Source organism: Acidobacteriota bacterium (assembly GCA_020349885.1).
GTDB lineage: Bacteria > Acidobacteriota.
This window is the reverse complement of record CP070701.1, coordinates 1,825,589-1,869,735: the sequence shown is the minus strand read 5'-3', so window position 1 is coordinate 1,869,735 and position 44,147 is coordinate 1,825,589. Positions and strand designations below refer to the sequence as shown.

Sequence of the window (44,147 nt, the reverse complement as noted above, 5' to 3'; positions counted from 1 at the left end):
GGTGGCCCTGGTGTGCCAACGTTATCTTCACTATGTTATGCATTGGCTGGATGTTTTGGTGCTATAAAGACAGCACTTCCAAAATATGAAGTCACCACCAGCCCCCTATAATATTCTTGATCTCTTGCTCTCCCTTTAGGTTTTCGCCGCTTTAGAATTTCGCGCGCCCCGGCCTTGTCTGTTGCATAAAGGCCACACTTTATCTCACCTTTTCGGGGTAGAATATCGCACCCCCCCACACAAGTCGGCCAAAATCCTTGACAAATCCCTCCGGCGGCATACATGGGGAAGTATGTTCAATGCAATATGTCAAATGCTGAATGCGCCGGAGCCCTCTGTAGGGCTGGGACTGTGTCCCCGCCTCTGCGTGGTCACAGACCGCGCCCTACAAGCACCGGAACCGTGGAGAGAAACCCCAGGGGGGACACCCCCCCCTTATCAATTTACAAAACGAACCCAAGCAAGTGCGCAAAAATAAAGGATTTCTTCAGGTTCGTTCTCCAAAACGAACCCGGGAACCCGGGAATTCATTAACCGCGCATGAACAAAGGATTTCTTCGAGTTCGTTTTCAAAAACGAACTCCCCACGCTCCGCCGGAAGACAAGATTTCAGACGGCGAAGGCTTCCCTCTTTCCCGCGCATCGGGTATACTGGGCGGCGGGTTTACGCACGATTAATCCAGTTGAATCGAAATTTCCAGTCCTAATGAGGCAAAGAACCGCTCCATGAAAATCTACGAAACGGAAAGTATTCGCAACGTGGCGGTCGTCGGTCACGGCGATTCGGGAAAAACGTCGCTCGTCTCGGCGCTCCTCTACCGCGCCGGCGCCGTGGCGCACCTTGGGAAAATCACCCAGAAGAACACCGTCACCGACTACGGCGAGGAAGAGAAGGAGCGCGGCATCACGCTCTCGTCCGCCGTCGCCTACGGGGAGTGGCAGGACACGAAAGTAAACATCCTCGACACGCCGGGCTATTCGAATTTCATCCCCGACGCCAGGGCCGCCATGCGCGTCGCCGACAGCTGCCTGATGGTAATCTCCGGCGTGGACGGCGTGCAAGTCCAGACCGAGTGCCTCTGGGACTGGGCCGTGCAGTTCGAGCTTCCGGTTCTTTTTGTCGTCAACCTCCTCGACCGCGACCGCGCCGGCTTCTCCATGACGATCGAGAGCCTTCAAAAGGCATTCGGTAAAAACGTCGTGCCGCTCGTGCAGCCCCTGGGAGAGGGCGAGGCCTTTCGCGGCTACATCGATCTGCTTGAGGGCAAGGCGTTGGAGTACCCCAAGGGCGAGACGGGCAAGGCCAAGGCCGGCGGCATCCCGGAGGACGGGAAGGCCGTGTTCGAGGAAAAGCGCAAGGAGCTCGTCGAGAAAATAGCCGAGCTCGACGACGCCCTGATGGAAAAATACCTCGACACGGGCGATCTGAGCAAGGAGGAAATTTTGACCGGGCTCAAGAAGGAGTTCGCCGCGCGGCAGATTTTCCCCGTCCTCTGCGCCTCCGCGGTGCGCAACATCGGCTCGGCCAAGATTCTGGACTGCCTCGTGCAACTCAGCCCCTCTCCGCTCGGAAGGGGAAAGGTCAGGGCCAAACGAGACGGGAAAGAAACCGAGGTTTCGCCCTCCGACCCCTTCTCGGCGTTCGTCTTCAAGACCATTGCCGACCCGTACGCGGGCAAGATCAACCTTTTCCGCGTCTATTCGGGCAAGGCCCAGGCCGACGCGCAGGCGCTCAATACCCTGAAGGAAGAACGGGAGAGGCTGGGGGCGCTCTTTTTGATGCAGGGCAAGGAGCATTTCGCCATTCCCGAGGTGCAGACGGGTGACATCGCGGCCGTCGCCAAGCTGAAGACGGTGGGCACGGGCGACACCTTGGCCGACCCGGCCTTTCCCGTCGCGTATGATTCCGTGGTTTTTCCCGAGCCCATCCTTGCGTTTGCCGTCGAGCCCAAAAGCCGCGCCGACGAAGGCAAGCTCTCCACGACGCTCAAGCGCCTCGCCGAGGCCGACCCGACCCTCCGCGTGCAGCGCGATCCCCAGACGAACGATCTCCTGCTCGCCGGCACGGGCCAGCAGCACATCGAGGTGGCCATCTCCATGATGAAGCGCCTCGCCAACCTCGAAATCATTCTCCACCCGCCGAAAGTGCCCTACCAGGAAACCATCAAGCGCAAGAGCGAGGCCAAGTACCGCCACAAGAAGCAGACCGGCGGGCGCGGCCAGTTCGCCCAGTGCGAGATTCGGCTCGAGCCCCTGCCGCGCGGCACGGGCTTCGAGTTCGAGGACAAGATTTTCGGGGGCTCCATCCCCCAGAATTTCCGCCCCGCCGTCCAGAAGGGCGTCGAGGAGGCCGCTCGGAAAGGCTTCCTCGCGGGCTATCCCGTGAAGGACTTCCGCGTGGTCCTGTTCGACGGGCAGTTCCACGAGGTCGATTCCTCGGAGATAGCCTTTAAAATCGCCGGTGCGAAGGCATGGAAAGCGGCGATGGAAAAGGCGAGCGCAGTGCTCCTTGAGCCCATCATGAACATCGAGATTACGGTGCCCGAGGAATCGGTGGGCGACGTCATGGGAGATTTGAACGGCCGCCGCGGGCGCGTGCAGGGGATGGACTCCCGCGGGACGAGTCAGAGCATCCGTGCTCAGGTGCCCATGAACGAGATACTCAACTACGCCGGGGCCCTGAAGAGTATCACGGGCGACCGCGGCCTTTTCAGCATGGAGTTCTCACACTACGAGGAAGTGCCGGGGAACGTCGCCGAGAAGATTATCGAGCAGGCGAAAAAGGGCGAGAAGAAGAAGGAGGAGGAAGAGTAGCAGGGTCCGGCGCGGCCGTCCGCTATTCCCAGTAGAGGGTGAGTTCGAATTTCAGGCGCGAGAGATACGCGCGAAGCGTTCGCGTCTCGTTCTTTCGAACCTCCGTTTCCATCGTGGTTTCGCTGTATCTTTTCCCGCCCTCGATGCGTACGCGGATGCTGTGTTTTCCGGGCTTGACTTTGAAATCTTCGGCCACCACGGAGCGCTGCGGAACGCCGAATTTCTTGGAGCCCTCGAAGGACTTGCGGAAGACGAGATCACCGTCGATATACAGCGCCAGCTCTCCATCGCTCAAGTAATGCACGAGCTCGAAGCGCACGGTCTCGCTTTTGCCCACGCCCAGGGAAAACCATCCGTCCGCCGCGGACTTCTTTTTCTCCGCGAGAGGCTTCTTCGCCGGCGGCGCTTCTTCGGCCCGGGACGCCATTCCTTCGTCGGTCGAGGAAACGGCTTGGACAACCTTCTGTGCTCCCTTCCACGTGAGGTAGCCGGCAGCGCCGAAAAGGGCAAGCCCCGCGAGCAAGGCGGCCCCCCATGGAAGCATGCGCAGGAGGCGGCGCTTCACGACACCTGCTTGGGCTTTACGCTTCGATGGTTTCCGGGAAGGTTTCTTGGAAGACGGGCTTGCCAGGAGGGCTTGGCGGGCCTTGGAAGCCTTTGCAAACCGCTTCTTGGGATTCTTTTCCAGAAGGCGCGTCACAGTGCTGGACAGCGCTTCCGGAACATCCGGTGCGGTCGCATGAAGCGGCGGGGGCTCGTCGTAGCAGATCGCGTGCGCGATGGAGGGAATGTTTTCTCCCTCGAAAGGCTTCCGGCCCGAAAGCATCTCGTACAGAATGACCCCCGCGGCAAACAGGTCGGCGCGGCCGTCCGTGGGCTTTCCGAGAATCTGCTCCGGCGCCATGTAGTAGGGCGTGCCGAGGATTTCTCCCGTCTGCGTAAGGTGCGACGCCTCGGGGCGCGCGATACCGAAGTCGGCAAGCTTGAGCGTCCCCTTCGAGGAAAAGAGCAGATTTTCGGGCTTCACGTCGCGGTGGACGATCCCATGCTCGTGGGCGTGCTCCAACGCCTCGAGAAGCGATGCGGCATAGGAGGCGGCCTCCTCGGCGGGCATGGGCTTTCCTTTCTTCATCCTGTCCCGCAGGCTCCCGCCGGGGAGGTGCTCCATCGAAAGGAAGTTCGCACCCGTTGCGGTGTCCTTTCCCATGTCGTAGAGGGTGACGATGTGCGGATGCGAAAGCTTACCAGCGGCTTGGGCCTCGCGGAAGAAACGAGCGCGGTGCTCCTCCGATGCAAGCAGCTCCGGCCGGATGACCTTAAGGGCCACGGTGCGCCCGATCACCGGGTCGCGTGCCTCGAAAACGCCGCCCATCGCGCCTTCACCAAGGAGACGCATCACCTTGTAACGCCCGAACTTCTTTCCCTCAAAGCCCATGGGAAAAGGATAGCAGAAAAAAAAGGTGGTTCAACGCGGCGCGGGGAACCGCTACGCGCTTGCCGCCGTTTCTTCGCCCGGTTCTTTCCCAGCCTTGGTGGACAAGCCAGCCAGCTGTCTTTCCAGGAAACACGTTGAGAGGTTGCCTTTCTGGAACTCCGCGTCGTCCACAATGCGCTGGTGGAGCGGGATGTTCGTCTCGATGCCCTCGATGACGAAGACCTCGAGCGAGCGGCGCATCCGCTGGACCGCCTCCTCGCGGTCGCGGCCGTGGGTGATGAGCTTGGCAATCATCGAATCGTAGTAGGACGAAACGACACACGAGGCGTAAGCGGCGGTGTCCACGCGCACGCCCGGGCCACCCGGCGGATGAAAGACGCTGATAGTACCGGGCGAGGGCGTGAAGGTTTCCGGGTGCTCGGCGTTGATGCGGCACTCGATCGCATGGCCGTACGGCGAGAACGGCTGGGGAAAAGGAGACATCGGCTCGCCCGCCGCGATGCGGATTTGCTCTTTGATAAGGTCCATGCCCGTAATGAACTCCGTCACGGGATGCTCCACCTGGATGCGCGTGTTCATCTCCATGAAGTAGAACGAGCCATCCTCATCGAGGAGGAACTCGACCGTGCCGGCGTTTTCGTAGCCCACTGCGCGCGCGATCGCAATGGCGCGCTCGCCGAGCTCCTCGCGAAGCCGGTCGTCCACCGCGGGCGAAGGCGCCTCCTCGACGAGCTTCTGGTGTTTTCTCTGAATCGAGCACTCGCGCTCACCGAGCTGAACCACAGTACCGTGGGAATCGGAAAGTATCTGCACCTCGATGTGGCGCGGCGCATCGAAATACTTTTCCAGGTAGATGCGCCCGTCGTCGAAGGCCGCCTTCGCCTCCGAAGCGGCCACGCTGAAGGCGTTTTCCATTTCCGCGGCCTCGCGCACGACGCGCATGCCCCGGCCGCCGCCTCCGGCTACGGCCTTCAAAATCACGGGGTAACCCAGGTTGCTCGCGAGGCTGCGCGCCTTCTTGTGGGTTTTAACGGGGCCGTCGCTTCCCGGAATGACGGGGATACCCAGCTTTTTAACCTGCTCACGCGCCGCGGCCTTGTCGCCCATCAGGCGTATGAGCTCGGGCGTCGGGCCGATGAATTTTACGCCGCAGTCGGAGCAAATTTCTGCGAAGCGGGCGTTCTCGGACAGGAAGCCGTAGCCGGGGTGTATCGCCTCGGCCCCCGAAACTTCGGCGGCCGACAGGATGGACGTGATGTTAAGATAGCTCGACGCGCTCGGGGCCGGCCCGATGCAGATGTTCTCGTCCGCGAAGCTCGAGTGCAGGGAGTCGCGGTCGGCCTCGGAGCGAACGGCGACCGTCCGGATGCCGAGCTCCTTGCAGGCCCAGAGGACTCGCAGCGCGATTTCGCCGCGATTGGCCACTAGGATTTTCTTGAACATGGAATCGGCTCGGGCTATGGGCTACGCCGTCTTGATGCTGAAGAGCACTTCTCCAAACTCGACTGGCTCGCCGTCCTTGACGTGGATGGCCGTCACCTCGCCGGCGTGGGACGCGGAGATTTCGTTCATCACCTTCATGGCCTCCACGACGCAAAGCGTCTGCCCTTTTTCGACGCGGCTTCCCACCTCGACGAAGGCCTCCGCCTTGGGATTGGGACGGCGGTAGAAGGTTCCCACGAGGGGGGAGGTCACTTTGGCGAGGTTTGCATCCTCGGCCCCCGCCGGCGGTTTGGGGGCGGACGTGGAAGGCGGCGCAGGGGCTTCTTCGCTCGGGCCGGAAATGACCTCGGGAGGCTCACCCGCGCCGCGCCGGCGCACCCTGAGGTGCATCCCGTTTTTGTTCATTTCGAAGTCGGAAATGTCACGCTCGATGAGCCACGAAACAAGCTCTTGGATTTCCTTGGCGTCCATCGGCTCTCTTGTCTGCGGTCAGGCGATTCCGACGCGTTCAAGATACTCGCCCGTCCGGGTGTCGATCTTGATAACGTCGCCTTGGTTGATGAAGAGGGGAATCTTTACGGTCGCGCCCGTCTCGAGCGTCGCGGCCTTCGTGACGTTTGTCGCGGTGTCGCCGCGTACCCCCGGCTCGGTGCGCGTCACCTCGAGCTCCATGAACAACGGAAGCGCCACGCTCACGGGACGCCCTTCGTAGTAGAGGGCGTCGACCTCCGTGTTTTCCTTGAGAAAGTCCACCGCGCTGCCCAACTGCTCGCCGTCAAACGAAGTCTGCTCATACGTCTGCGCGTCCATGAACACGAACTCGTCGCCCTTGCGGTAAAGAAACTGCATCTTGCGCGTCATGATGTCGGCCACCTCGAGCTTGTCGCCGGAATGAAAGGTCCTGTCGAGTACCCGCTGCGTAAGAAGGTTTCGGACCTTGGTCTGAATGACCGCCCGTCGGTTGGCGATCTTGACGTGCTGGGAGGAGAGCACCTCGAAAGGCGCCCCATCTAGCACGACCTTCACTCCGACGCGTATGTCGTTACCCGAGATTACGTCCATAGATGATTTTCCGCTCCCCCCCAACCCGCTATGATACCACGTTTTTTCGGGAAGGCCAAAAGCGCGCAGGGGAGCCGGGCAGCCGAAAGCCATCCCGGTTTCTATCAGGAGGGGCATAAAGATCAGATGTTGTGTCTTGACTCAAAAGAGTTTTTTCTGCTAAACTCCACCTCTACGCTTTTGCCAAGAAAAAACGACAAACGAATGGAGGCAGCTATGGAAGTAAGCCGCATCTTAATTAACGGCGAGTGGGTTTCTTCATCTTCGAAGAAAATTATTGACGTTCAGAATCCCGCCACCTTGGAGATTGTGGGACGCGTTCCCGCCTGTAACGAGGCCGATGTCAACGCTGCGGTCGCGGCGGCCAAGAAAGCTCAGATCGATTGGAACAAGACGCCCGGCCTGGAAAAGGCGCAACAACTGCATGAAGTAGCCAGCCGCATCCGGGACATGGAAGAGGAGCTTGCCACCTCGATTACCAAAGAGACGGGAAAGCCGCTCTGCGAATCGGTCGAGAGCATCGAAAATGTGGCTGGATGCTTCGACTACTACGCCGAAGTGGGCCGCTCCGAACGGGGCCATACCTTTCCTCCCGTGTCCCGGCACCAAGTCAACTTTACCATCAAAGAGCCTTACGGGGTGGTCGCCGCCATCGTGCCGTTTAATTTTCCTCTTCTTCTCATGGCATGGAAGGTGGCGCCGGCCCTCGCGGCGGGAAACACGGTTGTTTGCAAACCCTCGTACCTCAACCCTACGAGTAATCTTATAATGGCGCGAGCCTACGAGGACCTGCCTCCCGGTGTCATGAACGTCATCACGGGAACGGGGGGAACGGTCGGGGGACAGCTTATCCGGCACCCGGACGTGAATTTGATCGCCTTCACCGGTTCCACCGAGGCCGGACGGCGCATCGCTTCGGAGGCGGGCACTCAGTTGAAGGAGGTCAACCTGGAGCTGGGCGGCATTGACCCGCTGATCGTATTCGAGGACGCGGACATCGACATCGCCGTTCGCGGTGCTACCTATGCAAGGCTTTTGAACGCGGGTCAGGTCTGCACGTCCTCGAAACGCATCTATGTTGTCGAGAAGATTGCAAAGGAATTCACCGACCGTATGATCAAGCACGTGAAGAGCCTGCGGGTGGGTGACCCTATGAAGCCGGATACCGACATCGGCCCACTGGTCTCCGCGGAAGCGTTGGAAGATATAGAACAACAGGTCGCGCGGGCCGTCAAAGACGGAGCCAAGCTCGTGCATGGGGGCAAGCGCGTTCAACCCGACGGTCTCAAGGGCTTCTTTTATGAGCCGGCTATCCTTGTGGATGTTCCCCAGGGGAGCGCGGCCACCACGGAAGAAATCTTCGGCCCCGTGATTGCCGTGATCGTGGCGAAGGACGCCGACGACGCCATCCGCAAGGCGAATGATTCCGAGTACGGCCTCGGCGCGACCATCTTCACGAACAACCTCGAGTATATGATGAAGGCAATGGAAAACATCAAGGCCGGAAGTTTCTGGGTCAACGACCCGCTTACGGATAACGACGCCGGTGCCTTCGGCGGGATGCGCGCGAGCGGAATCGGCCGCGAGCTGGGCATCGAGGGTCTCGATGCCTTCCGCGAGCCCAAACACGTCCACATTGATTACGTGATGGAGAGCAAGCCATTCTGGTTTCCCTATAGGGAAAGGGAAGACGAGTAGGAAATCAACCAAACGTAAACGAATCGGAGGTAGCTTATGAAGTACGTCGTGCTCGGCGGCGCGGGAGCGATGGGAAGCATCGTCGTCAAAGACCTGGCCGAGACCTGCCCGCTCTCTGACGAAGTCATCATTGCAGACTACGATCGCGCCAAAGCGAAGGCGCTCGCGAATTCGTACCGGACCCGGCGCGTCAAGGCCGTGGGCGTTGACGTGACGAACAAGGCGTCAACCGTCAAGGCCCTGCGAGGCGCCGCTGTCGTCATCAACAGCGTCACTCACCACTACAACCTCGGCGTCATGGAGGCGGCGCTTGCGGCCCGCGTCCACTACGTCGACTTGGGAGGGCTCTTCCACTACACGCGCAAGCAGCTCAAGCTCAACAAGCGGTTCAAGGACAAAGGGCTCACGGCCGTCTTGTGCATGGGAGCCGCTCCCGGGATCACCAACATCCTTGCCCGCGACGCCGCGGACCGTCTCGACAGGGTGCGTGAAATCCACATTCGCTCAGGCTCTGAGGACCATACGCGCTACGACTTCGAACAGGTTCTGCCGATCTCCTACTCCTTCAGGACGATCATGGAAGAGTTCTCTTACAAGACGCCCATCTTTACCAAGGGCAAGTTCAAGTTTATTGAACCCATGTCCGGCCTGAAGCCCCACCGCTTCCCGAAACCCGTCGGCGTGCAAAGCCCCATGTTCACCATCCACTCGGAGACTGCAACGCTTCCTCTTTCCTTCAAACACAAGGGCGTGAAAGAGGTAAGCTTCAAGATCGCGTTCGACCAGGAGTTTCTCGACCGGGTGCGGTTTTTGCGCGACTTGGGCCTCGGCTCCGAAACTCCCATCCAGGCCGGCGGCGTTGCGGTTCCACCGATCGACGTGACGGACCGTGTGATCATGTCCCAGCCTTCGCCCAAGGCCATCAGCAAGCCCAAGGAGTATGACGTCGAGCGGGCCATCGTAAAAGGCACGGAGCGAGGGAAGAAAGTGACCTGGGTCATGGATTGCCACGCGACCGGCATGCCGTCCTGGGGTATCGGCGTGGATATTTCTACCGGCTCGCCTCCCGCCATCGCCGCACAGATGATTGCGAACGGAGAGATTACGGTGAAGGGCGTCTTTCCTCCGGAACGTGCCGTGCCCCCGAAGCCTTTTTACAAGCACCTCAAGAAGCGAAGGATGCGGGTCGTGGCGAGCAAGAAAAAAGGCTGGGATTTTTCGGTCTGAAGCATCTTTGAAGAAGCCGTTGTTTTTCCCCTCCCTTCGGCTTTGCTCAAGCAGGTGCTGGGCGGCCGGGGGAAGCGCTGGGAAAATGGCTGGAGTCTCTCGCGGCAGCGGTACGGTGCGTGTTTCAAGCGGCGAAGGATGCGTGTTTGTCTGTTTTGTCCGCGGCAAAATCATGCATAGGATGAACAACAGCCTATGAAGTACGTGGTGCTCGGCGGCGCAGGCGCCATCGGCAGCGTCATCGTCAAGGACATGGCGGAGACCTGCCCGCCCGCGGACAAAATCGTCATTGCGGATTACGATTACGCCAAGGCAAAAGCGCTGGCCGCTTCGCTCCGCTCGCCGCGCGTCAGGGCCGCCCCCGTCAATGTCCGGGACAAAGCATCAACCACCAGGGCCCTGCGGGGCGCCTTCGCCGTCATCAACAGCGTCCCTTACGAATTCAATCTTTCTGTCATGGACGCGGCGCTTGCGGCACGGGCGCACTACATTGACCTGGGCGGGTTGTTTCACGTGGCGCGCAAGCAGCTTAAGCTCAACCGCCGCTTCAAGGCCGCCGGGCGCACGGCGCTCCTATGCATGGGGAATGCTCCCGGGATCACCAATCTTCTTGCCCGCGACGCAGCGGACCGTCTCGATAAGGTGCGCGAAATCCACGTGCGCGTAGGCCTCGTCGACCAAACGCGCTATCGGTTTAAACCTCCCCTTAAGTCAGCCTACTCCATGAAAACCATCATGGAAGAATTCGCCTACGAGCCCGCTGTCTTTACCAGAGGCAAGTTCAAGTTCATAGAGCCCATGTCCGGCTATGAGCCGTATCGCTTCCCCGCTCCCGTCGGCCTGTGCCGTCCCATGTACACCATCCACTCGGAAGTCGCAACGCTCCCTCTTTCCTTTAAGCGAAAAGGCGTGAGAGAAGTGAGCTTCAAAATTGCGTTCAATCCCGAGTTCATCGACCGGGTGCGGTTCCTACGCGATGTGGGCATGGGCTCACACGTTCCCATCCAGGCGGGAGGCGTAAAGGTTCGACCGATTGACGTGCTGGACCACGTGGTCATGTCCCAGCCGGCTCCTCGGCCCATCGGCAAGCGCAAGCAACATAAAATCACGCGCGTCATCGTGAAAGGCACGGAAGACGGAAAAAGGGTAACGTGGCTCATGGACAGTCACACGTCCGGAAAGCCTGCCTGGGGAATCGGCCTGGAAATCAGCGTCGGCTCGCCCCTCTCCATTGCCGCGCAAATGCTCGCAAACGGCGAGATCTCGGCAAAAGGCGTGGTGGTTCCAGAGCTCGCGGTGCCTCCGGATATTTTCTTCAAGTATTTGAGGAAACGGGGGGTGCGGTTTACGGCAACGCGGAAGCGGGGCTGGGCTTTTCCTACGTAGTATAGGAGCGTTCTATTCTTGTAGTGCGGCTTCGCGCCGGCCGATCCTGACGCCTACTTTGCTTGGGCGGTGCTTGTGAGAGGACCCGAGAGAATCAGCGCCACGCTTACAAGCGCCAAGGCGATGCCGAGCCATTGCAGGGGCGTCGGCCGCTCTCCCAAAACCACATAACCAAGCACAAGAGACACGCCGCAATAGAGCGCCGTAAGCGGCACCACGACGACAGCTTGTCCTTTGTGAAGCGCTAGGGTAAAAAACAAAAGGCCCAGCATCATCGCCATTCCCGAAAACCAACCGTAAATGTTCCATGGGGAGCGCCACGGTGAGATGCTTTCGATGCGAGTCGAAAGAAGCACTAAAACAGAACCGGCAACCAGATACACAATCACTTGGGCCAGAAAAACGGAAAACGGAAGCATTTTCTTATGGAAGGCAAGCTTCCCAAAGATGCCCGCAACGCCCCATACGAGGATGGACAAGGTCGTAAAAAGGAGCATAAGATGCGCATTTTTCATACGCTAAGGCTTCCTATTCGATATGGGGTTACTGCCATGAAAACACTGAATGACCGCGTCATCGAGAAAGAGGATAGCATAGCCGCTACGGCGGCGTGCAAGTTGGGCTTATTTTCTTGGCCTGTCGGGGACGATGTGCGGCTTTCCCTTTCTCACGTCTTTTTCGCGAGGCCAATGACGCAACCAAGGACGGGATTGCCTCCGCGAAAATCGAGCTCAAGCGAGCGGAACTCGGGCATTGGGTTGTCGGCGACTATGTGAAAGCGCCCGTCCTGCTCGATAAGACGCTTGATGGTAACGTAGTCGTCGAGCCGCGCCGCCACAATTTTCCCCCGCAGCGCGTAAGGATTGCGCTGCGCGGTATCAACCACGACGACGGCCACAGCCACGGACCTCGCCGGCACGCAGTCGGAATGGAACTTCGTGACGGTGCATAACCACGGCTCCGTCCGGGTCCGGATCACTCCCATCTCGAACGACGACGACGGCTCGGCCATGACGAACTACACGACGGGCAAGATCGAGATTCCCGCCGGCGGCGCCGTCGAGATCGCGAACGAGCCCGTGCAGCAGATCAAGCACGCGACCGAGAGCGGCACGGCCGACCTGGTCATCGAGCGCGGCAAGCGCATCCTGTAGGAGGCCAACTATGGAAAGAGCAATCGCTTTTCTGAGGTTTAGCGTTGGGATGGTTGTCTTCGCTGGGGGCATCGTGATCGGCATCGCCGTATCCACTCTAGGCGAGACGCGCCTTATTCCGCCCATCGGCACGACTCAGCCCGTGGCCGATGCCCGCTACGTGAACGAGTCGGGCGACACCATGACCGGGGCGCTAACTATGCCCGCTGGCGCGGCGGGAACGCCGGCTCTCGTAGGCCCCGATGCCGATAGCGGCATGTTCTTTTTGTCGAACGGAAAGCATATCGTTTGGGGAGTGGACGGCGTGGAAGTCTGCAGGATTACGGCGAACGATGTTCGATTTCCTGCGGGCAGTTCTACCGAGCCGTCAATCGTGGTGTCCGATGCCGACACGGGCTTCGCTTACAGCTCGAAGGGGCAGGCGTTGATGGCCATCGTAGACGGCCAAATAAGAGCGCAGTTCGACTCTACCGGCATAGTTTGTGACACTGGCCTTGTGATGGGTTCGCCGATTACGCGCGATGTTGATGCGGGCCTCACGGCCTCCACTACGCAGACGCAGGGCCAGGGCACCTTGACGTCGGAGGTCAACGAGGTGGCAACGTGCGCGAACAACAACGACACGGTGACTTTGCCCACCGCCGCCGCAGGGCTGAAGATACTGGTCATCAACAACGGCGCGAAGACCCTCCAGATATTTCCCGCGTCCGGCGACAACCTCGGCGCCGGCGTGGACACGTCCACCACGCTATCTTCGGATAGCAACGTAACGTACCAGGCGTACGACGCGACGAATTGGGAGGTAATGTAATTTGAATCTTCTTGGCAAGCCCCGGTAGGGCCAGAGAAACCCCAAGGGCGCCAGACCAGAAAGGGTGGTGTTGACGAACCACAGCCGGAAACCTCAAGTGCTTCGCTTCAGATTCGCCCCGATTCGGTGGCCGCCGGCCAAATTCTACAGTAGATTATTTATTACAATTTTTCGGGGTCGAATATTGCGCGCGGCGACAGGCAATTACAAGAAGCTGTGGGTGGTTTGGCTCCCCGGCGTCCCGGCGTTTGAATTTTCGCTCTCAGACGATTTCTAAAATTCGACGCCAAGGCCAAACGTAGCTTCAACACCGGTGAGGTCGCGCCTGTGATCGTCGAATTCCATCGCACGAGAAAAATAGCGAAAACGTGCGTCGAAACGAAGATAAGCTGTTTCCCATGGAAGGGTGAACGTCTTGAGGGCGGCGCCGCCATGGAGAGCGGGATGGTCGTCTTTTTGCTGCGTGCCGGAAAGTTCTATCCTTGATTGTACCCAGCTTGGGCCGGCGAAAAGCACGACGATAAATCGAGAGTCGGGATTAAAATGGTGAAGGATACTCAAGTCAGCGATCAAAAAACGCGCATCGGTTTGTGTTGTCGTGAGCCCGACGGTAACCTCAAGCTGGGTTGTCGAAGCATACGCGAAGCCGAACTCCACGGCCCATCGATCGGTATAGCTCGAACCTGCCCGAAGGCCAAACCCGATGAAATTTTGCCCAGGAAAAGAGGTAATGCTTCCTCCCTGGGGGCCTTTCACCGAACTTGTACGAAGGTAGCCGCCGAAGAGTTCAAAGCGGTCAGTGTTCTGGCCTCCCATCTGAGCCTTGGTGGGAACAGCCAGAACGAGTGCCAAGAGCATCGTTGCGCCGAAAGAACCAGATCTTAGATTCATGGATGTGCATTATATCGCCGCAGGTGGAGATTGTGCAAACGGGGCATAGAAAAAAGGCGAACCGCTCGCTGGCCCCTGACCCATTTCTATAAAAGCGGCAAGAACGGCAGATTAGGCAAATCCGGCAAAGTGCGTGACAAATCGCCGGGGCGGCAATATATTTCGAGGGATGAATTCGAAAACGAGAAGAGACGTTTCTATGAGAAATAAAGTGCGCACCGGCGATTCCAAGGGCGATGAGAGAAAACCCGAGCCGCAGGTGCCGGTCCCAATGCCGGCCCCGCTCGTTCGCCGCGTTACCACAGAAGCCCAGCGGGAGGCGAGCCGCCGCAATGGAAAGAAATCTCGCGGTCCCCGCACAGCGGAAGGCAAGGCCGTTTCGTCGGCGAACGCCGTCAAGCACGGTGTCCTTTCCAAGCGCCCCGTCCTGCCCCGAAGAGTCGAGGGCATGCTCGCCCGCGAGGGGGTAATAGGCCATTTTCTTGCGCAGGAGACCTCGGACGAGTTTCAAGCGCTTCTGGAGCACCTCGCCGATTCCCTGCAGCCCCGCGATTCGTTCAACCGGCTCCTCGTGGAAAAAATGGCGCTTACGGTCTGGCGGCTCCGCCGCCTGCAGCGCTACGAGCGCGCCGAGGTCGAACGCGAACTCCGCTGCTACGAGGTCGGCCTCCGCGAGGCGCTTCCCTCGGAGGGCGCCGGGCGGGAAAGGAAGCCTCCGCCCATTGTCGAGTCGCGCGCCGCACTGCGGCTCATGCCCGACAAGGAAACGCTCGACAAGATCACGCGCTACGAGGCGATGCTCGAGCGGGAGTTCAACCGCTGCTACGGCCTTCTGGAGCGGCGACGGGAACTTCGGGAGCGCGACGACGTGCCGCCGGTGTTCCTGTCGCTCCGCCTGTAGAGAAGGAGAGGCGCCGGTGCGAAATTGCGAAACGAACCCGAAACCCGTCCCGACGAAACGGAATCTATCTGGGCGTGCCCGGAGGAAGGCGGCCTTCTACGCCGAGGCGCAGCGCCTCTTCGTCGAGGAAGGGCTCTCGACGAAGGAGATTGCGGAAAAAATTCCCGTCGGGCGCACCACGGCCGCACGCTGGTGCGCGGAAGGCGGATGGCTTCAATTGCGCAAGGAGTTCGTGCAAAGCACCGCCGGCGCCGCCGCAGAAGCGAAAATGGTCTTGCAGAACATCATCACAGAGCTTGGCGGCGGTCGGGCGAATGGCGAGACGGTCTCCCCAAAGGAATTGGATCAGATGGCAAAAGTGGCGGCGACGGTGCAAAAGCTTGAAGCAATTACCACACCACGCCGCGCCTTCGTCATGTTTGCATCGAAGTTCGCGCTTTGGTGCCAAGAGCACTATGCTCAAGACGAGGATTTCATCGCGCGGTTAATCGACGCCATTCAGGGCTACGGAAATGTGATCTTGGAAGCCGATGACCGTGCGTGATTTTGCTGTTGTTGAGTATAAACAGCATCTCGAAACTGTCCGGCGGACGCTTGAACATCTTAGCCCGCTTCCAAGAAAGGGTAGATCTGCATGCATCGCGCGCGCCCGGACCGACGCGCTCCATTTCAAACGCATATATCTGCCGCACTATTTCGACTGCGAGTTTGCACCGTTTCACCGGAAGCTCCAGGGCGAGATCGAGCGCGAGAGCCGCGCCCTGCTTTTGGTCGCGGGTTCGCGCGATCACGGCAAGAGCTCCTTCGTCACCATCGGCGACACGGTGCGGCGCGTCGTGCTCGGGAAAACGCGCTTAGCCGTCATCGGGTCCGGCACGCTCGACCGGGCGTTGCAGTTTTTGCGCGCCGTGCGGATGGAGCTCGAATCGAATCCGCGAATTCGGCAGGACTTTGGAGACCACGTTGGGAAAGCTAATTGGGGAGACAAGGAGTTCAACACATACCGCGGTGTGCGTGTTCTCGCGCTCGGCCGCAAGGGACAATGGCGCGGACTTCTCCACGTGCGCCGCCCCGATTGGGTCGTGATTGACGACCTCGAGCGCCGAGACAACGTCGGCAATAAGCGCATTGTGGATGAGCGCATCCGCTGGCTCCAGTCCGACGTCTACGGCGCCTATCGCGGCAAGTGCGTCGTCCTGGGGAATCTCTTTTCCAGGCGCTGCGCGTTGGCACGACTCTTCGATAACAGCGACGAGGAATACGTCTTTGATAAATTCCGCTTCGATGCGCTTGATGCGTGCGGAGCCCCCACGTGGCCCGAGCGCTTCACACGCGAGGAGCTTGACGAGAAGCGTCGCGTGATGGGGAGCGCGCTCTTCGAGGCGGAGTTCATGAATCGCCCCGCCGACGAGGATGCACTCGTGAAGGAGGAATGGATCAAATGGGTCGCGCCCGACGAGGTGCCTTCGCTTCAGGCGCTGCGCGTCTTCGGTTTCCTCGATCCTTCGGTGACGGCGCGCGAAGCCTCGGACTTCAAAGCGTTCGTGACGGTGGGGTTCGCGCCGGACGCAACGCGCTATGTGCTTGACAGCTGGATTCGGCGTGCTTCACCTGAAGCAGCGATGGATGCCGTGTATGAGGGTTTTAAAAAATTTCGTCACGAGCGGATTGGAATGGAGCAAAACATGCTTCACGATTTTCTGCGTGAGAGCGTCCGGGCTGCGGAGCTAAGATGGGGTTTTGCCGTACCGTGGCAGAGCGTCGTGCACCGTGAGGCGAAAGAGATTCGCGTCTCGCGCATTGTGCCGAGCCTGGAGCGCGGGGAATGGCGGTTCGTCAAGGAGGTCGGCAACAATGCGCTTTTGGCGGAGCAGCTTCTGTTTTACGGCGCGCCTGGAACACACGACGACGGTCCTGACGCGCTTGCCGGCTGCGAGGAGATGCGCGCCCGCGTCAACCGCTATCGGATTGAATGGACGAAGTGGTGAGGTGTCTGTCGTCTTATTGGCGCCTGCCGCCGAAAGGCTTCCGGTCCTTGCCGCCGCCTTCCTTTCGCGGCCGGGCTTCGTTCACGGTAAGATTGCGGCCCAAAACGGTCTTTCCGTTTAACCCGGCGATGGCGGCTTTCGCCTGTTCGTCACTGGGCATCTCGACGAAACCAAACCCACGTGAGCGACCCGAGAATTTATCCCGGATAATACTCACCGAAGCGACTTCGCCATGCGCTTCGAACTCTTGACGAAGCGCATCTTCCGTCAGGTCGAAGGACAGGTTTCCGACGTAAATGTTCATTCGTTCGTTCCTCTTTTTCTTTCGTTGTTAACAGCGAAGGGCTTTTGGGCCCTTCTTTTCACTCCCGGTCTCCCTGGATTTCCGGCGTTTCCGGAAAAACCGCGGTTAAACGACATCCACAGCCCCGCATCTTCCCCGACACATGCACCGGGGCCAATTTGGAGCCGTTACCGTTCCAACTCCGCGCTGTTCCAGTGGAAATCCGGGAAAGCGAACACTACGTCCTACCCGCGCCTCGTCGGAACATCCCGTCGGAGGGGTCGGTCCATCGCCTGCCTCGGGGCAGGAGACTTCACCATAGCACTTAAAATATGCGATTGTCAAGGATAGGTATGTGCACCATTTAAAATATGTAACCCCAAGAGATCTTCCACGAAAAGGATATCAAGCCATAAACCGACCAGAAGGTGTCATGGCGGAAAAAAGCAGTAATCCCTTACGCCTTCTGCCACACCTGCGGATATTCTCGCAAGCACGTCATCCGCCGTTGCTGTGAAAAAAGGCCCTGGGCCGTAACCCAAGACCTTTTGGGGATTTAGAGAATATCTGGAAAACAGCATGCTGACAAAGATTTATCAAGGTTTTTTTGAGTAAAAATCAGGACCGTAGGTGCCGCGCCTCTATAAGCCCCGTCATTTGGATAACGTTTTCAGGCTGTTTCGTGCTATGATTCTCCGCGGGAATACATTCTTACTTATGGTTTTAAGCGCACAAGCCGTTTCGCCACCGTAGGAATTTTTGGACGTACACTTTATGTTTCAAGAAGTCGTCATCGTCGAGGGAGCGCGAACCGCGATGGTGGACTACATGGGCGATTTTTCCGACGTGTCCGCTATCGAGCTGGGAGCCATAGCCGCAAAGGAAGCAGTTCGGCGTTCTGGATTCTCGCCCGAGGAGTTTGACCACGTCTTTATGGGAAACGCTCTTCAAACCTCGGCCGACGCCCTCTACTGCGCGCGGCACGTGGGCCTCAAAGCAGGGCTTCCCGTGGGGATGCCGGCGCTTACGGTGAACCGTCTTTGCGGCTCGGGCATCGAGAGCATTGCACAGGCGGCGAAGGCGATTCTTCTGGGTGAAGGCAAGGTCATCCTTGCAGGCGGAGCGGAAAACATGACCCAGGCACCACACGTCATCCGCGGGCTTCGCCGCGGGCTTTCGTTTGGTGAAGGGCACATGGAGGATTCGCTCTGGACCGCGCTGCGGGACACATACTGCGGCTGCATGATGGCCGAGACGGCCGAGAGCTTGGCGCGCGAGCAAAAGATTTCGCGCCGCGAGCAGGACGAGTTTGCCCTGCAAAGTCAGAAGCGCGCGAAGGCCGCTGAGGAGGCAGGAAAGTTCCGAGAGGAAATCGTTCCCGTTGAGGTTCAGGTGCGCAAGGAGAAAAAGCTTGTGAGCCATGACACGCATTTGCGCCCCGAGATGACGCTCGAGGCGCTTCAAGGCTTGCCTCCGTATTTTTCGGAAGACGGATTCGTCACGGTCGGGAACGCCTTTGGAATCGTGGACGGCGGAGCGGCCGTCGTCGCCACCACAGTGGACGAGATGAAGGCAAAGGGGGCAAAACCCCTGGGACGCATCGTCTCGTGGGCCTCGGCGGGTGTCGAGCCGCGCGTGATGGGCTTGGGGCCCATTCCCTCCGTGCGGAAGGCGCTTGAGCGCGCGAGCTTGAGACTCTCCGACATCAAGCTTTTTGAAATCAACGAAGCCTTTGCCGCGCAGTACATTGCCGTCGAGCGCGAGCTCGGCCTTGATCGCTCGCGAGTGAACGTAAACGGTGGCGCCATTGCGCTGGGGCATCCGCTCGGCATGACAGGGACGCGGCTCGTCTATACGCTTTTGAAAGAACTTCGTCGCCGCGGGGGAGGTTTCGGCGTTGCCGCGGCCTGCATCGGCGGCGGCCAAGGAATTGCAATGGTGGTGGAAACCTAAAGGACCGGTTCATAACGTAAATTGCGTCCCCTAGCCCGTAATCGATAGAATCTCGCCTATGCGAGATTCTTTCCAGGCGAAAAAAAGCGCAACTTCCCCTCTGACGCCGCTTACCGAGGGAAGCATTCCGCGGAGCGTTCTCACGCTTGCGATTCCCACGATGAGCGGCCTTTTGTGCAAAGCGGCCTTTAACATCGTGGACATATTCTGGGTGGGACGGCTCGGGGGCGAGGCCATCGCGGCGGTGAGCGTCGCGGGTTTCATCTTTTGGACGCTCCTTTCGCTTGGGGAGCTGGCCGACATGGGGGTCATGTCCCTTGTGGCGCGGCGCGTGGGAGAGCGCGACTGGCCGCGCGCTTCCTATCAGGCATGGCAGGGTGTCGGATTTTCGCTTGTCACATCGCTGATCGTCGCGGCGGCGTTCCTTTCCGCGCGAGGCGCAATTTTCCGATTCATGAAGACACCGCCTGAGGTCATGGCGCTCGGCCTTTCCTATCTGACAATCATTTTGTACGGGTTGCCGGCGCTGTTTTTGTTTTTCGTGCTCGGGGCCATCTTCAAGGGCTCGGGCGACGCGAAGACGCCCATGTGCATTCTTATTTTCTCGCTCGCTCTCAACGCGGCGCTCGACCCCGTGCTCATATTTGGCTGGCTTGGACTTCCGGCCCTGGGCGTTGGAGGAGCGGCGCTTGCATCCGTCCTCGCACACGGCATCGGGTGCCTCATCGCGTTCTCGCGTCTTCCCGTGTTCATGCGTGAACGCATGGCGCGCCGCATCCTTGCGGGGCTTGTTCCCGACTTGGGACTCTACAAGCGGATTATTCAAATCGGCGCTCCGCTTTCCGCGGCGGGCGTTTTCTTCTGCCTTGTCTACGTGTTCCTTACGCGCATCACGGCGCATTTCGGTGTCGCTCCCATGGCGGCGCTTGGGGTGGTGCACAAGCTCGAGTCGACCACCTACTTCACGCACGTGGCTTTCGCCGAGGCGTCCGCGGCGCTCGTGGGGCAGGGCCTTGGCGCCCGCAAGCCCGGACGCGCCGAGGCCTGCGCGTGGCAAAGCGTGCGCTATGCGGTCTATATATCCACCTTCGTTGGATCGATCTTCTTTGTGTTTCCCGAGTTCCTCATGCGCGTCTTCACTGACGATCCCGACATCATCCGGGCCGGTGTCACCTACCTGCGCATAGTGGCGTTCGCGCAGGTATTTGAGGGGGTCGACATCGTCCTCGAAGGGGCGTTCGTCGGGGCGGGCAACACGATCCCCCCCATGCTTATCAGCATTCCCATAAATTTTGCGAGATTCCCCATAGCCTACTTCCTGTCGTTTTATGTTTTCCACTCGGCGACCGGCGTCTGGTGCGCCGTCGCCTCGAGCATGGTCCTGGGCGGAATCCTGATGCCGTTCTGGTTCTGTCGCGGAAAGTGGAAGGAGCGCAAGGTCTAAAACGCTTGGTGTCTCGGCGGCCTCATTTTCGCTTTCAGCTTTAACCGCAGCCGGGCGCCGCGGCCGCCGGAAGGCATGCATCGCCTTCGCGGTTCTGCTACGATGCTCCATGAGCCTGCACACGCGAAACTTCTCGATCATCGCGCACATTGACCATGGGAAGAGCACGCTCGCGGACCGGATCCTCGAGCTCACGCAGGCGCTTCCCGCGCGCGAGATGAAGGCGCAGGTGCTCGACGCCATGGACCTCGAGCGCGAGCGCGGCATCACCATCAAGGCGCACGCCGTGACGGTCGGGCACCGCGCCCGCGACGGCGAGACGTACAAGCTGAACATCATCGACACGCCCGGCCATGTGGATTTCTCCTACGAGGTCTCGCGCGCCCTCAAGGCCTGCGAGGGGGTGCTTCTTCTGGTGGACGCCTCGCAGGGCGTCGAGGCGCAGACGCTCGCCAATTTCTATCTCGCCCGCGAGAACCGGCTTTCCATCATTCCCGTCATCAACAAGATTGACCTCTCGCTCGCGGACGTGGATCACACGAAGGAGCAAATCGAGCAGGTGCTCGGCGTGGACGCTTCGGAAGCCATCCTCGTGAGCGCCAAGGAAGGAACGAACGTCGGCGACGTTTTGGAAGCCATCGTGAGGCGGATTCCGGCGCCTCGCGGAAGACCGCAAGCGCCGCTTAAGGCGCTGGTTTTCGACTCGTGGTTCAACGCCTTTCGGGGCGTCGTGGCGCTCGTGCGCGTTGTGAACGGGGAACTGCGCGTGGGGAGCGAGATCGTTCTCATGTCGAACGGGCGGCGCTTCCGCGTGGAGGAATTGGGAATTTTCACGCCCAAGCCGCGCGTCGAGGAGCGTCTCGGCCCGGGCGACGTGGGCTACATGATGGCGGGCGTCAAGGACGTGGCCGACATGCGCGTGGGCGACACCATCACGGAGCTCCGGAATCAGAATGCGCGGCCTTTGCAGGGTTTCCGCGAGCCGAAGCCCATGGTTTTTGCGGGCTTCTATCCCATAAGGACGAAGGACCACGGGGCGCTCCACGACGCGCTCCACAAGCTGCGGCTGAACGACTCGGCCTTCACGTTCGCGCCCGACAAAAGCGACGCCCTCGGGCTCGGCTTCCGCTGCGGGTTCCTGGGCTTGCTTCACATGGAGATTGTTCAGGAGCGGCTCGAGCGGGAATTCGACCTCGACCTCATCACGACCGCGCCGAACGTCTCCTACCGCGTCACGCTGACCAATAAGGAGGTTGTCGAGGTGAACGTTCCGAGCCAGATGCCCGAGCGCGGGCGCATCGAACGCATCGAGGAGCCCATCCTGGAGGCCGCCGTCTTTACGCCTGCGGAGCACGTGGGGCCGATTCTCGACCTCTTGGAGAAACGCCGCGGCGTGCAGAAGCGCTTCGAGTACATTGCCTCCGACCGCGTCCACATCGTCTACGACATCCCCCTGAGCGAGGTCGTCATGGACTTTTACGACAAGCTGAAGTCCGCGTCGCGCGGCTACGCCTCGCTCGATTACCGCGTCGTGGACATGCGCGCGGCCAAGCTCGTGAAGCTCGACATCCTCGTGAACGACATCCCCGTGGACGCGCTCTCGATGGTCGTGCCGCGCGAGCGGGCCTACGAGAAGGGCAAGGCGCTCGTCAAGAAGCTCAAGTCCTATCTGCCCCGGCAATTGTTCGAGGTGCCCCTTCAGGCCGCGATCGGGCGCGACGTCATCGCGCGCGAGACCGTCAAGGCGATGCGCAAGAACGTCATAGCGAAGTGCTACGGCGGCGACGTGACGCGCAAGCGCAAGCTGCTCGAAAAACAGAGGGAGGGAAAGAAGCGAATGAAGACCGTCGGGAGCGTGCAGATTCCGCAGGAGGCGTTCCTGGCGATTCTGGAGGTGTAGTTTCTCCGGAAACACACGGCGGCCCTTCCGCGGGCCGTTCCACGGCGGAAATTTGCCCAAGCCTTCGGGTTCTCGGGTTGTCGAAAATTTTTTCCCTTTGTTCATACGCACTTCCCGGGTTCGTTTCGTAAAAGGGCGCCGCCGCGGCCCCTGCCTTCCCTCGTGTTTCTTCCTCGGTTTCGGCGGAAAATCCATAATTTTCGGTGGCACATGCCTTCAGCCCGTGCACCTCCACGGACTAAAACTTGCCTGGCGGCAGCCAAGGTCTGTGCCACCAATTTAATAAGGAGAAGGTGCTGTGCAAATTGCTTCATCCCCTGTAATGTGGTGCCGCCCCGGCGATTCGTCAACGATTTTGCCGGATTTGCCTGATTTGCCGTTTTTGCCGGATTTGCCGGACTTGCCGGTTTTTCCCCCTTTGCTAAAGGGGGAATAAGGGGGATTACTTTGATGCTTCTTCTTAATTCTTTGTAATCCCCCCAACCCCCTTTACAAAAGGGGGGGCCGACCATCGGATTTGCCGGATTTTACCCCGATGCGTGCGTCGGGGCGGCTGTGCCGCCCTTCAAACCACTACGAGAAAGATTGACCAGTCCCTAACAACTGGCCTTTGATCCCTGGCCCCCGACTACGCCCTACGTCACCGTGGCCGTGCCCGCGAACCAGCCCGTGGAGAGCTCCGTGCCGTCGGCGTCCTTGAGCTCCCGCGTGCCCGCCACAAAATCGAAAGCGGACGGCCCGCCCTCCGCCGTCGGCGTGAACGTAAGCGTCATAACCACGTTCGCTCCCGCACCCAGGGCGACGCCGACGCCCGGCTCCTTGCGCGTCAGGCCCACGACGAGCTTGTCCGACACCGTCGCGCTGTCCAGGGTAAACGTTGTGCAGTCCCCGCCGTTGCAGTTGTCGGCGTCGAAAACCGCGCCTTCGCTCGCCGACTGGTACTCCAGAATCGCCGGGTCGTACTGAAGGCGGAAGGCGATGTTGTAGACGTTCGCAAGCGGCCCGTAGACCACGACGTCGAGCACAAGCGTGCCGCCCTCGCTGTTGAGTTCGAGAACGACGTTTCCCGGAGCCGTGTTGCCGGGCCCGGTGTAGGTCGCGGTGTAACTCGGCCCCGAGCCGCCGCCTCCTCCCCCGCCGCCGCAGGCTACGGCCAAAAGGACGGCGCCCAAAACGACAAGGCGAAAGAATCTGTTCATGGCGCTTCTTTCCTAAGCCTCCCTCGTCACGTGCAGCCCGAGCCGAAGTCCGCGACCAGGGCGTCGAGGTCGGCGCCGTCCACGGCGCCGCTTGCGTCAAGGTCCGCGTCGGCGTTGTAGTACGGGTCGCCGCAGAACTCGCCGAACGCCCGGCCTATGAAGCCGAGGTCCATGCCGTCCACGCAGCCGTCGCAGTTGACGTCGGTCGGGTAGATGGAGCCGGCAGGGGTGCAGCCTGAGGGAGCGCTTGGAATCGCTGGGCAGGGGTCGCAGTCATCAGGAATGCCGTCGCCGTCCCCGTCCAGCGTGTCATCAAAACCGGGACACGCGTCGCAAGCGTCGGGCACGCCGTCGCCGTCCGTATCCTCATAGAAGAGGCGCGCCATGACGCGCTGGGATTGAAAGTTCGGGTCGTCGTAGAAACGGTAGTAGGCCACGAGATATTTTCCGCAGGCCGAATAGGCGACGGCGGGATGAACATCGCCATAGGTGGTTTGCTGGATGAGGATGCCCGCTGCATCGAGCACCGTCCCATCTAAGGAAGCCACGCGCGCCCCGTATAAATCGTAGCCCGCGCCGCCTCGGTTGTCATACCACGCGATGAAATAGTCCGCCCCGTTCGAAGCTATGGAGGGGGACCGCTGGTCGTTGGCCGCCGTGGAGACGGCGATGCCCGAAGTATCGAGCACCGTCCCGTCCGAGGCCACGCGCGTTCCGTAGATGTCGTAATTGAACCTGACGTTCCGCCAGTCCTCCCATGCGACGAAATAGTCCGCCCCGTTTGAGGCTGCTGAGGGGGTAAACTGGTTGTCCGCCGCCGTGGAGACGGCAATGCCCGCAGGGTCGAGCACCGTCCCATCCGAGGCCACGCGCGCCCCGTAGATGTCCAACTCCGTGCCGCTACGCCAGTCCTCCCACGCGACGAAATAGTCCGTCCCGTTTGAAGCCACGGAGGGAAACCGCTGGTTGTCTGCCGCCGTGGAGACAGCGATGCCCGCAGGGTCGAGCACCGCCCCATCCAACGAGGCCACGCGTGCCCCGTAGATGTTGGAGCCGCTTTCCCACGCCACGAAATAATCCGCCCCGTTCGAAGCCACGGAGGGATACTCCTGCCAGTCCGCCGCCGTGGAGACGGCGATGCCTCCCGTGTCAGGCGGGCCATCAAGGAGCAAGCCATCCGACGCCCGCACGCGCGTTCCGTAGATGTCCAACTCCGCGCCGCTTCGCCAGTCCTGCCACGCGACGAAATAGTCCGTCCCGTTCGAGGCTACCGAGGGGCGCTGCTGCCAGATTGCCGCCGTGGAGACGGCGATGCCCGTGGGGTCGAGCACCGTTCCATCCGGGGCCACGCGCGCCCCGTAGATGTCCCGATTTGCGCTGCCGTTCCGCCAGTCCTCCCATGCCACGAAATAGTCCGTCCCGTTTGAAGCCGCGGAGGGGTTCCACTGGGTGCTTGCCGCCGTGGCGACGGCGATGTCCGTGGGCGTGGGGTCGAGCACCGTTCCCGCCGAGCTTACGCGCGCCCCGTAGATGTCGTAGCCTGTCGGGAACATCCAGTTCCGCCAGTCAAACCACGCGACGAAATAGTCCGTCCCGTTCGAAGCCACAGAGGGAAGCTGCTGGAGGTCGGCCACCGTGGAGATGACGATGCCGGCGGGGTCGAGCACCGTCCCATCCGAGGCCACGCGTGCCCCGTAGATGTTCCAGCCATCCCACACGACGAAATAGTCCGTCCCGTTTGAAGCTACGGAGAGGCCCCACACGCCGCTTTCCGCTGTTGTGGAGACTGCGATGCCTCCCGTGTCAGGCGGGCCATCAAGGAGCAAGCCATCGGACGCCCGCACCCGCGCCCCGTAGACGTTTGCGCTACCGTTCCGCCGGTCCTGCCACGCGACGAAATAGTCCGTCCCGTTCGAAGCCACGGAGGGCCAATTCTGGTCACCCACCGCCGTGGAGACGGCGATGTCCGTGGGCGTGGGGTCGAGCACCGTTCCCGCCGAGCTTACGCGCGCCCCGTAGATGTCGTAGTCCGTCCCGCTCCGCCAGTCCCGCCACGCGACAAAATAGTCCGTCCCGTTCGAAGCTGCCGAGGGGGCAAACTGGTCGTCCGCCGCCGTGGAAACAGCGATGCCCGTGGGGTCGAGCACCATCCCATCCGAGGCCACGCGCGCCCCGTAGATGTCCCAACTCGCGCCGCCCCCCCACGCGACGAAATAGTCCGTCCCGTGTGAAGCCACGGAGGGATACCACTGGTGGTTCGCCGCTGTGGAAACGGCGATGCCCGTGGGATCGAGCACCGTCCCATCCGAGGCCACGCGCGTCCCGTAGATGTCCCGGTCTGTCCCGTTTCGGCGGTCCTGCCACGCTATGAAATAGTCCGTCCCGTTTGAAGCCTCGGAGGGTGACCGCTGGTCGTCCGCCGCCGTGGAGACGGCGATGCCCGTGGGGTCAAGCACCGTCCCATCCGGGGCTACGCGCGTTCCGTAGATGTCGTAGCTCGTGCCGCGGCCATCCCCCCACACGACGAAATAGTCCGTCCCGTTCGAAGCCACGGAGGGGCTCCACTGGTTGCCTGGCGCCAGATCAATCGCCGGACTCGGATCCGGATTCACCGGAAACTCCGGCCCCACTGTCGGGTCGATAAGGATGGGATATTGGGCGGAGGCGAGAAATTCACTCGACACCTCGAACAGGACTTCCTGACTGGTTGCGAGCGTAGGCCGAGCTCGCTCCCGCCGCCCCGCCGCGTCAACCACGGTTACGTTGGATAAGGTCACTTGGCCTTCTTCCCGCCAGGCCGGAAACACCAGCCCTTCATCATGCTCCCGCGGCTCGCCCACAGCCCGGATCGCAAGACGCACGCGCAACGCCGAAGCCTCGGGGCCGAGCGGCTCGTCGATCGTCCAGTAAAGCTCTACCCCTCCCTCCCCGCGGTTTCTCACGTAAGGCGTAACGCCGTCGCGCGTTTCTCCCCGAAGCAGGCCGGGCGCGTGCTCCTCCAGGAAATTTTTTCCGAACACCGTCTGCGTATGGCCTCCCCGCTCGAAGCTTACAGAAAGAATTTCGAAATCAGGTTTTTCCTTACCTCCTTGCGCGAAATACCTCAGCCCGTCCTCCCCGACCTCCGATCGGAATCGCGGCGTCTCATGCGAGAAGGTATTCCCTTTGGAAACAAACGGACGCTCACCCCTTGCTTCGGCATGGAAACCCTGCTTGGGAGGCTCTTCGGGAAGGCCGCGGTTTTTCCGGACGGTGCGGACGACTTCGTTCAGGTCGAAGGAGAGAGAAGAAATCTCGACTTCCCCTTCGGCCTTCGGCGGGCCTTTCCCTGGGGACGCAGGCGCTTCACCTCCCCATACTGCCACCGGCATAAAGCCAGCCCCCACTGCCGCAACCGAAAGGATGAGCCACCGCTTTCGTGTCATGGCCGTCTCCTACATGTATTATATGCCGTTTCACCAGAATTTCAAGTAATTTGGCCGGAATTGCCGCTTTTGCCGGAGTTGCCGGTTTTTTGTAGAGCGGGGTCGGGGCTTGCCCCGATGCGTACGTCGGGAAGTGGTATCATGGGCGGATGAGCTCGGGCAAGTCCGCTAAACGTAAGCGCAAGCAGGCAGCCGCCGCCCGGAAGCAGGCCCCGACGCGCGCGCCGTGGCGAGTTTCGTGGCAATTGGGTATTCTTCTCGCGTGCGGCTTGGCGCTGAGCCTGTGGTTCTTGGCCGAGGCGGGCAGGACGGTGCGGTTCACTTCCTACAGGACCCAGTTTAGCGGCGACAGCCTCGTCTACAGCCGCCTCGCAACCAATCTCGCGCGGGGGAACGGCTATTCCGCGGCCCAGAAGCCGCCCTATTTTCCCCATGGCTACCGCGTGCCGACCTATCCCCTGTTTCTGGGAGGAGCGTACAAGATTGCCGGAACGCGGGGCGGCTTTCGCGCCGCCGTGATGGTGCAGGCGTTCCTGCACTTTGCCGCGTGCTTGGGCGTGGGATGGCTCGCCTATCGGCTGACGAGGAGCGCGACATGGGGCGCGGCGGCCGGCGTAGCGGCCCTGGCGCTGCTTTCCTGGCGATTCTACGCGGACCTGAGTATTGACGCGCTGGCCATGCCGCTCGCGGTGGCCGTAAGCGTCGTTTGGCTGCAAAGCTTGAAGTCGCCGCCATGGGGCGTTCATCTGGGATTGGGGATCTTGACGATCCTGCTCGTTTACACGCGTCCGGACTTTTTGCTTTTGGTCGCGGGCATCGGCGGCCTCTACGCGTGGCGGCGCCAATGGAAGTTCCTTGGAGGCTTTCTCGGGGGGTGCGCCCTGGTTGTTGTGCCCTGGGTGGTGTGGAACACAACGGCCTTCGACCGCCCCGTGCTTCTTGCGCCGTACGGCAAGGGACTGGCGCTCTGGACGGGGACGTGGACGGTGAGGGGCGAATACTATCGTTATGAAATGAACGAGACGGGGGAGTGGAGAACGGTGAGCTGGCCGGACGAAGTCTTTGAGCTGGATGAGTCGCCTCGCGAGGCCCGCGACGCGCTGCAGTCCTACCGTTATGAATATTACGGAAGCGGCGTCGTCGGCGCGCCCGCGCCCGACGCGGTTCTCTGGCAGATGGGCATAGCGCGTGTTCGGAAGAGTCCGCTCGCCTGGCTCTGGCACCGCATGCAGCAGACGACGTTTCTTTTTTATCAAGAGTGGCTTTTCTACCCGGGGCTGTATGCCCGCTTGCCCTCCCCCGCCCCCTGGTGGACGAGTGGGGCGAACGTTGCGATCTCGGGGCTTCTGCTCTTTCTTGCCTGCGCGGGCGCCGTGCACGGCGCGTCCAGGCCAGAGGTCTGGACCGTGCTTTTTCCCGTCGCGGGAAAAATCCTCACCAATGCCCCCTTTCACACCGAATGGCGCTACTTCTTTTCGGCGTACCCGCTCGTGCTGGTGCTGGCGGCGCTGGGGGCCGCGGCGCTGGTGGAACGGGTAGCGGCCAAGCGGGAAAAAGACACGAAAGAAGCCGCCGGGTAAAGCCCTGCCCCCTGTCGGAAGGAAGGCTCATTTTCCCTCGGCGGCCCTCCTGAGCGCCTCCGCCTTGAGCATCGATTCGCGCCACTCGTCCTCCGCCTCCGAGTCGGCCACGATGCCGCCGCCCGTGTGGTAGTATCCTTTCCCGTTTTTCGCGACCAGGGTGCGGATGACGACGCTCCACTGGGCATGCCCCCGGAAATCCATCCAGCCGAGCGCGCCCGCGTAGACGCCGCGCTTTACGGGCTCGATTTCCTCGATGAGCGAGACGGCGCGGATCTTGGGGGCGCCCGTCATCGAGCCCGGCGGGAAGAGCGCCTCGAGCGCGTCCCAGGCGTCGCGGCCTGGCGCGAGCGTTCCCTCGACGCTCGAGATCATCTGGTGTAGCGTCCGGTACGTGTCCACGTGGAAGAGCCGGGAGACCTTGACGGAGCCCGGCCTGCACACGCGCCCCAGGTCGTTCCGCACCAGGTCCGTGATCATCAGGTTCTCGGCGCGGTTCTTCTCCGAGGCTCCGAGCGCCCGCCGCAGGCGCGCGTCGGAAGCGCGGGTTCTTCCGCGCGGGGCCGTGCCTTTCATCGGCTCCGACAGGGCGCGCCGCCCCGCGACGCGGAGAAACCGCTCCGGCGAGGTGGAGGCGACGTGCGTCTCCCCGCAGGCGAGGTACGTCCCGTAGGGCGTGGGGTTTTCCCGGCGCATCGCGAGGTAGAGCGCGAGGGGATGCGCCGGAAGCCGGAACGAGAGGCGGTGCGTGAGGTTGATCTGGTACACGTCGCCGCGCGCGATGTGGCGCTTGATGCGCCCGACGGCGGCTAAGTACGCGCGTTTGGACGTGGCGGAGCGCATCGTCAAATCGAGCTTCTTCCTTGAAAGAGACGGCGGCCCGGCCGAAGGCGCCGCGCCCGGCTCCCCGACCGGGTGCACGCGGCCCGTGCGGTGGTCCCACAGGTGGAAATCGCGCACGAACAGAAGCCGGCAGTCGTCGAGGGCGAGATCGCGCCGCGCGACATGGGGAAAATTTTCCAGAAAATCCTTGAGGTCGTAGCCCATGTAGCCCACGACGCCCCCCGCGAACGGAATCTTTCCCGAACGCTTCGCCGGGCGGTGGCGTCTGGCTTCGGCGCGGAAAATTTCACGGAGGGCCCCCCACGGGTTGCCGCGTCCCTTTTTGCGGCGGGCGCCGTCCAGGCGGAAGAATTCCCACTCGGCCCGCCGCGACGACGCGGAGCCGCGGCGGGCGCGGAAGACGGCGTAGGGGACGCCCACCGCCGAAAAGCGCCCTTCGCCTCCCCGGCGAAGGCTCGGGTCGAGCCAGAAGGCGTATTCGTTTTCCCGGAGAAGAGCTGCGAGGACGCGTGCCGGTGGGATAGCCATAGCTTGCTTTCGCCTCTATGATAACCCGTAGCGCCGGACTTTACACATCGCGCCCCGGTATTTAAATTCAGCGCCCCCTCCGGCCCTGCCGCTCTTCTGGGAGTCAGGCCTACGACAGGAAAAACCGCATGGGCTTTTTATGTTATTATGGCGCGTGGAGCCTGACCGTTATGCCGATTGTTGACACCTCGCAGGAGCCCGAAGTCGATCTGGAGCAGGCCCATGCCCACGGCCTCGCGGACGAGGAGTGGGAAAGAATCTTAAAGATCCTGGGCCGCGTCCCCACGTTCACGGAGCTGGGCGTTTTCTCCCTCATGTGGAGCGAGCACTGCTCCTACAAGTCGTCGAGGGTGCATCTGAAGAAGCTGCCGACGGACGCCCCGTGGGTGCTTCAGGGCCCGGGCGAGAACGCGGGCGCCGTGGACATCGGAGGGGGCTGCGCCGCCGTCTTCAAGATGGAATCGCACAACCATCCCTCCTTCATCGAGCCCTACCAGGGCGCGGCGACGGGCGTCGGCGGCATCCTGCGCGACGTGTTCACCATGAACGCCCGTCCCGTGGCTTCCCTCAACTCCCTGCGCTTCGGCGAGGCGGCGCACCCGCGCACGGCGTACCTGGTGGCGGGCGTGGTGGCGGGCATCGGGGGCTACGGCAACTGCATGGGCGTACCGACGGTGGGCGGCGAGGTTATTTTCGATTCCTCCTATAACGGGAATATCCTAGTAAACGCCTTCACGCTCGGCATCGTGCGGAGCGAGAGGATTTTCCGCGCCAAGGCCCGGGGGGTCGGAAACCCCGTTTTCTACGTCGGCTCCAAGACCGGGCGCGACGGCATCCACGGCGCGAGCCTTCTCGCTTCATCCGAGTTCGACGAGGAGAGCGAGGAGATGCGCCCCACGGTTCAGGTGGGCGACCCGTTCACCGAGAAAAACCTTCTCGAGTCGTGCATCGAGGCCATGGCGTCGGGCGCCGTCGTCTCGATCCAGGACATGGGCGCGGCCGGCCTCACGTCGTCGTCCGTCGAGATGGCGGGGCGGGGCGGGTGCGGCATCGAGCTCGACCTGGACGTCGTCCCCCGGCGCGAGACCGGCATGACGCCCTACGAACTCATGATCTCCGAGTCCCAGGAGCGCATGCTCCTCGTCGTCCGGAAGGGGCGGGAGGAGGAGATTTTAAAGATTTTCAGGAAGTGGGACCTCGACGCCGTCAGGATAGGGCGGGTCACGGACGACGGCCTTCTCACGGTCTGGGAAAAGAAGAAGACCGCCGCCCGGATTCCCGTGCGGGCGCTCACCGACGAGGCGCCGGTGTACAAGCGCCCCGTAAAACGCCCGGCCGGGTTGGACGCGGCGCAGGCGCTCGATCTGTCCTCGGTGCCGCAGCCCGAAAGCTTCGGCGCCGCCTTGAGGAAGCTTATCGCCTCGCCCGATCTCGCCTCGAAGCACTGGGTGTGGCGGCAGTACGACTCCATGGTGCGCACGAACACGGTGCTCGGCCCCGGCGCTGACGCCGCCGTCGTCCGCGTCAAGGAAAACGAAAAAGCGCTCGCCATGACGGTGGACGGAAACGGCCGCTTCTGCGTCCTCGACCCGCGCCTCGGTGCGCGGCACGCCGTCGCGGAGGCGGCGCGGAACCTCGCCTGCGTGGGCGCGCGGCCGCTCGGCGTGACCGACTGCCTCAATTTCGGCTCCCCGGAGAAGCCCGAGATCATGTGGCAATTTCAGGAGTGCGTCGAGGGCCTCGCCGAGGCCTGCCGCGCGCTCGACGTTCCCGTGGTGAGCGGCAACGTCTCCTTCTACAACGAGACGGCGACCGGAGACGGAAAAAGCGCCGCGATCGACCCGACGCCCACCGTCGCGATGGTCGGCGTCCTGGACGACCCGGAAAAGCATGCCGCGCCATGGTTTAAAGACGAGGGCGACGCCGTCTACCTTCTCGGCGAGACGCGCGAGGAGCTCGGCGGGAGCGAGTATCTTTTCACGCTGCACCGGAGGAAAGCCGGAAAGCCCCCGGCGCTCGACCTTGAGTTCGAGAAGCGCCTCCAGGCTCTCGTCCGCACCGCCGTCGCGGAGGGAATTTTAAAATCGGCGCACGACTGCTCCGAGGGCGGCCTCGCCGTGGCGCTCGCGGAATGCTGCTTCCATCCGGAGGGGCCGCGGGGAGCGGAAATAACGCTTGCGTCGCAGGGCGTCCGCCGCGACGCGCTCCTGTTCGGCGAGTCGGCCTCGAGAATTATCGTGACGGTGGGGGCGAGCCATGAATCGTCCCTGCAAAAAGCGGCGCGCGAGCACGACGTTCCGTGTACGCGCCTCGGCGCGGTGGGCGGCGGGAATCTCCGCGTCGCCGCGGACGGCGAGACGGTGCTCGACGAAGCGGCCGCCGCGCTGCACAAGGCTTGGAGCGAGGGGTTTGAGCAGGCGGTGTTCGGCAAGGTAGAATAGGGCATGCCCTCCAGAGGACGGAGCCGCTTGGGCGGAAAAACCCGCCACGCTGTCTTCTTCGGCGACTCGCGTCGTATGGACGAGGTCAAGGACGCGTCGGTTCATCTCGTCGTGACCTCCCCGCCCTACTGGCAGCTCAAGGACTACGGTCACCCCGGCCAGATCGGCTTCGACGATTCCTACGAAAGCTACATCAACAACCTGAACCTGGTGTGGAAGGAATGCTTGAGAGTCCTTCACCCCGGCTGCCGCCTCGTCGTCAACATCGGTGACCAGTTCGCCCGCTCCGTCACCTACGGCCGCTACAAGGTGATTCCCATCCGGACGGAGATTATCAAATTCTGCGAGGCCGCGGGCTTCGACTACATGGGGGGAATCATCTGGCGGAAGGCCACGACGATGAACACCACGGGCGGCGCCACCGTGATGGGCTCCTTTCCGCATCCGCGGAACGGCATTCTGAAGCTGGACTACGAGTTCATCCTCGTCTTCAAAAAGCCGGGGAAATCTCCGAAGCCCTCGGCGGAAGCCAAGAAGCGGTCGAAGCTCTCCACGAAGGAATGGAACGAGTATTTCTTCGGCCACTGGAATTTTCCCGGCGAAAAGCAGGACGGCCATCTGGCGATGTTCCCCGAGGAGCTGCCGCGGCGCGCCATCCGCATGTTCTCGTTCGCGGGCGACACGGTGCTCGATCCCTTCCTGGGAAGCGGCACGACTACGCTCGCCGCGAAGAATCTCGATAGAAATTCCATCGGCTACGAGATTAATCGTTCCTGCGAAGGCGCCATCCGGAAGAAACTGGGATTGGACGGGCCGTCGCTCCGGGACGGGGCGGAAATTATTTTCAAGAAGCAGCGGGCGAAAAGAACGAATTGGAGCGGGGAAATTTCCGGGCTGCCCTACATATTTCGCGACCCCGCGAGGTTCGACAAGAAGGCGGACCCGAGAGAGCGGACGTTCGGCTCGAAGATTACGGGGCGCGAGAAGCCGAAGACGAAATACTACTCCGTCAAGCGCGTGGAGGGGCCCGACCACCTGGAGCTCGGTGACGGCACGAGGGTGCGGCTCCTCGGCGTGCGGCCCAGGAAAGGCCGCGCGAAGGAGGCGGTCGCGTTTCTACGCGCGGCCACGAAGGGGCAAAAGATTTTCCTGCGCTTCGACGAGACCGTCTCATGCAACGGGAACGGTGAGAACCTCGCCTACGTGTACTTGAGGAATAAAACGCATCTGAACGCGCATCTTATCAAGAAGAGGCTGGCGGCGCCGGACACTTCGCTCGAGCACTGTTTCAAGCACCGGTTTATGGATTACGCTGTATGAAACCCTTGCGCGATAAGTGCGGCGTCTTCGGCATCCTGCGGCACGAGAAGGCCGCGGAGCTTGCGTACTTCGGCCTCTACGCGCTTCAGCACCGGGGCCAGGAGAGCGCGGGCATCGCCACCGACGCGGGCCGGGGCCTGCGCGTCGAGACGGGCATGGGCTACGTCGTGGAGGTGTTCCGCGCGGAAAAGAAGAATCTTCCCCGGGGCGACGTCGCCATCGGCCACGTGCGCTACTCCACGGCGGGTGAAAGCGCCGCCGTGAACGCCCAGCCGATTCTCTTTAACACGCGCTACGGCGAGATGGCCATCTGCCATAACGGCAACCTCGTGGATTACGCGAAGCAGCGGGAGGCGCTCGAGCGGGACGGCGCGCCCTTTGCCACGACGAGCGACACCGAGGTCATCCTGCATCTCATCGCCCGCTCCGACGCGCCCCGCATCGAGGACGCCCTCGTGGACGCGCTCTCGCAGGTGCGCGGCGCCTACACGCTTCTTTTCCTTCTTCCGGGACGCATCGTCGGCGTGCGCGACGCGCGCGGGTTTCGCCCGCTCGTTCTGGGAAAACTCGGCGAGGCGCACGTCCTCGCGTCCGAGACGTGCTCGCTCGATTTGATACGCGCCCAGTTCGTGCGCGAGGTCGAGCCGGGCGAGATGGTGACACTCTCCGACCGGGGCGTCGAAAGCCGCTTTCCGTTCGAGCGCGCCGAGCCGCGCCAGTGCATCTTTGAGCTCATCTACTTCGCGCGGCCCGACAGCCGCATTTTCAGCCGCGACACGTACCGGGCGCGCTTCGAGATGGGGCGGCAGATGGCGCGCGAGCACCCCGTGGGGGCCGACCTCGTCGTGCCGGTGCCCGACTCGGGCCTGATCGCGGCGCTCGGCTACGCCGAAGAGTCGAAGATTCCTTTCGCCCACGGCCTCACGCGCAACCACTACGTGGGCCGCACGTTCATCCAGCCCAAGCAGGAGGGGCGCGACATGGGGGTTCGCGTGAAGCTCAACCCGGTTCCCGCCGTGCTGCGGGACAGACGCATCGTGCTCGTGGACGATTCCATCGTGCGCGGAACGACGTGCAAGAAAATCGTTTCCATGGTGCGCGAGGGCGGAGCGTCCGAGGTGCACATGCGCATCTCGTGCCCGCCCTACGTAAGCCCATGCATCTACGGCGTCGACACCCCGACCGAAGAGGAGCTCATTGCCAACCGGATGGGCATCGACGAAATCCGGAGCGAGATCGGAGCCGACACGCTGGGTTACCTGAGCCTCGAGGGACTGCAGCGCGCCGTCGAGGCGGACAACCAGTTCTGTTACGCATGCTTTACGAGGGAATATCCCATCCCCCGCCCCGCGGAGGAGCCGCCGCAGCCCGGGCTGTTTGAGAGATGACGAAAAAGCTCACCTACGCCTCCGCCGGCGTTTCGCTCGACAGGTGGGAAAAAGCCTACAAGCGCATGAAGCGCCTCGTGGACGCGACGCGCACCAGGGAAGCCCTTTCCAAGGTCGGCACCTTCGGCGGCCTGTTTAAAATCCCGCGCGGCTATAGGGAGCCCGTCCTGGTCACCTCGACGGACGGCGTGGGCACCAAGCTGAAAATTGCCTTCCTGATGCGCCGCCACGACACGGTGGGCGAGGACCTGGTGAACCACTGCATCAACGACATCCTCGTCCAGGGTGCGCAGCCGCTTTTCTTTCTGGATTACATGGGGTGCGGAAAACTGAAGCCGTCCGTCGCGGCGGACGTCGTGAAGGGATTTGCCCGCGCCTGCAAGCGCGAGGGCGTCACGCTCCTCGGGGGCGAGACGGCCGAGATGCCCGGCTTCTACGCGCCGGGCGAATACGACCTGGCGGGGTTCGTCGTGGGCGTCGTCGAGCGGAAAAAAATCATCACCGGCGCGCGCATCCGCCCGGGCGACGTGTTGTACGGGCTGCCCTCGACGGGGCTTCACACGAACGGCTATTCTCTGGCGCGCAGGGTTTTCTTCGACCGGGCGCGGTGGCGCGTTTCGCGGTACGTTCCCGAGCTGCGCACCACGCTCGGCGAGGCGCTCTTGAGGCCGCACCGCTCGTACGCGAAGACGCTGCGCCGCCCCGTCGACCGGGGCTGGATCAAGGGGCTGGCGCACATTACGGGCGGCGGCTTGACCGACAATCTCCCGCGCATCCTTCCCGCGGGCCGCTCCGCCGCGATTGACGCGCGGGCCTGGCGCACGCCGCCGCTTTTCCGCCTCATCCAGGAGATGGGCCGCGTTTCGGACGCCGAGATGCACCGCACCTTTAACATGGGCGTCGGCATGGTCGCGGCCGTCTCTCCGCGCCATCGAGCGGCGTTCGAAGCGCACCTGCGGCGGCGGCGCGAGCGGTTCTTTGTCGTGGGCGAGGTGCAGCGCGGGCGGCGCATGGTGCGGTACGGATAGGAGGGAGCCGGAGCTTCAAGAGACGGAGAATCCCGCTGTGGCATTCATTATGCTTTTGTGCTAACGTGAAACTTGCTCGTGCAAGCAAGCGAGCCGGAAATAATCCATGGCCTCTATCGTGCATTTGAGCGACGAGAATTTTGAGCAGGAAGTGCTCCGCACGGAGGGCCCGGTGCTCGTGGATTTTTCGGCCACCTGGTGCGGCCCCTGCAAGCAGCTGGAGCCCATCCTTGCCGAGATTGCCCAGGGCTACAACGGCCGCGCGAAGGTCTGCAAGGTGGAGATTGACGAAAATCAGAATTTGGCGCTTCGCTTTAATATCATGAGCGTGCCGACCATCATTGTTTTTCAGGACGGCCAGCCCAGGGCCCAGATCAACGGCCTCGTTCCGAAGACCCAGATTAAGAAAACGCTCGACGAGTTGCTATAGCCGCGCCGCTCCACGGGTGGAGCGCGCCGGCGCAGCACCCCAAATCCCTCAACGGCATGCACATCCTGATGATTCGCCTGAGCGCCTTCGGCGACATCCTGCGGACGCTGCCGGCCCTCCACGCGCTGCGCAAGGCTTTCCCCGGGGCCCGCATCGTGTGGGCGGCGCAGGATATGGCGCGCTCCCTCCTGGATGGGCACCCCGAGGTGGACGAGTGGCTCTATTTTCCGCGCCGCGGGGGATGGGGCAAGTGGATGAAGTTTTTGAAAAACCTTCGGGCGCGCGAGTACGACCTTGCGCTCGATTTCCACGGCCGCCTCAAGAGCGCGCTTGTCCTCCGGGCCGCGCGCGGAGCGCGCAAGGTGGGTCTCGCCCCCCCGGGCTCGCGCGAGGGCGCGCGGGTTTTTTATCGGGAAGCCGTTTCCTGCGACACGCCGAACCGCGTCGAGCAGACGTTTTGTCTTCTGAAGCACGTCGGCGCAGAGCCGCTTGCCGAATGGACGCTCCCTCTTTGCCCGGACGCCCGGGCATGGGCGCGGGAGGCCGTCGAGCCGCTTGGCGGAAAACGCATCGCGTTCTTCTTCCCGGGCGCGAGCACGCGCCGCTACGGAGCCCGCAAGCGCTGGAGCGAGGAGGGCTTCGCCGAGCTTGGGAAGCAGCTTCTTGCGGCGTTCAGGGACACGGCCGTCGTGGTCGGGCATGGCCCGGGTGAAGAAGGGCTCGCCCGGCGCATCGTGAGCCGGATCGGCGAGGGTGCGCACCTCGGCCCCACGACGACGCTCCCGCAGCTTGCGGCGCTCATCGCGCGCTGCGCGCTCTACGTAGGAGGCGACACCGGCCCCACTCACCTGGCATGGCTCCTTCGGGTGCCGACGGTGGCGCTTTATCCGGCGTCCCCGCCAGAGCGCAGCACCCCCCCTTTCGATCTTCCCTACCGCGCCGTCCCGCTCTCCCGTGCGGCGCCCCTCGGGGAAGCGGTCGCGTCCGTCGAGCAGGCCGTGCGGAGTCTTTTGGAACATTGATCCGGCCTCGTTCAAGGGGAACGCAACTTGCGGCGCAACGGCTAAAAGGATTAAGCTTTTCTTGTGACGAAAATCTACACGCGCGCTGGCGACGACGGCGAAACAGGGCTCATCGGCGGAGAGCGCGTTCCGAAGAGCCATCTTCGCATTGCGGCCTACGGCGGCGTGGACGAAGCGAACGCCGCCCTGGGGACGGCCCTGGCGCTCCTTGAAGACTCCGGCCTGAAAGCGCTCCTTGAACCCGTCCAGCACGATCTCTTTCGCGTGGGCGCGGCGCTTGCGACGCCGCCCCAGCGGCACAAGACCGCTCCGCCTCTGGCCCGGGCCGATGTGCAGCGCCTCGAGCAGGCAATTGACCGGCTCGAAGCGGAGCTTCCATCCCTTCGAGAATTCATCCTTCCGGGAGGCAGCCCTGCGGCGGCGAATCTTCACCTTGCGCGCTCCATCGTGCGCCGGGCCGAGCGGAGCGCCGTGGCGCTTTCCCAGCGTGAAAAGGTGCCGCCTGAAATTTTGGCTTACCTCAACCGCCTCTCGGATCTTCTGTTCGTAGCCGCCCGCGCCGCGAACCGCCTGGCCAGCGTCGAAGATATTTCCTGGAAAAAGTAACAAACCGGGGATTCGGCGATTCTGCCCCGATAAAGTCGCCGGCGCTTTTTTTGACACCTTTTCCTCGAAAGCCGTATGATGGGTGAACGTCATGACGATGCCCCGAAGCCTTTTTTCCGTCAAGCCGAGCGCCTCGTTTTGGTGGATTCTCCTTGCCGCCTTTGCCTTTCGTCTGCTCACCGCGCTTCTTTGCGTCGTGGTGACGGACGAGATGCCCCAATACTACCGCGCCGCCGAGTCGCTCTTGGCCGGCGAAGGCATGCGTGACCTCTTGGGACGACCCCTCGTCTTCCATGTGCCGGCGCTTACGTGGCTTGCCGCGCTCGTGAGCTTTGTACTCCCGACATGGGCGACATCTGACGTCGTCTTCGCGGGCTTCGGCACGCTGATGACGGCGGCCGTCGGGTGGCTCGCGCTCGAGCTCTACGGTGAGCGGGCCGCATGGTACGCGATGGGGCTCGTGAGCGTTCTTCCCGTCCTCAGCGCCGTGGTGCTTTCCTCGGACACGCACCTGCTGCTTCTGGGATTCCTTTTCACACAGGCCGCGGTTTCCTGGCTTCTTATGAGGGACCCGCCGACATGGCCGCGCTGCGCCGCGTGGGGGCTCCTTGGCGCGCTTGCGTATCTTTCGCGTCCCGAGGCTATTGTGCACTCGGCGCTCTGGGCCGCGCTCATTCTCTGGTGGAACGCGCCGCGCTTCCGCGAAAATTTCCCCCTGCGGCTCTCCCAGGCCCTGTGCGGCCTCGTGTGTTTTCTGGCCCTGGCGCTTCCGTACTGGCTGTGGCTCCATGAGCACATGGGCCGGTGGAGCCTGAGCGGGGGCGCGTTCCCGACCTACGCCTTCGACCGAAACACCGTGCCGGACGGCGTCTCCTGGGCCAAGGCGCGCGAGCTTTACGGAGACGAGGCCTTCGAGCAGCGGAGCGTTCTTCTGGCGATGCGCCATAACCCGGGGATGGTCGTGAAGAAACTCCGAAGCGGAACGAAAATTTTTTTCCAGTACCTCGGCAGCCTCAATGGATTCCCGGCGTTTCTTTTCGTCTTCGCGGGACTTGGGCTCTTCGCCTCGCCGCGCTCGTGGGAGCACCGCCGGCCGGCGCTTCATCTCCTCGCCCTCCTCGGCCTTCTTCCCTCTTTTCTCTACGTTTTCTTTTTTATCAACGAGCGCTATCTTTCCACGCTCATGCCCTTCCTGTGCGTGTGGTGCGCTGGAGGGTTCCTTGCGTTCGAGGCGTGGGCGGACTCCGCCGTCAAGGCGGCGAGAAGCCGGGCGCTTGTTAGAAAAATTCCAGCGGCCGTCTTGGTGCTCTTGTTTCTTCTGAACGGAACGCTCCTGATCTCGGCGTATCGAAACCAGAGGCTCGAGCACAAGGCCGCGGGGCTTTGGCTCCGGGAGCACATCCGCGAGCCGTACCGTCTCTGCGCCGACCCGAGGATTACGTACTATGCGGGCCTTGCGGCGCAGGGAGGGGCAGTACCCATTAAGTCGTGCGCGCCGCTCGATAAGCCCCTTTACATCGCGGCCTCGCGCATCCGGGGCAACGCGGATATGCAGGCGAAAGACCCGCTCTGGGCCTCTTTCATGACGGAGAATCCTCCGCCTTCGTGGGAGCATGTGGCCACAGTGGAGGCGCGCGGCGAGCGCGTCTACATCCATCGGTGCGTCGGCGGCGCGGGGGAGCCGCTCGAGGATTCAGGCCCATAGAGGGAGGAAGAAACGTTTCCGGCGGCGGGAGCGGGGAAACGGCCGTGAACGTGGACGAAGCGCTTCGGCGGGCGGCGGAGCGCCTGCGGGGGGCGGGCGTTGGTGAAGCGGCGCGCGAGGCCGAGCATCTCCTCACACACGCGGCGGGGCTCGGGCGCGAGCAGTTGGTGGCGCACCCGGAGCGTGCTCTCGACCGGGACGCCTCGCGGCGGTTCGAGGAGGCGGTGGAGCGCCGCGCCGCCGGATGTCCTGCGGCCTACATTACTCGCAAGCAAGAATTTTTCGGCCTTTCGTTCTACGTGGACGAGCGCGTCCTCGTCCCGCGCCCCGAGACCGAGTTCCTGGTGGAAGAGGCGCTCAGGCGCCTGCCGCGCGAGACCGCGTGTATCGTAGATGTAGGCACCGGCTCGGGGTGCGTCGCCGTGGCGCTCAAGACGAAACGTTCCTCGTGGAACATTGTGGCGACGGACGTTTCGCGCGAGGCGCTCGACGTCGCACGCCGAAACGCTGCGGCCCACGGCGCCGCGCTCGGGCTCGTCGCGTGCGATTTGCTGAGCACCTTCCCGGAGGACGCGGCCTTCGACGCCGTCGTTTCCAACCCGCCGTACATCGGCGAGGATGAATGGAAAACACTCGACAAATCGGTGCGGGAGTTCGAGCCGTCCGTTGCGCTTCTTGCAAAGCCGAGCCCTGCGAGCGTCGTCGAGCGCCTGCTTCCCGAGGCGCATGTCCGGCTCAAGCGCGGCGGCTTTCTGATTATGGAAATATCTCCCACGATCTCCGGCGCCGCGCGGGAGCTTGCGAAGCGGGCGGGCTTTTTGCTCGAAGCGGTCCTTAAGGATTACGCGGGGCTTGAGAGGGTGGTGGTGGGGAGGAAGGCATAATTATTTAGTCGGCTCCCAGACGTACCTTCCCGTTCTGTCGATGTAACCTGGCCGAAGTCGGCGCGCCTCCCGCCCTTATTTGCGGACCTTGAATTTATTCTCGAGGTTGCCGAGGCGGTCGGTGATGCCGCCGTACTCGAGCTCGGACATGGGAAGCATGGCGGCGCCGGAGAATCCCTGCTTTCTCATCTCGACGGTTTTATCGGCGATATGGGCGCGGACGGAGTCCCAGAAGGGGTGGGCGAAGGGGTCGGCCGGCTCGGTCAGCTTTCCGCCGTGGACGCAGAAGGCGTGGCAGGACACGATGGGCGGGCCGTCGAAATAGGACGTGGGCGTGTTGTGCGGCACCGGCAGGAGGGCCGCGGTGTGGCTTCCGCGCATGCAGCCGGAGACGTAATGGCCGATGCCGAAGGTGGCCAGCACCTCGCCGGTTGCGGGAAAATCGCCCTGCGTGCGCACGAGCATCACGGGGTCGTCCTTGCCGGTGTATTTTCCGGCGATGTTGTGGAGGCGCGAGGTGCTCACGCTGGCGCAGACGTCGCCCGTCGTGCGCGAGCGGACGCTCTCGATGACGAAGCGGCTGTTGTCCCGCAGCAGCGTGGCGATATCGTAGAGGTCCTCGGGGGCGTTCAGCTCGATAACCTTGTCGCCCTCGGTGTGCATCACGTCCATGATGGTGAAGGTGAAACCGTCCTTCATCTTGGGCGAGAGCATCAGGCCGGGGCAGTACATGGGGTCGGCGAGCGAGAGGTAGAGGGGCAGGCTGTAGGCGCCGGGGTCGGTCTTGTCCGCGGCGAAGAAGAGGAACGGCTCGCCGGGGCGCTCCTCGAACTCGAGCTCCGCGACCGCCGGGCCCATGCCGCGGATGTTTCCGGAAAAGGAGTCCTTCAGGAGGTCCTGGCCCGCGCCGTAGAGGCCCTGCTTTTTCGCCACCTCCGTGCCCCGGATGAACGCGTCCCATGCGAGCTTGTGGATCTTCTCGTCGTTTTCGCCGCGGCGATGGACGGCCAGGATGGCGATGTCGTCCCCCGTGAAGGAGACGAAGAAATCGTCGAGGAGCCCCTTGCCGAGCTCGCCCGCGGCGCGGTTCACGGCCTCCACCAGCTTGCGGCTCGGCTGGATGTGTCCGCCGATGCTTCCGATGTCCGCCTTAAGAACGCTCAGGGTTATTTTGGGCATAAGAAAAACCTCCGTTTACGGTGTTCAGCAGGGGGCTCAGAATAGCCCCGGCGGTATGCCGTGTCAAGGCTTCGTCCGGTCCTTGTCCGGTCGGTTCAGGGTCTTGGTCATCACGACGGCGTCCTCGCCCGTCTCTTGGTAGTAGTGCCGCCGCACGCCGAGCTCCGAGAAGCCGAATCTCTTGTAGAGGCGCGCGGCCGCGTCGTTCGAGGTGCGCACCTCGAGCAGCATGACGCGGCACCCCCAGGCGCGCGCCCGCTCCTCGGCGAACTCCAGGAGCGCCCATCCCAGGCCGCGCCCGCGCAGCTCGGGCGCGACGGCGATGTTGTTGACGTGGAGCTCGTTCGAGACGTTCCACGTGCAGAGGTAACCAGCGACCCGGCCGTCGCTTGCGGCGAGCACGAAGGGGCGGGAGACGCCGCTCACGTTTCGCGCCTCGGCCTCGAAGATGCCGCGGCTCCACGGGTGGGGGAACGATTTTCTCTCGATGGCCTCGACCTCCGCGAGGTGGTCTTCGCGCATAGGAAGAACTTTGTAGGCCGGCAGGCCGTCGAGGTAGATGAGCTTTTCCACACCCGCATGGTAGCACAGCGGCCGGGACGTCCCTTATGCCTCTCCGGCGGTTTTTCAAGGATTTTTATCCCGACATGTCGGGATTGCCGGCCCCGACGCCCCGCATCGGGGTAAAACTTGCCTAATTTGCCGCTTTTTCAGAAAGGGGTTTGGGATTAGCCGTTAGGGGTTAGCGAGCTGGCTTACGGACACGGCCCCGGTGCAGGCCATGGGCCGATGCTACTGCGCTCAACGGCCGCGCTGTCCCTCCCGCAGCTCGACTCCCCGCTCGCGTTCGCCGTTGCCACGACAATCCACGAATCGACCGGCACCGAGTAGCCCGTCAGCGTCACCGTGCCATCCCCGTTCGGCAAAAAGGCCGACTCGCACACCTGCACGGGTGTCCCGTACCACATTCCCAGTGCGTTCTCGTAAACCACGTACCCCGTCGCGCACGCAAGCTCCTCCACCGCCACGACTCCCGTCGTATCGACCGTGAGCGGCGGCACGGCGGGCGATACGTCCGTCGCCGACGGCTCCCCGCACGGCGGGACGCTGCACGTCGCCGGGTTGCATCCGCCTATCCCATTTACTATCACATTGTCCACGGCCCAGTACCAGTCCCAATTGCCCTCGTAACGCCAGTCAAACTGGCAGTCCGCCGCCCCCGCGCACTCCGCCGTCGCGTCCAGCGTTATGGTCTCAACACCCGTATCGTCGTTCTCGTTCCATTGAATGAGGTCAATCCATACGCCTCCCGTCAGTGTGCTCCTCACCCTCACCGTGCCGAAATCGTCGTTCGCCCCGTCTAAAGCATACCCTTTGAAATAGTGATCGAACTGGAGCGTTACGGCGCTCGCCGTGCTCGTGTCCATGAGCGGCGTGATGAGATACTCGTCCTGTATCGCGCCCCCGCCCGCGCAGTCCCCGTCCGCGATCATGTACGTGTCAGGGAAAAGCTCTCGCGTGCACGGGTCCGCGTCGGTCCACGTGCAGGAGCCGTTGCCCAAACACGTGGCTGTATTCGTCCCTCCGTCCACAACCGTCCACGCCCCAGGAAGCCCAGCGTTGAAGTCTTCCGAAAGGAACGTTACGGGCCCTCCGGCGCTCACCGCCACCTGGAACAGAACGGAATTGGAATAAGGATTGAGCACGGCGTCCGTATAGGTCAGGTCGAGCGCGAAGTCAATCACCGTCCCGCACGGCACGCTCACGTCCACTACAAACTGGAACGGCGTGAGCGACGTGCCCGTAAGCCCCACGGGAATGTCGGGGAACGCGGCCGTGTTTGCCGTAATCGTGATACCCGGCGTCACGGTGGAAAGCACGCCGCTTGCGTTGAAGGCGTCCGCGCTGCCGGTGTTCTGCACCGTGACGGTGAGATCAATAGTCTCACCCGGCTCCACGGCGCCGTTGGCGTTCCCGCAGTCGGTGAAGGTGTAGTCGCTATAAGCCAATGTGGGGGCAACACATGGGCACACCGTCCCCGAGGCCGACGTTCCGAGGCAACCCGTGGCGCTCTCCTCCACCGTCACCGTGTAGGTCTCCACCGTGCCGCACGGCACCACGATCGTCTGCGTCGTTGCTCCGTCGTTGGGCCCGCCCGGAGGCGTTGTGCTCCACACGT

At 62.3% G+C, this 44,147-nt stretch carries 36 protein-coding genes; 22 read left to right on the top strand and 14 right to left on the bottom strand.

The features are described 5' to 3' along the window. The first annotated feature begins 726 nt into the window (after positions 1 to 726). Positions 727 to 2,814 (top strand): elongation factor G, encoded by a 2,088-nt coding sequence (gene fusA / locus JSV08_08005; protein ID UCF80444.1) that lies wholly within the window; start codon positions 727 to 729, stop codon positions 2,812 to 2,814. A 22-nt stretch (positions 2,815 to 2,836) separates the two neighbouring features. Here the strand turns inward: fusA and JSV08_08000 are convergent, their stop codons facing one another. Genes JSV08_08000 through efp form a run of 4 tightly spaced genes read right to left on the bottom strand, consistent with a single transcriptional unit; the run spans position 2,837 to position 6,754 of the window. Continuing rightward, the gene (locus JSV08_08000) at positions 2,837 to 4,249 is read right to left on the bottom strand and encodes a serine/threonine protein kinase (protein UCF80443.1); all 1,413 of its coding nucleotides are present in this window, start codon (positions 4,247 to 4,249) and stop codon (positions 2,837 to 2,839) included. Positions 4,250 to 4,300: 51 nt separating this feature from the next. Beyond that, complete coding sequence (gene accC / locus JSV08_07995; protein UCF80442.1) at positions 4,301 to 5,692, bottom strand: acetyl-CoA carboxylase biotin carboxylase subunit; 1,392 nt, start codon at positions 5,690 to 5,692, stop codon at positions 4,301 to 4,303. A gap of 21 nt (positions 5,693 to 5,713) precedes the next feature. Next, positions 5,714 to 6,163 carry an acetyl-CoA carboxylase biotin carboxyl carrier protein gene (accB, locus tag JSV08_07990; GenBank protein UCF80441.1) on the bottom strand — a complete coding sequence of 150 codons (450 nt, stop codon included), beginning with the start codon at positions 6,161 to 6,163 and terminating at the stop codon, positions 5,714 to 5,716. Positions 6,164 to 6,181: 18 nt separating this feature from the next. Then, positions 6,182 to 6,754, bottom strand: coding sequence for an elongation factor P (gene efp / locus JSV08_07985; GenBank protein UCF80440.1), 573 nt, complete (start codon positions 6,752 to 6,754; stop codon positions 6,182 to 6,184). A gap of 216 nt (positions 6,755 to 6,970) precedes the next feature. Here efp and JSV08_07980 point away from each other — a divergent pair, with 216 nt between their 5' ends. From JSV08_07980 to JSV08_07970, 3 genes are all read left to right on the top strand, one after another. Further along, a complete protein-coding gene (locus tag JSV08_07980; protein UCF80439.1) occupies positions 6,971 to 8,452 on the top strand; it encodes an aldehyde dehydrogenase in 1,482 nt (493 codons plus the stop codon). A 36-nt stretch (positions 8,453 to 8,488) separates the two neighbouring features. Beyond that, a complete protein-coding gene (locus JSV08_07975) occupies positions 8,489 to 9,679 on the top strand; it encodes a saccharopine dehydrogenase NADP-binding domain-containing protein (GenBank protein ID UCF80438.1) in 1,191 nt (396 codons plus the stop codon). Between the two features lie 195 nt (positions 9,680 to 9,874). Beyond that, entirely contained in the window at positions 9,875 to 11,065 is a 1,191-nt protein-coding gene (locus tag JSV08_07970; GenBank protein ID UCF80437.1) for a saccharopine dehydrogenase NADP-binding domain-containing protein, read from the top strand. Between the two features lie 53 nt (positions 11,066 to 11,118). Here JSV08_07970 and JSV08_07965 read toward each other — a convergent pair whose 3' ends face one another. Both JSV08_07965 and JSV08_07960 read right to left on the bottom strand, forming a co-directional pair. Further along, the gene (locus tag JSV08_07965; GenBank protein UCF80436.1) at positions 11,119 to 11,544 is read right to left on the bottom strand and encodes an EamA family transporter; all 426 of its coding nucleotides are present in this window, start codon (positions 11,542 to 11,544) and stop codon (positions 11,119 to 11,121) included. A gap of 188 nt (positions 11,545 to 11,732) precedes the next feature. Further along, positions 11,733 to 11,984 (bottom strand): S24 family peptidase, encoded by a 252-nt coding sequence (locus tag JSV08_07960; protein UCF80435.1) that lies wholly within the window; start codon positions 11,982 to 11,984, stop codon positions 11,733 to 11,735. A gap of 19 nt (positions 11,985 to 12,003) precedes the next feature. Between JSV08_07960 and JSV08_07955 the strand changes: the two genes are divergently transcribed. Together JSV08_07955 and JSV08_07950 are read left to right on the top strand one after the other, a co-directional pair. Further along, the gene (locus JSV08_07955; GenBank protein ID UCF80434.1) at positions 12,004 to 12,219 is read left to right on the top strand and encodes a hypothetical protein; all 216 of its coding nucleotides are present in this window, start codon (positions 12,004 to 12,006) and stop codon (positions 12,217 to 12,219) included. Positions 12,220 to 12,229: 10 nt separating this feature from the next. Next, a complete protein-coding gene (locus JSV08_07950; protein ID UCF80433.1) occupies positions 12,230 to 13,030 on the top strand; it encodes a hypothetical protein in 801 nt (266 codons plus the stop codon). 273 nt (positions 13,031 to 13,303) lie between these two features. Here JSV08_07950 and JSV08_07945 read toward each other — a convergent pair whose 3' ends face one another. Beyond that, positions 13,304 to 13,921: an outer membrane beta-barrel protein gene (locus JSV08_07945; GenBank protein UCF80432.1), complete on the bottom strand. Its 618-nt coding sequence runs from the start codon at positions 13,919 to 13,921 to the stop codon at positions 13,304 to 13,306. 199 nt (positions 13,922 to 14,120) lie between these two features. Here JSV08_07945 and JSV08_07940 point away from each other — a divergent pair, with 199 nt between their 5' ends. The 3 genes from JSV08_07940 to JSV08_07930 are packed head-to-tail and all read left to right on the top strand — an operon-like array spanning position 14,121 to position 16,810. After that, a complete protein-coding gene (locus tag JSV08_07940; protein ID UCF80431.1) occupies positions 14,121 to 14,822 on the top strand; it encodes a hypothetical protein in 702 nt (233 codons plus the stop codon). Positions 14,823 to 14,838: 16 nt separating this feature from the next. Then, complete coding sequence (locus JSV08_07935; protein UCF80430.1) at positions 14,839 to 15,366, top strand: hypothetical protein; 528 nt, start codon at positions 14,839 to 14,841, stop codon at positions 15,364 to 15,366. Next, a complete protein-coding gene (locus tag JSV08_07930) occupies positions 15,353 to 16,810 on the top strand; it encodes a hypothetical protein (protein ID UCF80429.1) in 1,458 nt (485 codons plus the stop codon). The genes JSV08_07935 and JSV08_07930 overlap by 14 nt, the downstream gene beginning before the upstream one ends. Before the next feature lie 13 nt (positions 16,811 to 16,823). On the opposite strand, the gene JSV08_07925 is transcribed toward JSV08_07930, so the two are convergent. Beyond that, complete coding sequence (locus JSV08_07925; GenBank protein UCF80428.1) at positions 16,824 to 17,114, bottom strand: RNA-binding protein; 291 nt, start codon at positions 17,112 to 17,114, stop codon at positions 16,824 to 16,826. A 753-nt stretch (positions 17,115 to 17,867) separates the two neighbouring features. Between JSV08_07925 and JSV08_07920 the strand changes: the two genes are divergently transcribed. The 3 genes from JSV08_07920 to lepA all read left to right on the top strand — a co-directional run bounded on the left by JSV08_07920 (position 17,868) and on the right by lepA (position 22,390). Beyond that, a complete protein-coding gene (locus JSV08_07920) occupies positions 17,868 to 19,046 on the top strand; it encodes an acetyl-CoA C-acetyltransferase (protein ID UCF80427.1) in 1,179 nt (392 codons plus the stop codon). 58 nt (positions 19,047 to 19,104) lie between these two features. Next, the gene (locus JSV08_07915) at positions 19,105 to 20,490 is read left to right on the top strand and encodes an MATE family efflux transporter (protein ID UCF80426.1); all 1,386 of its coding nucleotides are present in this window, start codon (positions 19,105 to 19,107) and stop codon (positions 20,488 to 20,490) included. Between the two features lie 109 nt (positions 20,491 to 20,599). Then, complete coding sequence (gene lepA, locus JSV08_07910; GenBank protein ID UCF80425.1) at positions 20,600 to 22,390, top strand: elongation factor 4; 1,791 nt, start codon at positions 20,600 to 20,602, stop codon at positions 22,388 to 22,390. A 635-nt stretch (positions 22,391 to 23,025) separates the two neighbouring features. On the opposite strand, the gene JSV08_07905 is transcribed toward lepA, so the two are convergent. Both JSV08_07905 and JSV08_07900 read right to left on the bottom strand, forming a co-directional pair. After that, positions 23,026 to 23,589, bottom strand: coding sequence for a hypothetical protein (locus JSV08_07905; protein UCF80424.1), 564 nt, complete (start codon positions 23,587 to 23,589; stop codon positions 23,026 to 23,028). Between the two features lie 26 nt (positions 23,590 to 23,615). Further along, positions 23,616 to 27,014: a hypothetical protein gene (locus tag JSV08_07900; protein UCF81886.1), complete on the bottom strand. Its 3,399-nt coding sequence runs from the start codon at positions 27,012 to 27,014 to the stop codon at positions 23,616 to 23,618. Positions 27,015 to 27,163: 149 nt separating this feature from the next. On the opposite strand from JSV08_07900, the gene JSV08_07895 reads away from it, so the two are divergent. After that, positions 27,164 to 28,594, top strand: coding sequence for a hypothetical protein (locus JSV08_07895; GenBank protein ID UCF80423.1), 1,431 nt, complete (start codon positions 27,164 to 27,166; stop codon positions 28,592 to 28,594). 27 nt (positions 28,595 to 28,621) lie between these two features. Here JSV08_07895 and pabB read toward each other — a convergent pair whose 3' ends face one another. After that, positions 28,622 to 29,965: an aminodeoxychorismate synthase component I gene (pabB, locus tag JSV08_07890; protein UCF80422.1), complete on the bottom strand. Its 1,344-nt coding sequence runs from the start codon at positions 29,963 to 29,965 to the stop codon at positions 28,622 to 28,624. A gap of 170 nt (positions 29,966 to 30,135) precedes the next feature. On the opposite strand from pabB, the gene purL reads away from it, so the two are divergent. The 9 genes from purL to prmC all read left to right on the top strand — a co-directional run bounded on the left by purL (position 30,136) and on the right by prmC (position 40,789). Then, positions 30,136 to 32,406, top strand: a complete 2,271-nt coding sequence (gene purL, locus JSV08_07885; GenBank protein UCF80421.1) for a phosphoribosylformylglycinamidine synthase subunit PurL — start codon at positions 30,136 to 30,138, stop codon at positions 32,404 to 32,406. Between the two features lie 75 nt (positions 32,407 to 32,481). Next, positions 32,482 to 33,726 carry a site-specific DNA-methyltransferase gene (locus JSV08_07880; GenBank protein UCF81863.1) on the top strand — a complete coding sequence of 415 codons (1,245 nt, stop codon included), beginning with the start codon at positions 32,482 to 32,484 and terminating at the stop codon, positions 33,724 to 33,726. Beyond that, positions 33,723 to 35,114: an amidophosphoribosyltransferase gene (gene purF / locus JSV08_07875; protein UCF80420.1), complete on the top strand. Its 1,392-nt coding sequence runs from the start codon at positions 33,723 to 33,725 to the stop codon at positions 35,112 to 35,114. The genes JSV08_07880 and purF overlap by 4 nt, the downstream gene beginning before the upstream one ends. Continuing rightward, positions 35,111 to 36,142 (top strand): phosphoribosylformylglycinamidine cyclo-ligase, encoded by a 1,032-nt coding sequence (locus tag JSV08_07870; protein UCF80419.1) that lies wholly within the window; start codon positions 35,111 to 35,113, stop codon positions 36,140 to 36,142. The genes purF and JSV08_07870 overlap by 4 nt, the downstream gene beginning before the upstream one ends. A 106-nt stretch (positions 36,143 to 36,248) precedes the next feature. Beyond that, positions 36,249 to 36,572 carry a thioredoxin gene (gene trxA / locus JSV08_07865; protein UCF80418.1) on the top strand — a complete coding sequence of 108 codons (324 nt, stop codon included), beginning with the start codon at positions 36,249 to 36,251 and terminating at the stop codon, positions 36,570 to 36,572. 68 nt (positions 36,573 to 36,640) lie between these two features. Next, the gene (locus JSV08_07860; protein ID UCF80417.1) at positions 36,641 to 37,594 is read left to right on the top strand and encodes a glycosyltransferase family 9 protein; all 954 of its coding nucleotides are present in this window, start codon (positions 36,641 to 36,643) and stop codon (positions 37,592 to 37,594) included. 63 nt (positions 37,595 to 37,657) lie between these two features. After that, entirely contained in the window at positions 37,658 to 38,200 is a 543-nt protein-coding gene (locus JSV08_07855) for a cob(I)yrinic acid a,c-diamide adenosyltransferase (protein ID UCF80416.1), read from the top strand. Positions 38,201 to 38,291: 91 nt separating this feature from the next. Then, positions 38,292 to 39,905, top strand: a complete 1,614-nt coding sequence (locus JSV08_07850) for a hypothetical protein (protein UCF80415.1) — start codon at positions 38,292 to 38,294, stop codon at positions 39,903 to 39,905. Positions 39,906 to 39,949: 44 nt separating this feature from the next. Then, positions 39,950 to 40,789: a peptide chain release factor N(5)-glutamine methyltransferase gene (gene prmC, locus JSV08_07845; protein ID UCF80414.1), complete on the top strand. Its 840-nt coding sequence runs from the start codon at positions 39,950 to 39,952 to the stop codon at positions 40,787 to 40,789. Positions 40,790 to 40,864: 75 nt separating this feature from the next. On the opposite strand, the gene JSV08_07840 is transcribed toward prmC, so the two are convergent. From JSV08_07840 to JSV08_07830, 3 genes are all read right to left on the bottom strand, one after another. Further along, positions 40,865 to 41,968 carry a fructose 1,6-bisphosphatase gene (locus tag JSV08_07840; protein UCF80413.1) on the bottom strand — a complete coding sequence of 368 codons (1,104 nt, stop codon included), beginning with the start codon at positions 41,966 to 41,968 and terminating at the stop codon, positions 40,865 to 40,867. Between the two features lie 63 nt (positions 41,969 to 42,031). Further along, the gene (gene rimI / locus JSV08_07835) at positions 42,032 to 42,541 is read right to left on the bottom strand and encodes a ribosomal protein S18-alanine N-acetyltransferase (protein ID UCF80412.1); all 510 of its coding nucleotides are present in this window, start codon (positions 42,539 to 42,541) and stop codon (positions 42,032 to 42,034) included. Between the two features lie 182 nt (positions 42,542 to 42,723). Next, positions 42,724 to 44,147, bottom strand: a 1,424-nt coding sequence (locus JSV08_07830; protein ID UCF80411.1) for a hypothetical protein, incomplete at its 5' end; no start/stop codon positions are given.

Excerpts from the sequence above, each read along its gene's own strand:
- JSV08_07945 (UCF80432.1), bottom strand. The coding sequence starts at position 13,921 with ATGAATCTAAGATCTGGTTCTTTCGGCGCAACGATGCTCTTGGCACTC.
- JSV08_07925 (UCF80428.1), bottom strand. The coding sequence starts at position 17,114 with ATGAACATTTACGTCGGAAACCTGTCCTTCGACCTGACGGAAGATGCG.
- JSV08_07905 (UCF80424.1), bottom strand. The coding sequence starts at position 23,589 with ATGAACAGATTCTTTCGCCTTGTCGTTTTGGGCGCCGTCCTTTTGGCC.
- JSV08_07895 (UCF80423.1), top strand. The coding sequence starts at position 27,164 with ATGAGCTCGGGCAAGTCCGCTAAACGTAAGCGCAAGCAGGCAGCCGCC.
- JSV08_07915 (UCF80426.1), top strand. The coding sequence starts at position 19,105 with ATGCGAGATTCTTTCCAGGCGAAAAAAAGCGCAACTTCCCCTCTGACG.
- JSV08_07900 (UCF81886.1), bottom strand. The coding sequence starts at position 27,014 with ATGACACGAAAGCGGTGGCTCATCCTTTCGGTTGCGGCAGTGGGGGCT.
- trxA (UCF80418.1), top strand. The coding sequence starts at position 36,249 with ATGGCCTCTATCGTGCATTTGAGCGACGAGAATTTTGAGCAGGAAGTG.
- pabB (UCF80422.1), bottom strand. The coding sequence starts at position 29,965 with ATGGCTATCCCACCGGCACGCGTCCTCGCAGCTCTTCTCCGGGAAAAC.
- JSV08_07940 (UCF80431.1), top strand. The coding sequence starts at position 14,121 with ATGAGAAATAAAGTGCGCACCGGCGATTCCAAGGGCGATGAGAGAAAA.
- JSV08_07850 (UCF80415.1), top strand. The coding sequence starts at position 38,292 with ATGACGATGCCCCGAAGCCTTTTTTCCGTCAAGCCGAGCGCCTCGTTT.
- purL (UCF80421.1), top strand. The coding sequence starts at position 30,136 with ATGCCGATTGTTGACACCTCGCAGGAGCCCGAAGTCGATCTGGAGCAG.
- purF (UCF80420.1), top strand. The coding sequence starts at position 33,723 with ATGAAACCCTTGCGCGATAAGTGCGGCGTCTTCGGCATCCTGCGGCAC.
- JSV08_07930 (UCF80429.1), top strand. The coding sequence starts at position 15,353 with ATGACCGTGCGTGATTTTGCTGTTGTTGAGTATAAACAGCATCTCGAA.
- JSV08_07870 (UCF80419.1), top strand. The coding sequence starts at position 35,111 with ATGACGAAAAAGCTCACCTACGCCTCCGCCGGCGTTTCGCTCGACAGG.
- JSV08_07880 (UCF81863.1), top strand. The coding sequence starts at position 32,482 with ATGGACGAGGTCAAGGACGCGTCGGTTCATCTCGTCGTGACCTCCCCG.
- accC (UCF80442.1), bottom strand. The coding sequence starts at position 5,692 with ATGTTCAAGAAAATCCTAGTGGCCAATCGCGGCGAAATCGCGCTGCGA.
- JSV08_07975 (UCF80438.1), top strand. The coding sequence starts at position 8,489 with ATGAAGTACGTCGTGCTCGGCGGCGCGGGAGCGATGGGAAGCATCGTC.
- JSV08_07860 (UCF80417.1), top strand. The coding sequence starts at position 36,641 with ATGATTCGCCTGAGCGCCTTCGGCGACATCCTGCGGACGCTGCCGGCC.
- efp (UCF80440.1), bottom strand. The coding sequence starts at position 6,754 with ATGGACGTAATCTCGGGTAACGACATACGCGTCGGAGTGAAGGTCGTG.
- fusA (UCF80444.1), top strand. The coding sequence starts at position 727 with ATGAAAATCTACGAAACGGAAAGTATTCGCAACGTGGCGGTCGTCGGT.
- lepA (UCF80425.1), top strand. The coding sequence starts at position 20,600 with ATGAGCCTGCACACGCGAAACTTCTCGATCATCGCGCACATTGACCAT.
- JSV08_08000 (UCF80443.1), bottom strand. The coding sequence starts at position 4,249 with ATGGGCTTTGAGGGAAAGAAGTTCGGGCGTTACAAGGTGATGCGTCTC.
- JSV08_07950 (UCF80433.1), top strand. The coding sequence starts at position 12,230 with ATGGAAAGAGCAATCGCTTTTCTGAGGTTTAGCGTTGGGATGGTTGTC.
- JSV08_07970 (UCF80437.1), top strand. The coding sequence starts at position 9,875 with ATGAAGTACGTGGTGCTCGGCGGCGCAGGCGCCATCGGCAGCGTCATC.
- JSV08_07920 (UCF80427.1), top strand. The coding sequence starts at position 17,868 with ATGTTTCAAGAAGTCGTCATCGTCGAGGGAGCGCGAACCGCGATGGTG.
- accB (UCF80441.1), bottom strand. The coding sequence starts at position 6,163 with ATGGACGCCAAGGAAATCCAAGAGCTTGTTTCGTGGCTCATCGAGCGT.
- JSV08_07840 (UCF80413.1), bottom strand. The coding sequence starts at position 41,968 with ATGCCCAAAATAACCCTGAGCGTTCTTAAGGCGGACATCGGAAGCATC.
- JSV08_07980 (UCF80439.1), top strand. The coding sequence starts at position 6,971 with ATGGAAGTAAGCCGCATCTTAATTAACGGCGAGTGGGTTTCTTCATCT.